Raw genomic sequence first — 57,671 nt, forward strand, 5'->3', positions numbered from 1 at the left:
TAAAATCTAAAATCTAAAATCTAAAATCTAAAATCTAAAATCTAAAATCTAAAATCTAAAATCTAAAATCTAAAATCGATTGACTGTTAGTAAATGCAACCAAACTTCCTGGTAATCAGTATTTGGGTGTACCGCCAACCTAGCAGCTTCAAAGCATATAGAATTCTTCAAAATCTACATAATTCTGTTTTCCCTTGGATGAAATACAGCTAGGGAAACTCTAGTGCATTGTGCCTATACGTAAAATATCACAATCAAATAAAAACTACTCAATATAATTAAGAGGAGTTATTCTGGGGGAAATTACCTCCACCCTTTCCGACTACCTGAAAGCAGACTACTTTTAGCAAAATAATGTCGCAAAAATTTGATAGTACCACCTATATTGATTTATTTAAATCTGCAATATAAATGTTGTAATATCTTCCCATCGGTAGAGGTCATAATTTTCATTATGGTCAATAGAGAAAAGGTAAATGTGGCTCAAAATAAATCAACAAAAATATTTTTAAAATGACGCCATCTCCAAATTAGGTGTTAAGATATAATCAAATAAGTCTGATGAGATTACTCCTGGGTGTATCTACTAATAATGCCCTTAATGGAGTCTCCAATATGAGTTCTACATTCGCTCAAGTTAACTCACAATCTGCTTTTGAAAAAGTGCCACTGCGCTCCTTAGTCTTCATTGACTCCGGCGTGGAAGATTACGAGTCACTTACAGCGGGAGTGCTGCCGGGACAGCAGGTAGTAATACTCGATCGCACCAAAAACGGCATCGAACAAATCACCTCCGAGATGGAAAAATATGCCTCTACTAACGGGGCGATAGACTCGGTTCACATTATTTCTCACGGCAGCTCTGGCAGCCTACAATTAGGCAATACCGCTCTGGGTTCAGATAACATAGAGCAATACAAAAGCCAGTTGGAAAAGTGGCAAACTTCACTAGCCCCACAAGCAGACATCATGCTGTACGGCTGCGATGTAGCCGCCGGTACAGGTGCTAATTTCGTAGATCGATTCAGTCAATTAACCGGAGCTGATGTTGCGGCATCTACCAACATAACCGGCAGCAACGGCGACTGGAATTTAGAATTTGCCTCTGGTCAAATTGAATCTCCCTTAGCCTTGCAGCCAGAGGCGATGGCAAGTTACCAAGGTGATTTAGCTACGATCGTAGTAGCCAACAATAGCGATAGCGGGCCCGGTTCATTAAGGGCTGCGATCGCCACCGCTGTTGCAGGGGATACAATTACCTTCGCTCCAGGTTTAGCCAGCCAAACCATTACCCTCACCAGCGGTCAACTCGATATTCCCGTTGGCAAAAACATCACGATTGACGGCGCTGCCGCACCCGGTTTAACTATCAGTGGTAACAACGCATCCCGCGCTTTCTTTGTCAACGCCAACGTTGCAACTGCTACTAATTTTGAGGTCAAAAACCTCATTATTACTAACGGCAAAACTACCGATCGAGGTGGCGCGATCGGCACAACCGACGAAGTAAACCTCACAGTAGAAAACGTTCAGTTCAACAACAACGTCGCCGATCAAGGCGGTGGCGCAATTTTCGGTAATTTCAACAATACCCTGACTGTTACCAACAGTAAATTCAACGGCAACGTGGCCACCGCAGCAAACGATGAGCGCGGTGCAGGTGCGATCGGCTTTTTGAGTTTCAAAACTTTTACAGTCACCAACAGCGACTTCACCAACAACAAAGGAATTAACGGCGGGGCAATTAACAGCCTTCAAGGTAAGCTGACAATTGACAACTCCCGATTCATCGGCAACGATACCACCGCAGCCGTTTACGCAACAGGCCAAGATAATCCGTTTTTAAGGGGTTTTGGCGGCGCAGTTTACACAGACAGAGCCAGCAATCCGAGCGAAGCTTCCGGCACAATTAAGATTACCAATAGCGTATTTCAAGACAATAAAGGTCGAGGTGAAGGAGGCGCAGCTTATCTGTTCACCGGCAGCCAAGACAACGTTATTTTGGAAAAGAGCACCTTCCAAAATAACGAAATTCTGGCGCTACCCGGTGGAAATCCTGGAAACGGTGGTGGGGTAACAATTTTGAGCGACAACACCAACCAGGGATTGACCATTACCAACACCACCTTTGCGGGCAACAAAGCCGGCAATCAAGGTGGTGGCCTGTGGACACGCAATGCCCCTGCTACGATTACTAACAGTACCTTTTCTGGCAACTCCACGGCGTTTGCTGCTGGTGATTTCAACAAACTCGGCGGTGCAATGACTCTTGGTGCACCCACAACCATTCTCAACACGACGATCGCCGATAATTCTGCCGGCTGGGTTGGTGGAGGTATCTTCGCCGATGCCAATAATGTCACCCTCAAAAACACGATTCTTTCCAACAATACAGCGGCTAACGGAGGAAACCCTTGGGGCATTCAGCAACACGCCACCGCCCAATATAGCGATCAAGGAGGGAATTTTCAGTGGCCGCTGATTGACACCGATACCAAGGTGACGACAAGTGTGACGATCGCAGACCCCTTACTTGGCCCTTTGCAAACCCTCAACGGCGCTTTAGTCAGGCCGCTGCTGATAGGAAGTCCGGCAATTGATAAAGGGATTGCCACCGACGCACCCACTACGGATCAGCGCGGCGTGACTCGCCCTCAAGATGGCGACAGCATTCCAGGTGCGATCGTGGACAGCGGCTCTTTTGAATTGGGAGGTAGTGTCGTCCCAGCGCCAACTCCCACACCCGCGCCGGCCCCAACTCCCACACCCGCGCCGGCCCCAACTCCCACACCCGCGCCGGCCCCAACTCCCACACCCGCGCCAGCGCCAACTCCCACACCCGCGCCAGCGCCAACTCCCACACCCGCGCCGGCCCCGACTGAGACTCCGACTCCAGCGCCAACTCCCACACCCGCGCCAGCGCCAACTCCCACACCCGCACCGGCGCCAACTCCCACGCCCGAACCGGTGCCAACTCCCACGCCCGAACCGGCGCCAACTCCCACGCCCGAACCGGCGCCAACTCCCACGCCCGAACCGGTGCCAACTCCCACGCCCGAACCGGTGCCAACACCAACTCCCGCACCGACTCCGCCGCCAACACCAACTCCCGCACCGACTCCAACTCCGGCCTCGGATGATTCCCTACTCGATAGCCTCAACGCCCCGCAACTAGATCCTGCCACCATCACCCCCAACCCCGTCCAACAAACTATTAACGGCGGCGAGGGTGCCGATTTCATCATGGGCGGTGTCATCAACGAGTCAATTAACGGACAAGCCACCAACGATACTCTCTACGGCATGGGCGGCAATGACAACATTGACGGCGGCGCAGATAACGACTTAATCTTCGGCAATCAAGGCAGCGATTTCATCTCTGGCGACGCTGGCAACGATACCATCTACGCTGGCAAAGATAATGACACTGTTGTTGGTGGTGAGGGCGACGACTTTTTGAGGGGAGATCTCGGCAATGATACAGTTGCCGGCGGCGGTGGCAACGACACGCTTTTTGGTGGCAAAGATGACGATATCTTACTCGGTGAAGATGGCGACGACTACATTTTAGGCAACTTAGGAAATGACACAATTAATGCTGGAAACGGCAACGATATTGCCTTTGGCAATGAAGGTGCAGACCTAATTTTTGGCTTATTGGGAAATGACACGCTTTACGGCGGCAAAGAAAACGACAGTCTCGATGGTGGTGAGGGCAACGACTTGCTGTTGGGCGGCAATGAAAACGATGTGCTGTTCGGCGACACCGATAACGATACGCTTTACGGCGGTAAGGGTAATGATATTCTCAGCGGCGGTGCTGGGGACGATTTCCTGTCCGGGGATGTTGGGGATGATACATTGACGGGAGGTTCGGGAAATGATGTGTTTTTCCTAAATCAAAGTTTGGGTAGCGACATTATTACCGATTTCCGCAAGGGAGAGGATTTAATTGGGTTGAATTCTGGTTTGAGTTTCAATCAACTCAGTATTACTTCCAGCAACAATCAAACTTTGATTACTGTGACGGACACCAATCAATTGTTGGCGAAGCTTAACAATATTACCCCCGGTATTCTCACTGCTAGCGATTTCACTCAGGTAACAATCTAACTGCCTGGGGTAGGGTGCGCTATAAGCAGCCAGCCCGCTTAGAAGTGGTGAAGAAAGCTCCCAAACTCCTAAAATTTGCTGGATGACGTTAGCGCAGCCCGCCCCTAGGGGGGCTACGCCAACAAATAGGAGCGATCTGATTCTTTTCAACTGCGATCGGTAATAAATCTTGTTTATTGCCGATCGCCCACACCTAGAATGAGGCACATCCGTCTATTGCAATCCTGAGCTGGCTAGCCATAAGTAGCGCCCGAATAAAGCCAGCTTTCTCAACACTAAATTTCAGATTTCTGGGAACTTTTTTCCATATAGTAAAAAAGTTAAATTAATCAAAACTTTAGGAAATTTTCCTGGTTTTATCTAATGTGAATGTATCAGGTACTAGCTAGAGCAATTCTCAGGACTTCCGAAGTCCAGAAAATATTTTCTGGATTTTACCTGACCAAGGCTCCACAATGGTTTGATGCACTACTTATCTGGCTAATGAGGTGCATGGCAAATCTACATATAGAGGTTCCCCGTGCCCGACTATTTACATTACATCCTCTGCTACATTTAATTGCCAAAAAAATCGCAATTTCCACCCAGCTTAAACTGATTATGAAGACAAGTCTCGGATTTCACTTAGGGATAAAATTAAAGTTTTTCCCTAAATTTTAATCTCCCCGATGGATAACCGAGGTTTTTATTCTACGTTCTGCCTTTTGTATCTCTAGCCTTCTGCTTTCAAGGTGAATCTACCAGCATATAGTAAACATTCTCATAGGGTATGCGAAATGAACTCAAGTTTTGCCAGTATTGATTCACAATCTGCGAGCCGCAATTCTCGTTCTAAATCTATTGTCTTCATTGATTCCGAGTTAGATGACTATCAAACTCTTACGGGTGGCCTGCTTCCCGGTGCAGAGATCATCATTTTAGATAAAAATGGTAACGGAGTCGAGCAAATTACTGCGAAACTGCAAACAATTTCTGCTGCGGGGGAAACTGTAGATCAAGTTCACGTTTTTTCTCACGGCAATTCTGGCAGCTTGCAGCTAGGTTCTACGACGTTGAATTTGGATAATTTATCGCAATATGAAAGCCAGTTGCAAGGGTGGCGAAATGCGTTGAGCGACAAAGCAGATATTGTCCTTTACGGTTGCGATGTTGCTGCGGGTTCGGGAAGCGATTTTGTCGATCGCCTGGGCGAGTTAACCGGGGCTGATATTGCGGCATCTAGCGATCGCACTGGTCTCGGAGGTAACTGGAATTTGGAGTTTGCCAAGGGTGATATTGAAGCACCGCTAGCCTTGACTCCAGAGGCAATGGCGAATTATCAAGGGACTTTAGCGACGATTACCGTTACTAACAATAATGATAGCGGGCCCGGTTCCTTGAGAGATGCGATCGCCTCCGCAGCAGCCGGCGATACCATTCAATTTGCCTCGACTCTTGCGGGCCAAACAATTACCCTCACGAATGGTCAACTTGTTATCAACAAAAACTTGACAATTGATGCAGTTGATGCAGCCAATTTAACCATCAGTGGCAATAATACTTCGCGGGTAATCCGCACAGAGAGTGCAACAAATGTTACTCTAAAAAACCTGATTATTGCCAACGGCAAAGTTTCTGGAACCGATCAGAATAATGAGGCAACTAGCGCCGGTGGTGGCATTCAAACAGGAGGTAGCAGCACTTTAACTTTAGAAAATAGCCAAGTCAATAATAATGTTGCTGGTTTTGGTGGCGGCATTTACACGGGTTTCCGCAGCACGACGACTGTAATTAACAGCAAGTTTAGTGGCAATGATGGTTCGCTAGCAGATAATACCGAACGTGGTGGCGGCGCGATCGCAACTAAAAGCGGCGGTGTTCTGACTATCAGAGATAGCGAATTTACCAACAACAAAGGCAGCTACGGCGGAGCTGTTAATAACCTGTTGGGTAGCATGACGATCGAAAACTCTAAATTCATCGGCAACCGCACAGAGAAAGGCGTTGGCGGGGCAGTTTACGTCGATGGCGCTAATGCTTCGGGGCCGAATGCAACCCCCGGCCCCGTTGCCGGAACTATTGCTATCCGCAACAGCGTTTTTGATGGCAATATCGGAGCGAGAGAAGGAGGAGCGGGATTTTTATTTGGCTATCTTCAAGATAAGATAGTTTTGGAAAATAGCACGTTTGTTAACAATAAAGCTGTTAAGGATCTAGCAGGAGTTGGAGGTTCCGGAGGCGCAATTCGTCACGGAAATGTGGATCTTACTGTAACAAACTCCACTTTCGCTAATAACCAAGCTGAAGATAATGGAGGCGGTTTGTGGGCAGGAGGGAATGGAAATATCAGCGTTGTCAACAGTACCTTTTCCGGCAACAGCGCTGCTAAGCAGGGCGGAGGAATGGTTGTCGCTAACAGAGATTCCTTTTCGACTAACATCGTTAATTCGACTTTTGCTAAGAATACCGCTGAATTTTCGGGAGGTATTGCTACTTTTAACGACCCTGTGAAATCGCCAATTACTGTCAAGAATTCGATTTTTGATAGGAATACGGCAAGTAACTCTTTTAAAACTAGGCAGCACACTGGACGGGAGCTAATCGATGGGGGAAACAATCTTCAATTTCCCGCTAAACTGACGGTTGGAGATCCTAATGATAGTAATGTTACGCCGAATGTGACGATCGCCGATCCCTTACTCGGCCCTTTGGAAAATATTAACGGCGCTTTCGTGCTGCCGCTGCTAACAGGAAGTCCGGCAATTGATACTGGTACTGGTGCGGGCGCGCCGGCGGCAGATCAGCGCGGTGTGAGTCGCCCTCAAGATGGTGATAATAACGGAAGTGCGATCGTTGATATTGGCGCTTACGAATTTAACCCTACAGTCACGCCCACCCCAACTCCCACACCGACTCCGACGCCGACTCCAACTCCCACTCCGACTCCCACACCCGAACCGACTCCGACTCCCACACCCGAACCAACTCCCACGCCCACACCCGAACCGACACCAACTCCCACGCCAACTCCGGCCGTAGATGATTGCCTACTCGATAGCCTCAACCCTCCGCAACTAGATCCGGCCACCATCACCCCCAACCCCGTCCAACAAACTATCAACGGCGGCGACACTACCGACTTCATCATGGGCGGTGTCATCAACGATTCAATTAACGGACTTACCGGCAACGATACTCTCTACGGCATGGGCGGCAATGACAACATTGACGGCGGCGCAGATAACGACTCAATATTCGGTAATGAAGGCAGCGATTTCATCTCTGGCGACGCTGGCAACGATACCATCTACGCTGGCAAGGATAATGACACTGTTGTCGGTGGTGAGGGCGACGACTTGTTGAGGGGAGATTTAGGAAATGATACAGTTGCCGGCGGCATTGGCAACGACAGCATTTTCGGCGGCAAAGATGACGATATCTTGCTGGGTGAAGATGGTGACGACTACATTTTAGGCAACTTAGGAAATGACACAATTAATGCCGGAAATGGCAACGATATTGCTTTTGGCAATGAAGGTGGAGACCTAATTTTTGGCGACATCGGTAACGATACCCTGTACGGCGGCAAAGAAAACGACAGTCTCGATGGCGGTGAGGGCAACGACTTGCTGTTGGGCGGCAATGAAAACGATGTGATCTGTGGTGACATCGGTAACGATACGCTTTACGGGGGCAAAGGTAATGATATTCTCAGTGGTGGCAGCGGTGCAGATTTCCTTTCCGGGGATGTTGGGGACGATACATTGACGGGAGGTTCGGGAAATGATGTGTTTTTCCTCAATCAAAGTTCGGGTAGCGACATCATTAATGATTTCCGCAGGGGAGAGGATTTAATTGGGTTGAATTCTGATTTGAGTTTTAATCAACTCAGTATTACTTCCAGCAACAATCAAACTTTGATTACGGTGACGGGAACCAATCAATTGTTGGCGAAGCTTAACAATATTACCCCCGGTATTCTCACTGCTAACGATTTCATTACTCTGTAATTATTATACTAAATCCGGTTTGTCTATACCCTCGATCATTCTGCGTATCCTTCGGCGGTTAAAACCGCTACTAAACAAACGAAGTCTGAGTCCGCAGAGTGAGATAAAAGGAGTATTTAATCCGGATTTAGTATTATAGCATCTTCCAATAAAAAGTAGCCAAGGATGATAAATATCCTCTAATATTCTGATGCTATAGCCACACATATTAATCTCTTTTTCCTAATAAAGCGGACTTGATATTATTCCGTTTTAATACGATCGCACAAATGTCTGTCCTCCTCCTTAACTTCCGCATTGGTTCGCAGATAATCCCCCACGCGATCGCACGCATAACCCAGTTCATCGAGTTTGAGAATACGCTCTATATCCCATAAAATCACCGTGCGATCGTCCCCGGCGGAGGCAATGAGTTTGCCATCGGGACTGAACGCCGCTCCCCAAACGTTCCCTTCATGTCCGGTTAGCGTCGTTATTTCTGTCCCGTCGGTTTTCCAAAGTTTGAGTGCGCCAGTTGAGCCTCCCCCCACCAGCATTTGACCGTTAGGACTGAAATCAACTGCCATCATGCCTCTAGTATTTCCCTGGAGGGTTTTGAGCAACGTGCCATTGATCGTCCACAGTTTAATCGTGTCATCCCTGCTGGCAGTTGCCAAAGTGCGACCGTCTGGACTGATGGCAACTTCCCAAACAGGGCTGCGATGACCCTTTAGGGTCTTGGAAAACCTACCGTCAAGACTCCACAACCGAGCAGTGCTGTCGCTACTAGCTGAAAGCAGCCTCTGTCCGTCAGGGGTAAAGTCCACATCGTAAACCCTGGCCCGATGCCCTGTGAAAGTTCGTAGGGGCGATGCCCCCGTGCCCGCCCTGCCGTCCTTGTTCCACAGTTTGACGGTTTTATCGTTGCTAGCAGAAGCCAGTAGCCGACCATCTGGACTTGGGGAGATATCCCAAACTCCAGCTTCATGACCTGTTATGGTTTTCAGTAGCGTCCCGTCGAACTGCCAGAATTTAATTGTTTTATCTTCACTAGCGGTAGCAAGGAAAGGTGCGATCGCAGGATTGGCAAAGCTAGCACCAGAGAGGAAAGCAACAGAGCGAACGGCAGCCTTATCTGTGGCAAAAGACTTCAGTAACGTGCCCTCTCGCGCCCAGAGCTTGAAACTGCCATCCGTACTGGCTGAAGCTAGCATCTGACCTTCGGGGGAGAAATCCACATCCCAAATCGTGCCGCCATGTCCATAAAGGACTTTCGAGAAGGGGTTTATCGGGTTCCACAGTCGGGCTGTATTGTCGTCGCTAGCAGAGACAACCATTTGACTGCTGGGAACAAATGTAACGCCTCTAATTCCCGATTGATGCCCTTTGAGGACTTTCAAAAGTGTCCCGTCCGGCTTCCAGAGGTTAATGGTTTGGTCGGCGCTGGCGGAAGCAATCACATCGCCTGCTGTGCTGACTGCGACTTCAAACACTTCCGAACTGTGACCGCTAAGAGTTCGTAGCAGGGTGCCGTCGGGTTGCCAGAGTTTGACAGTGTTGTCAGCGCTGGCAGAGATAATGGCGGGACGTTTTGCGCCGCTATTGTCTGCAAGCAAAGCGAACTCAACGTCCCAAACGGTTGCGCTGTGACCTTCTAGGGTTCTCACGAGTTCGCCATCTAGAGTCCAGACCTTGACCTTTTTATCTGTGCTGCTAGAGGCGAGCAGGTTTCCATCCGGGCTAAAGGCAACACCCCAAACGGCACCTTGATGTCCGCTCAGGGTTTTGAGCAGTTTGCCATCAACACTCCACAGGCGAATGGTGCTGTCTTCACTGGCGGAGGCGATGCGCTGACCGTCTGGACTCACGGCGATCGCCCAGATCGCAGCCTTGTGTCCCTGAAAGGTTTTGAGCAGTTTGCCTTCCCGACTCCACAGATAAATGTTGCCGTCCACGCTGGATGTTACCAGGCGCTGGCTGTCGGGAGTAAAACGAAGGGCGTAGACGCTGCTGATCGTGTGATCAAGAGTGTGCAGCAAGGTACCATCCCGTTGCCACACCTTGGCTGTTTGGTCGCCGCCTCCGGTGGCGATGAGTTGACCGTCTGGGCTGACATCAACTGCCAGAACCGGGCTGGAATGCCCCAAAAGACGATTGAATTCTGCCGTTCCATAGATGGCTTGTTGCAGCACTTGTTGAACTTGAGATGGCAACTGCGGGCTGGAATGCACGAGACTGTCGAGCCTGCGTCTGGCTTTGATGGCGCTCACGAGGGCATCTAATCGCTGTTGGGATGCGAATTGCCCAGCCGATGAGGAGGTGAGGGCTTGAACTTCGCTGATGCGGGCTTGCTGCTCGCTGGTGATGGCGTAATGATATTGCCAGAGGGCGAGAATGCCAAAGGCGATCGCAACTATTAGCGCTGCGCTGAGCGCCCCAAGAAATCTTCGCTGCCGCTTCGCTGTCTCTCGCTCTAAAACTAACCGCTTGCGTTCTTCTGTGAGTCTGGCTTCAACTTCTCTAAGCCTCGCTGCTTCCAGCGCTTGCTGCACTTCCAGCCTGTCTAATTCACTAGAAGCGGCTAAAAAGTGATAATCCAAATCGCTCAAACTTTTTCCCTGGGCCCAATAGGAAGCGTCTTTTAGCGATTGTCCGCGCAACAATCGCGATTCATCGGTTTGTTTAGAAGCGAGCCAAGCATTGAAAGCTTGGGAATAAGGACGCAGTTGCTCTAACTGTTTTTCTACCCATTGTATGTGAAAAACTGCTTGATAAATCGGGTTGCTTACCTGTAAAAAACCTTGTTGTTTTACGACCAAACCTGATAGTAGCAGTTCGATCTGCTCTCGACTATCATCCGCTTCAATTTTACCCCATTGTAAGAGGTTTTGATAGATGCCTAAGCTACGTGCAGTGAGTTGTTCGTTGCGAATAATGCGATCGCGAATAGTCTTTAAATGCTCCGGCTCATCTTGCGATTCCCATTTATTAATGATGTTTTCTCTCACCAATGATTCCACAAAAAATCCCTCGGTTCCCGGTGGTATCTTTAAATCCCCGCTGTGGGCTGACCCCGCCATTCTTACTACTAATTCACATATTTTTTGCGTTAAAAATGGCTGTCCTCCTGTCCAATATAAGATTTCTTTGAGAACTGCCTGCGGATTGGCTCTGACATTTTCTAACCCTTTCGCTAATGGTTGCGCTTCTTCTAAGCTAAATCCTGACAAATCGATCGCTTGTCCGATATTAAAAGGTGTCCGATTTTTATCGGCGATTAAATCGCTGGGTGTAGCTACTCCAAAAATCGCGAAGGTAATGCGGGTATATTCTGGATTGATAGCTCGTTGATTGTAGCAGAAACGAATCAAGGCGAAAAAATCATCGACGGTAAAATCTAAACTGAGAATACTATCAATTTCATCGACAAATATAAAAATTCGCTCCTCCGGAAATCGGGTCAATAAAATCTCTTCAATAAACTGACTCAATCTTTGGAGGAGAGAAACTTCTTCTTGTTCTTGCCACCAAGTTTTTAACTTGACTTTTCCTACAAGATGGAAACTGCGCCACAAATCCCCAACGATTCCTTTGTACCATTGTAAAGGAGTAATGTTTTCGCTGCCGATGCGGGTCATGTCGATCGTGCTGCATTTAAATCCTTCTGCTTGCAGTCGGTGCAGGGTGCGAACGAGAAGGGAAGATTTGCCCATTTGCCGCGAATTGAGAATGTAGCAAAACTCGCCTCGTTTTAAGGCTTGATAAAGTTCGATATCTGCTTGTCGTTCGACATAGGTAGGTGCATCAGTTGTGAGACTGCCACCAATTTGGTAAGAGTAATCTTTCATAATTGATAGTTAATTGTTTCGGATAATTTAGCGATCGCCCACTCGATCGCACAGATGCCTATCTTCCTCCTTCACTTCGACATTCGTTTGCAGATAATCCCACACCCAGTCGCATCCATACTGGAGAAAATCGAGCTGGAAAATTCGCTCTAAATTCCACACAATTGCTGTGGTATCCTGACTGGCTGAAGCGACTAACTTCCCATCAGGGCTAAAGCTGACTCCGAACACCCCATCGCTATGTCCTTTTAAGGTTTCAAGCTCTTGACCATCGTAGCTCCAAAGTTTAACTGTCCCGTCAAAACTTGCTGAGGCGAGAGTCTTGCCATCGGGGCTAAATGCGACTCCGAATACCCCATTTTTGTGTCCCTTTAAGGCTCTAATTTCTGTACCATCCAACCGCCAAAGTCTCACCATGCTATCCATACCTGCTGAAGCGAGAGTCTTGCCGTCAGGGCTAAATGCCACTCCCGCTACCTGACGGCGATGGCTTGTTAAAGTGTGTAGAAGCTTGTAGCTGGGCTTTCCAGAGGCGATCGCATTATCCCACTGCCAAAGTTTGACAGTGCCATCCACACTACCAGAGGCAATGAGCTTTCCATCGGGACTAAATGCCACTCCGTTAATGTGATCGCTATGTCCTTTGAGAGTTGCTAATTGGGTGCCGTCAATCCTCCAGACTTTGACCGTTTTGTCCTCACCCGCGGAGGCGAGTGACTGCCCATCGGGATGGAAATCAACCGCGAAAACTCTACCTTGATGTCCAGTAAAAGTCTTGATTAAGGTTCCATCTAGTCGCCACAATCGAACAGTGCTGTCATAACCACCTGTCGCAATCGTGTCTCCCTTTGGGCTGAAATCTACTCCGAAAACTTTATCAGCTTGTTTAGGGAAAGTGCGAATTAAGCTACCATCAAGCGGCCAAAGTTTAACGGTATTGTCACGACTGGCGGTGGCAATTGTCTTACCATCAGGACTAAATTTTATGGTGTAAATTGATGCTTGATGTCCGTTAAGAGTCTTCAGCAAACTATCATCAAGCTTCCAGAGTGCGATCGGGCCATCCCAACTGGATGAGGCAAAGATTTTCCCGTCAGGACTCCAAGCCAATCCAGAGACGACATCCTTCGCGACTAGCAGGGTTTTTACCAGAGTCCCGTCAAGCTGCCACAGTTTGACTGTTCTGTCTAGACTTGCCGAGGCAAGCAAACCACCTTGAGGGTTAAAAGCGATTTTGGTCACGGCATCGCTGTGTCCAGTTAGGGTTTTGACTAAAGTTCCGTCAAGCTTCCAAAGTTTGACTGTTTTATCCGCACTCGCCGAGGCAATGAGATATTCTGAAGGGCTGTTGGCGTAGCCTGCGGGCGCATAGGCAACATTCATAACTCTATCCGTATGTCCGGTGAGGGTTCTGATCAGTTTACCGTCTGCATTCCAGAGTTTGATGGTTTGATCTTTAGAAGCAGATGCAATAGTTTGACTGTCCGGGCTAAAGGCAACGCTGTTAACTTCATCTGTATGTCCGGTGAGAGTTCTCAGCAGTTTACCGTCTGTACTCCAGAGTTTAACTGTTTTATCTTTAGAAGCAGAAGCAATAGTTTGATTGTTAGGAGCGATCGCGACTTGTGAAATATTATCGGTATGTCCTTTTAAGGTCTGCCATAAGGTATAACTCGGCTTGACCTTGGTTGATTTTGTACTGTTTTTACGCCAAAGTTTGACTGTTTTATCCGCCGAACCCGAAGCAATTAAATTCCCTCTGGGGTTAAATACGACTCCCCAAACTGCATTGTTGTGCCCTTGAAGCATTCCTAGTCTTGTACCGTCTTTTTCCCAAAGATCGATCGTTTTGTCGGCAGAAGCTGAGGCGATGAGTTCCCCATCAGGACTGAATGTGACATCATTCACCACATTGTTATGCCCCGATAAATGATTATAGTCAACTGCTCCATAAACAGCTTGATGGAGAGCTTCTTTAACTGAGCGTTCGAGTTCTGGGTCTACACCACCTAACTTTTGCAGTTGTCGCTTTCCTCTGATTGCCTCTATGAATGCGTCTAGTTTTTGATTGGAGGCGAATAGTGCTTCGGAAGATTTGGCGATCGCTTTGATTTCGCTGACAGCAGTTTGCCGATACTGAAAATACACCGCTACCCCCAATGCACAGGCGATAATTAATGCTATTGTTACTACAAAAAGCAAAAATCTTTGCCGCTTAGAACTTTTTTTCTCTACAGCTAATCTTTTTTGTTCTTCCGTTAGTCTGGCTTCAATTTCTTTAGCCCGTTCTGCTTCCAATCCTACCTGCATTTCTCTGCGGTCTAATTCTTCAGAAGCGCCTAAAAACTGATAATCTAAGTCACTCAAACTTTTACCCTGGGCCCAAGCTTGAGCATTTTTCAATGCCTGTCCGCGCAACAGTCGGGATTGATCGGTCTGCTTGGAATTTATCCAAGCATCAAAGGCTTGAGAATATGGACGCAAGGAAGCGAGATTTTTTTCTACCCATTTTTTGTTAAATACTTCTTGATAAATCTGGTTTCTTACCTGTAAAAACCCCTGAGATTTTACTACCAAACCAGACAGCAATAGTTCTACCTGTTCTCGCGAGTCATCGGTGGGTACTTCCACTCCTTGTAAGATTTTTTGATAGATGCCTAGTAGTCTGCCAGCACGTTGCTCGTTTCTCAGGATGCGATCGCGGATCGTCTTTAAATGCTCTGGTTCGTCTTGAGATTCCCAATTCTGGATGATGTACGATCGCACGACAGATTCCACAAAAAATCCTTCCGTTCCCGGGGGAATTATCAGCACGTCACTGTGAGATTCTAGCGTTGCTCTTACTATCAATTTACACAGCTTTTGGCTCAGAAATGGTTGCCCAGAAGTCCAAGCTAATATTGCTTTCATAATTGCCTCGGCATTACTAACTACACTCTCTAACCCTTGAGTTAAAGGAGAGGCTTCTTCCAAGGAAAAACCGGGCAAATCTACTGCTTGTCCGATATTAAAAGGTGTCCGATTTTTATCGGAAATTAAATCACTGGGCGCAGCTACTCCGAAAATCGCGAAGGTAATCCGGTTATATTCTGGATTAATGGCTCGTTGATTGTAACAATAACGAATCAATGCGAAAAAGTCATCGACAGGAAAATCTAAACTTAAAATACTATCAATCTCATCGACAAATATAAAAATTCGCTCGTTCGGAAATCTCGCTAATAGTACCTCTTCAATAAATTGACTCAATCTTTGCAGGAGAGAAACTTCTTCTTGCTCTTGCCACCAGCTTTTTAAATTAACTTTTCCTACCAGATTGAAACTGCGCCACAAATCCCCAACAATTCCTTTATACCACTGTAAAGGAGTAATGTTTTCGCTACCGATACGGGTCATGTCGATCGTGCTGCATTGAAATCCTTCGGCTTGCAATCGATGGAAGGTGCGAACAAGAAGGGAAGATTTGCCCATTTGTCGCGAATTGAGAATGTAGCAAAACTCGCCTCGTTTTAAGGCTTGATAAAGTTCGATATCTGCGTGTCGTTGGACATAGGTAGGCGCATCAGTTGTGAGACTGCCACCAATGTGGTAAGAGTAATCTTTCATAATTGATAGTTAATTGTTTCGGATAATTTAGCGATCGCCCACGGCATCGCACAAATGTCTATCCTCCTCCTTTACGTCGGCATTTGTTCGCAAATAATCTCGCACGCGATCGCATCCAGAGGCTAGTACCCGATCTAACTCTACACTCTCCTCTAAATTCCAGAGAATTACTGTTTTATCCTCTGAAGCAGAAGCAAGAGTTTTGCCCTCAGAACTAAAAACTAAAGACCCCACCCGTGCGTTATGTCCAATTAAAGTGGTAATCTCATTGCCGTCACGTTGCCAAAGTTTAATCATACCGTCACTACCTCCTGTAGCGATCGTTTTATTGTCAGGACTAAAAGCCACACTCCAAATTCCAGAAATATGTCCCTTGAGAGTGTGTAGCAACTTACCATCACGACTCCAAAGTTTAGCCGTTTTGTCATCACTCGCCGAAACAATTACCTCGCCGTCCGGGCTGAAAGCTACACCAAAAACTAAACTACTGTGACCTTGAATGGTCTTAATTAACCTACCATCAAGCCGCCAAAGCTTAACTGTCTTATCTCCACTTGTTGAAGCAATAACCTTCCCATCAGGACTAAAAGCTACCCCCCAAACCCCAGCTTTATGTCCTCTGAGGGTAGTCAATTCGGTTCCGTCTAACTGCCAAAGTTTTACTGTTCTATCCCCACTGGAAGAAGCTATAATTTTGCCGTCAGGACTAAAAACAACTCTCCTCATATCAACTCCTCCTGGGAGAGTCTTTAATAAAGTGCCATCAGCACTCCAAAGTTTAACTGATTTGTCTGCACTAGCGACAGCAATAATTTTGCTATCGGGACTGATATCAACACCACTAAACGCAGAGTTGCGGCCCTCAAATCGCCTCAGTAAGTTACGGTTCCTGTGCCAAAGCAAAACCTCGTTTCCACTTGATGAAACAACTAATCTTTGATTTTTGCTTAAAGCTACTCCCCAAACGCCAGCAGTATGTCTCCGTAGAATTGTCAGCAAGGAATTACTGAATTTCCAGAGTTTAACAGTGCCATCAAAAGAAGTCGATGCAAGATATTCGCCATTGTGACTAAATGAAAGATCGCTAATTGCGCTGCCATGTGCTTTGATCGTGGTGAGTAAGGTGCCGTCAATGTTCCAGAGTTTGAGTATTTGGTTATCAGAACCAGAGGCGATGGTTTCTCCATCGGGGCTAAAAGCTAATGCCTGAACTCCTGCCTCATGGGCGGCAATTGTTCTTAACAAAGTGCCGTCACGGTGCCAGAGTTTAATAGTACCGTCTCCAGTGCCCGCAGCGATCGCCTTACCATCAGGACTAAAGATAATGGATAAAACAGGAGATTCATTTTGTGAAAGCGTTTTGAGCAAGGTGCCATCACGCCGCCAAATTTTCACAGTGCTATCTTCAGAAGCGGAGGCAATTAACTCTCCATCTGGGCTAAAAACTGCTTTCCTGACTACGCCAAGATGCCCTGTTAATGTCTTGAATAATGTGCCATTGCGCCGCCAGAGTTTCACCGTACTATCTTGGGAAGCTGAGACAATTAATTCTCCATCTTGGCTAAACTTGACGCTGTAAATTGGAGCTTTATGTCCTGTGAGAGTGTGTAAAGGTAGTGCTGCTTTATCTGTGCTACTGTTAAGCTGCCAGAGTTTAATTGTTAAGTCTCCACTCCCAGAAACGATAAGCTGACGATCGGGACTGATGGCAATTCCTAGAACGGGTGCTATATGTGCTTTGAAGGTGCGAATTAATCTGCCATCTTGATGCCAAATTTGCACCTCCCCGTCGCTTGTCCCCACAGCGATCATCTCCTCATCAGGACTAATGGCTAAGGCATTCATCCAACCACTATTGCCTGAAAAACGGTTATATTCAATTGCTCCATAAATTGCTCGACGTAGGGCAGATTCAACCATGCCATTTGTCTGGCGATCTGTGCCGTTTAATAGTTGTAGTTCTTTTCTGGCTTTGAGGGCTTCTATTAAGGCATCTAACCGCTTATCTAAGGCAAATAGGGCTTCGGAATACCGCGTTATGCTTTGAATTTTGCCAATTTTTTCGTTGCGTTGGCTTTGAGTGGCTTGATGATATTGTGAAAAGGCGATCGCTCCCAATCCTAAAGCTAAGATTAATGCCATACTGAGTGTTACTATAAAGTGTTTTTGTCGTTTGGCATTTTTTTTCTGCTCGAACAGTCGCGCTTCAACTTCTGTTAGTCGTGCTGCTTCTAGTGCTTGTTGCACTTCGATGCGGTCTAATTCTTCACTTTGGGATAAAAACTGATAATCTAGGTCACTTAAACTTTTTCCTCGCGCCCAATCTTGAGCGTCTTTCAATGCTTGTCCCCGCAATAGGCGCGATTTATCTTGTTGTTTTGTCGCCCACCACGCATCTAAGTTTTGCGAGTAAGGACGTAGTAATCCTAATTTTGTTTCGATCCATTCGCTGTCAAAAACTCTTTGATAAATTCGATTTTTTACTTTCAGGAAACCTTGTTGTTTTTCTACCAAGCCACTGAGTAGCAATTCTATTTGTTCTCGACTGTCATCGGTTGGCACTGGCACTCCTTGCCAAATTTTCTGGTAAATTCCCAGCCATCTACCCATGCGCTGCTCGTTTCGCAAGATGCGATCGCGGATTGTCTTTAAATGCTCTGGTTCGTCTTGCGATTCCCATTTATAGATGATGTTTTCTCTCACCACCGATTCCACAAAAAATTCCTCGGTTCCCGGTAGGATTTTTAAATGCCCGCTGTGGGATGCGCGCGCTATTCTTACCACTAATTCACATATTTTTTGAGTTAAAAATGGCTGCCCTTCCGTCCAAGCTAAGATTTCTTTGAGAACTGCTTGCGGATTGGCTATGACATTTTCTAACCCTTTCGCTAATGGTTGCGCTTCTTCTAAGCTAAATCCTGACAAATCGATCGCTTGTCCGATATTAAAAGGTGTCCGATTTTTATCAGCGATTAAATCGCTGGGTGTAGCTACTCCAAAAATCGCGAAGGTAATTCGGTTGTATTCGGGATTAATTGCTCGTTGGTTGTAACAATAACGAATCAAGGCAAAAAAGTCATCTACGGGAAAATCCAAGCTTAAAATACTATCAATTTCATCGACAAATATAAAAAGTCGCTCGTTCGGAAATCTCGCTAATAATACCTCTTCAATAAATTGACTCAATCTTTGCAGGAGAGAAACTTCTTCTTGTTCTTTCCACCATGTTTTTAAGTTAAGTTGCCCTAAAAGATGGAAACTGCGCCATAAATCCCCAACAATTCCTTTATACCATTGTAAGGGAGTGATATTTTCGCTACCGATGCGGGTCATGTCGATCGTGCTGCATAGAAATCCTTCAGCTTGCAATCGGTGCAGGGTGCGGACTAATAGAGAAGATTTACCCATCTGTCGCGAGTTGAGGACGTAACAAAAGTCGCCTGCTTTTAAGGCTTCGTAGAGTTCGGAATCTGCTTGTCGTTCAACATAGGTAGGCGCATCACTGGCGAGACTGCCACCAATTTGGTAAGAGTAATCTTTCATAATTGATAGTTAATTGTTTCGGATAATTTAGCGATCGCCCACTGCATCGCACAAATGTCTGTCCTCCTCCTTCACATCGGCATTCGTTCGCAAATAATCCCGCACCCAGTCGCAGCCAAACACCAGAGGGTCTGTATTGAGAATTCGCTTCACATTCCACAAAATCGCCGTTTCGTCATGGCTGGCGGAAACAAGGAAAGTGCCGTCGGGACTGAAGGAAACTCCTGTCACTATACCTGTATGCCCCGCGAGCGTCCTCAGCAAGATGCCCTCTTTGTTCCAGAGTTTCACAGTGTTATCCAGACTTGCCGTAGCGACGATCTCACCATCCGGGCTAAAGGAAACTCCCATCAGTGCCTGTGTGTGACCTTTAAGCGTTCGCAGGATCTGTAAAGAGTGAGGAACCGAAGAGTCAATAAGAGTCGATGAGATATCTAATTTCCAGAGTTTGGCGGTGCTATCCATACTGGCTGAGGCGAGCATCTTGCCATCGGGACTGAAACTGACTTTCTTAATCAAAGCTTGATGGGCATCAATCGCCTGCAACAAAGTGCCATCTAGTTTCCAGATCGCGATCGCGCCGCTGCTATTGACGGCGGCTAGAGCTTTTCCATCAGGGCTAAAGGCCACACTCCAGAAGGTGCTGCCATCTAGCTTCAGAGTTCGTAGGGGCAGTGCCCCCGTGCCTGCCCCGTCTGGCTGCCAGAGTTTCACCGTGCCGTCTGCACTTGCGGAGGCAAGAATTTTACCGTCAGGACTCCAAGTAATTCCGTAAACGATTCCGTTGTGTGCCTTGATTTCTCGCAGGAATCTGCCATCCTTATGCCAGAGTTTAACTGTTTTTTCGCCCCCCGCGGCAATAAGTTTACCGTCAGGACTGAATGCCAAATCCCAAAGCTCTCCTGTGCCCTCCTTGAGCGTTTTGTGCAACGTGCCATCGACGCACCAAAGTTTCACCGTGCCGTCTATACTTGCAGTGGCGACGATTTTACCGTCAGCAGCGAAAGCAGCAGCATAAAGAGCAGCGTCGTGACCTTGCAGGGGCAAGAAAAAAATGTTTTTCGGCTGCCAAAGTTTGACATCATTTCCTACACCCAGCGAAGCAATGAAAGTGCCGTCAGGACTGAAATTGATATCCCACACGGCACTGCTATGTCCTCTAAAAGTTCTCAGCTCTTTACCGTCTTTGCTCCAAAATTTAATGGTTCGATCATCGCTGCCTGTGGCGATAATCTCACCGTCAGGACTTAAATCTAGACTCTCAACGCCAGATGCGTGACCCTTAAGGGTTTGTAGGGGAGGCACTTGCGTTGGCGGGTTCCCCGACGTAAGCAACGTGCCTGGGTGTAACTCTTCGTCTAGGGGAGCATTGGAGCGCCAAAGTTTAACAGTTTTATCCATGCTCGCGGAGGCAAATATCTCGCTGTCAGGACTGAACTTGACATTCCAAATGGCAGCGCTATGCCCTTGAAACGCTCGCAGTAACTTTACGGAGACCCAGAATGGGCCGTTTTTTTTCCACAATCGGATCGTACCCTCCGTACTGCCGCTACCGAGCATTTCCCCGTTGGGGCTAAAGCTCAGGCTCCTCACCGCATCGGTACGATCGAGAATGGTTAATAAATTGCCGTTTTTGTCCCAGAGTTTAACGGTGTTATTCTCACCGGATGCGGCTAAAATCTCCCCATCTGGGCTGAAGGCTAGACCGTTAAACTCGGTGCTGTGTCCCTCAAGGGTGTGTAAGAGTTTGGGGTTCTGCCAAGACGTTCCCTTTTGCTGCCAAAGTTTAACTGTGCCATCTTCACTGGCGCAAGCGAGGAGTTTGCTATCGGGGCTAAAAGCCACCCTCCATACCACAGCGTTGTGGGGAAGAGTGGCAACAAGGGTGCCATCTCGCTGCCAGAGTTTGACCACTGTCTCTGTACTTGAGGAGGCAATGGTCTGAGCGTCGGGACTGATTGCTAATCTAAACAGTGTCGCCTGTTGTCCTGACAAGCGGTTGAACTCGGAAGCTCCATAAACTGCCTGCTCTAGTAATAATTGCACGCGATTTTCTAGTTCGGAATTTGTGCTGCCGAGTTGTTGCAGTTTGCGCTTGGCTTTGATGGCGGCAATGAGGCTGTCTAATTTTCGCTCTAAGGTAAAGAGGGCTTCGGATGAGGTGGCGATCGCTTCGATTTCGCTCAAGGTAGCATGGCGATATTGCCAAAAAGCTGCTGTTCCGAGAAACAGGGCGATGGCTAATGCGAAAGAGAGTGCAGCAATAAACCACTTTTGCCGTCTGGCATTTTTTTCGACTTCTTTTAACCTTTCTGCTTCTAAGGTTACTTGCATTTCTTGCTTGTCGAGTTCGGCGCTAGCTGCTAAAAACTGATAGTCTAAATCGCTCAAACTTTTTCCCTGCATCCAGATTTGAGCATCTTTTAAGGCTTGTCTCCTCAAAAGGCGCGAATCATCTGTTTGTTTGGCAGCGACCCAAGCATCGAAAGATTGGGAGTAAGGACGCAGTTGCCCTAATTGTTTCTCTACCCATTCTATATTAAATACTTCTTGATAAATTCTATTTTTTACCTGCAAATAGCCTGCATTCTTTACCACTAAACCCGATAGCAATAGTTCTATTTGTTCTCGGCTGTCATCGGTTGATACCCCCCCTAGCCCCCCCTTAGTAAGGGGGGGAGCCGAAGGCGGGGGGGTCAGAATTTGCTGGTAAATGCCGAGTAATCTTCCGGCGCGTTGTTCGTTTCTCAGGATGCGAGCGCCTATCATTTTTAAATGCTCCGGTTCGTCTTGCGATTCCCATTTATCGATGATTTGCGATCGTACTAAACTATCCACCCAAAATGCCTCGGCTCCAGGGGGAATATTTACTAATCCTCCCGCCGTTTCTAGGCTGGATCTATACGCCAAATAGCAAATTTTATGGGTGAGAAATGGCTGTCCTGAAGTCCAAGCTAATATTTGTTTGAGAACGGCATGAGGATTACTGACGGCACTCTCTAATCCCTTAACTAATAGTTGGGCTTCGTGCAGTTCAAAACCCTGCAAATCTATAGCACGACCGATATTAAAAGGAGTTCGCTTTTTGTCTGCAATTAAATCGCTTGGCGTGGCTACTCCAAAAATTGCAAAAGTAATGCGGTTATACTCTGGATTAATCGCTCGCTGATTGTAGCAAAACCGAATTAAGGCAAAAAAATCATCGACAGCGAAATCCAAACTGAGAATGCTATCGATTTCATCGATGAATATAAATATCCGCTCGTGAGGAAAATTGACCAGCACGATATCTTCAATAAAATGACTCAATGTTTGCGAAAATGAGACCTCTTCCTCGTCGCGCCACCAAGTTTTTAAATTAACTTTTCCTACCAGATTGAAACTGCGCCACAAATCCCCAACAATTCCTTTATACCACTGTAAGGGAGTGATATTTTCGCTACCGATGCGGGTCATGTCGATCGTGCTGCATTGAAATCCTTCGGCTTGCAGCCGGTGCAGGGTACGGACTAAGAGAGAAGATTTGCCCATTTGCCGGGAGTTAAGGACGTAACAAAATTCGCCAGCTTTTAAGGCTTCATACAGTTCGGAATCTGCTTGCCGCACTACGTATGTAGGCGCATCACTGGCGAGACTGCCACCAATTTGGTATGTTACCTGGGTCATGCGGTTTATGGGTGGGTTTAAAGCTGAGTATGTAGGGAATTTATTTAGAGGTAAGGATGTGGTGCTGGAGCTGTATTATAATATAATTTATGATAAATTATGCTAACTTCTGGTTAATTTATGCCTGTTTTTTAGTCCGCATAGGCGGACTTTGTTTGTATAGCAGCGATTTCTAAGCGCCAGAAAAAGTCGAGTTTTTAAGGCGGATATTGGATTACGCAAATAAACTCTAAAGCCAGCTCTAAATAAAGTTGTGCGAACTAAAATACAGGCGGTACAACTCGCAGCTTAGCGTACAGCGGTTGTTATCGATATGAATCAGCCCCATACTAAATAATTTAGAAGCCAATATCGGATCTAATTCCACTCCGTGTTCCGATTTTACCACTTGTTTAACTGCAACCGCAAGTTCGGGATACTCTTGGAATGTGGTCCAAAAACTCCGCAAGTAATCTTTATAAATTCCCGCTATTGTCGGAGCTTCTTGTAGTAGCTGATCTAGCCTTACACTGTTTTGACAGAGGTGGTAAAGAGCTAGCCGCACCAGATAAGGATGTCCCCCCACCATTGCCATCAGTCGATCGCCATTGGGGCCATCTGTCCAATCCAGTCCGTGACGCTGGGCTAAAGCAACTATCTGCTCTTCTGTAAAATAGGGCAATTGCAGCGGCAAACCGACATTAAAAGGCGATTCCGTGAGCTTTAAAGGAATATAAATTTCTGTGGAGTGAAGAACGATTAACCGCAGTTTTTCCAGGGTTTTAATCCGCTTTGCTTCTTCATGCCAGCTTCGCAGCAGTGGCAAAAATTCTCGGGCAATTTTGGGATACTCAAAAATTTTATTTACTTCATTTAAAGCTAACACAAGAGGCGTACTTATTTTTGCTAATACATATTGTTGCAAATAGATGGTGCAGCTTACTTTGCTACCCATGTCTTCATCCCAATAATCATCTAATAGAGGTGGTAATCCTAGGTGACGGCTGATATTGGCACAAAACCAGCGTAAAAATTTATCGATATTAGCTAAAACAGCTTCCTCGGCTTGCTGAAAATCTAAACTTACTGTTCGATAGTCAAGAGAACTTGCACGATCTAAAATCCTTAGCAGAAGGGAACTTTTTCCCATCTTCCTGGGAGCCTTAATCCGCAGCACACTTCCTGGTTTGGTAATCTCTCGATAGGCGAGTTCTTCAATTAGCGGGTGATGGATATAAAATGGCGAACCGAGGGGTACGGGAGATCCGGGAAATTCTAAAGGTGTTGCGAGGCATTGGCTGCGGGTGAATTCTTCAATTAATTCTCGTTCCTCTGTGGTCAGGGAACGTGATTCTACACAAGAGCGAAAATTTGATTTGCTAATAGATGTCTGCAAGATTTGAGAGAGAGATTGCCACAAGGACGAGGCGATGTTTCTCAGGTAATGCTCTCCGTAATGAGAGGCAGATGCGATACTTGTATAAGTCTTTCCTTCCCAAACTTGGCGGAGTATGATTTCTTGTATGGGATATAAATCTTTTTGTAATCGCACACGAGTTAGCTGTAGTACCTCATCTATCGTCATAACGAGCAATAACCATATAAGTGTATCGTTGATATTATCACTTATGATTGAGTGTAAAGCTCAGAGCGATCGCCGATTGGATTGCGACACGATACTGTCGCGACATTTTTCATGGGGTAATTGGTCAAATCGGTTAAATCTCCCCGAAGAGTATCACTGTCAATGATCAAGAATTCCCTCGCGGGGTGGGGGCGGGTGTATTTAAGCTGTCTGCACTTTTCAAAGGTACAAAAGTGAACCCACCTCTACAGGTTTTTGAGAATGGTTCTCTTCGTTAATTTAAATCCGTGACATCCGTTAAATCTGGTAATTACCCCGTTGCCTGACTGGTCACTCAGTGCTACAACCCAATTTTAATGGGCGCTGGCGCTCCTACTGGAAAGGAATCTGCGCTCAGTTTTTCTTGATCGTTGGCCAAAATGTCATGTCGGTGTCACAGTTGGTAGTGAAGGCAGAATTAAAAATGTGACAGTTGACTTTGCTAAAGCTGAGTCGATTGATGTTAATTTAATTAACAATAGTTTCAGATCGCTGCATTTACTCATCACAAGTGTGAAGGCCAAAAGCCTAATTCTTATTTGTGTGCCAGCATTTTTTTAAAATTTTCCTGTAATCACCTCTGAAAAATTTTAGCAAATAACCGAGTTAATTTGATGCAAATGGTTCATGAAATGTTTTCAAATTATTTTATTCCTCACGGTCATTGCTACTTGTGGAAGCCGGGATTAGTGGGGCTACACGTTTTGTCCGATGGTTTGATAGCCGTAGCTTATTTTTTGATACCGATTACGCTGATTTATATTGTTAAAAAGCGGCAAGACGTGCCTTTTGACTGGGTTTTCATGCTGTTTGGCTCTTTTATTATCTGCTGCGGAATTACCCATATTATGGAAATATGGACGCTGTGGCATCCTAATTATTGGTTCTCGGGTTTTCTTAAAGCGATTACGGCGTTGATTTCGCTATCTACAGCAGCAGTGCTGGTGGAACTAATCCCAAAAATCTTGGCTATTCCCAGTCCTGATCAATTGGCGGTGGCAAATGTAGCTTTACAAAATGAGATTGGCGATCGCAAACAAGCTCAAGAAGCACTCTCGGAATTAATGCTAGAATTGGAAAAACGGGTGATAGAGAGGACGATCGCTTTAGAATCCACTAATGAACTTTTGCTACAGGAAAATCGCGATCGCTCTTTGGCTGAAAATTCATTGCGGCACTCGGAAGCTAAACTGCGAGAACAAACTCAGCATTTAGAGAACGCTCTGCAACAACTTAAAGGCGCTCAAACTCAACTCGTGCAAACTGAAAAAATGTCGTCTTTGGGGCAAATGGTAGCTGGGGTTGCCCACGAGATCAATAACCCTGTTAACTTCATTTATGGCAATCTGATTCCTGCGGAGGAATACATTAAAGAGCTTGTAGAATTGATTAAGGCTTATCAAGTTTATTACCCCACTCCGGCGCCGGAAATTGCAGACAAGATTCACACTATCGAACTCGATTTTATTTTAAAAGACTTGCAAAAACTTTTTGGTTCGCTCAAAATTGGAGCAGAGCGAATTAGGGAAATTGTTAAATCTTTACGGACTTTCTCCCGGTTAGACGAAGCCGACATGAAAAAGGTAAATATCCATGAAGGTCTCGATAGCACTTTAATGATTTTGCAGCACCGCTTGAAAGAACAACCAAACCGTCCGCCTATTCAAGTGATTAAAGAGTATGGAGATTTGCCAGAATTGGAATGCTACGCTGGACAGCTTAACCAAGTATTTATGAATATTTGTTCTAATGCTATTGATGCTTTAGAACAGATTGTACAGCAGGGATATTCGACCAACGGCTATTGGGAAAATAATTTATTTGACTACTCACAAAACCCCTATTGCCCACTGCTAAAAATTCGCATCCGCACGCTTTTAGTTGATGGCAAGTGGGTGCAGATTCACATTGCTGATAATGGCACTGGCATAGATTATGATGCGATCGCTAAAATTTACGATCCATTTTATACAACGAAACCTATCGGTGCTGGTACCGGACTGGGTTTGGCGATTTCTTATCAGATTATTCAATCCCATGAAGGTTATTTGCGCTGCACATCCGAGGTTGGGAGAGGTACGGAGTTTATCATTGAAATTCCTTTGCGATCGCAATTTAGCGAGCGCCACCTAGTAGAAAAGCAAGCTGTTATGAACAAGCTGGGTTGAGGCGTTAATAAATAATGCTGAATCCAGCTAAATTTTTCGGTTTCTTTTATTTTTTGCCTAACTTAGGCATCATCAAATCCATATTATCTGCCAATAACAAGTATTATGTGGGAAGCACTCAAAAATATCTTTTCCCCTACTCAGTATATGCCTCACGGTCATTGCTATCTTTGGCAAACGCCTTTAGTGTGGCTGCACGTAACTGGGGACTTTTTAATCGCGATCGCCTACTATTCAATTCCGGCGATGCTAATTTATTTTATCTTCAAGCGGCGCGATGTTCCTTTTTTAGGAATATTTGCTTTATTTGGTGCATTTATTATTCTGTGCGGCACGGGTCACTTGCTAGACATTTGGACGTTGTGGCATTCCGCTTATTGGCTGTCGGGGATTGAAAAAGGAATTACTGCACTGGTTTCCTGCTACACCGCCGCCTCGATGGTAACACTATTGCCCCAGTTTTTGTCTTTAAAAACCCCCCAAGAATTAGAGGCCATAAATCGCAAGTTGCAGACTGAGATTGGGGTGCGTGAAGATGCTGAATTAGCGTTGCGCCACGCTTATGATGATTTAGAAATAAAAGTCCAAGAGCGCACCGTACAGTTAACAGAAATTAATGGTTATTTAGAAGCACAAATTAGAGAAAGAATAGCCGCTGAATCAGCTTTGCGCGAACGAGAAACTAGGTTAACAGAACAACAAAATGGTTTGCTAGAATTAGCGAAAAATTCTAGTATCTACGAAGGAAATATCGCCGAGGCGTTGAGAGAGATTACGCAAATGGCAACTCGTACCCTGAATGTTGATAGGGCAAGTATTTGGTTTTATCAGGAAGATAAATCCTCACTATGCTGTGCGGATCTTTACGAACTGAGGCCCAATCAACACAGCGCCGGCGCAGAACTAAAAGTTGCTGACTATCCTAGCTATTTCCAAGCTTTGAATACAGAACAGGCGATCGCAGCGGTTGATGCCAAAACAGATCCGCGCACCCGAGAATTTAGCGAATCTTATTTGACGCCTTTAAACATTTCGTCGATGCTAGATGTTCCTATTACCCATCAAGGACAAATTGCGGGTGTAATTTGTTTAGAACATCAGGGAACGACCAGGAATTGGACGCTCGACGAACAAAGCTTCGCTAGCTATGTGGCACAGATAGCAGCTTTAGCAATGGAAGCTCGCGATCGCAAGCAAGCTGAGTTAAACTTGCGTTCTGTCACCGAACGCTTGCAATATTTACTGGCGACTACTCCGGCGGTCATTTTTAGCTGCAAATTAGGGGGAAATTATGACGTAACATTTGTCAGCGATAATATTGTTTCAATGATTGGTTACGAAGCGCGAGAATTTCTTGATGGTTCCCTTGATTGGCATAGCCTGGTTCATCCCGACGATCGAGAGATTGTTGCTACTTCATTCGCTCAGATATTGGAAAAAGAATCGATTTCCTATGAATACCGCGAACGGCACAAAGACGGTAGTTATCGCTGGATATACGATGAGGTTAAGTTAGTCAAAGATGCTGCTGGTATACCTGTGGAGTGCGTTGGTTATGGAGTAGATGTTACTGCTCGTAAACAGGCGGAAATCGCCTTGCAGCAGCAAGTAAAAAGGGAGCGGCTCGTTAATTCCATTCAAGAGCGAATTCGTTCTTCTCTTAACCTAGAAGAAGTGCTGACAATGGCGGTGGAAGAAGTGCGCCAGTTTTTGTCAACAGACAGGACAGTTATTTACCGCTTTAATCCAGATTGGAGTGGATTTATAGCCGTCGAGTCGGTATCTGTCGGTACGATGCCAATTTTGGGAATTGATATTAATGACCCTTGTTTTCGAGAACACTACGTCTCTGTTTACGAGCAGGGACACCTGCGCGCGATCGACAATATTTATACAGCAGGTATTTCAGAGTGCCACGTTAATTTACTGAGCGAGTTGGAAATTAAAGCTAACCTAGTCGTTCCCCTTTTGCAAGGTGAAAAACTATGGGGGCTACTCATTGCTCATCACTGCCGCAGTCAAAGGCATTGGGACTCTTCTGAGATAGAATCTCTCAAGCAAATTTCCGTGCAGCTAGCAATTGCTATCCAGCAATGCACCCTTTTTGAACAAGCTCAAACAGAAATTGCCGATCGCAAATTAGCAGAAAAAGCATTACAAAAAGCTGTCGTAGCTGCTGATACAGCTAACCGCGCCAAGAGCGAATTCCTTTCTTCTATGAGCCATGAATTGCGGACTCCTCTGAATGCCATTCTCGGATTTAGTCAGGTGATGGTGCGCGATTCATCTCTCAACAATCAACACCAACAGCACCTAGAAATTATTAATCGCGCGGGTGAACACTTGCTTGCCCTGATTAATGACATTTTAGAAATGTCCAAAATTGAAGCTGGAAGAAGTCAGCTTAATGAAAGCAGTTTTAATTTAATGCGCTTGTTAAAAACCTTAGAAGAAATGTTTCGATTAAAAGCTAAATCTAAAAAATTGCAGCTAAATTTGGCAGTGGGTGACGGCGTACCACATTTTGTTACTGGAGATGAAGGTAAATTGCGGCAAATTTTGATTAATCTTGTAGGAAATGCGATCAAGTTTACAGAGATGGGTAGTGTTACTTTGCGAGTAAAAAATCAGGGACAAGAAAGTTTGAGAGCTAAAAATGCAGAGTTTGGGGACACACAAACAAAACTTGCCGGCGCGGGTTCTGAACATTCCACAAGCTTAGCGGTTGAAGCCACAGCTATACAAAAAAAACCCGGATGGTGCACTGGTTTTAATCAGTCCGAAAGCTTGGCGGACTTTGATTGTGTAGACGCGAATGAACCTCGCCCGGAATTCTTACGCCTTCAGTTTGAAATTGAAGATACTGGCCTTGGGATTGCCGCAGAAGAGATAAATAAGTTATTTGAACCCTTTGAGCAAACAAAAACAGGTCAAAAGTCTCAACAGGGGACTGGATTAGGTTTACCAATTAGCCGCAAATTTGTACAAATGATGGGAGGAGATATTACTGTCAGCAGTACACCTGAGTTGGGAAGTAAGTTTGCATTTGATATTAAAATTAACCTGGCTACTCCCAGCGAGATTAAAATCCTTAAACCGCAGAAAAAAGTAATTAGTTTAGCACCGAATCAACCAGAATACCGGATTTTGGTTGTTGACGATCGCGCCGATAACTGCCTAGTCATAGAGAGATTATTGTCACCCCTAGGCATCCTCGTGCGAGAAGCTAGAGATGGTCAAGAAGCTATTGCTGTATGGGAGGATTGGCAACCGCACCTGATCTGGATGGATATGCAGATGCCTGTCATGGATGGCTATGAAGCAACCAGAAAAATTAAAGCTCATCCGATCGGAAAACAAACTGTAATAGTTGCTCTTACTGCTAGCGCTTTTGAAGAGGAACGACAAACTATTTTAGGAGCAGGCTGCGATGATTTCATGCGTAAACCCTTCGAGGCAAAGATATTATTTGCGAAAATGGAAGAACTTTTAGGAGTACGTTACATTTACGAGGAATCTGTTGATGCACCACGAGAAAATGAAAGCGAAATTAGCGGAGGGAGTAGCAATCAATCTGTCGAGTCACAACTCTGCCAAATGCCTCTTGAGTGGGTAGAAAAGATATCTCATGCTGCTCATGAATGTTGCGACGATAAAATTGTCAAGTTGATTGAGGAAATGCCGAGTGAGTTTGCTTTAGCCGCAGAATATTTAACTACTTTGGTGCAGGATTTCCTATTTGACGATATTATAGATATAGCGCAGTCAGCAGTTGCGACGAGGTAAAAATACCAGTTTTCATCAACTAATCTAAACTTAGGAGAGTGTTTTATTTAAAAAACACCTAACATTAAGCCCCAATACCGTCTCCTTGCCATCTCTTTTTAGGAGATAAAATCTGAATTTCTACTGTTGCATTTTTTTTGAGGTAAACTTCGTAAGTGTTAATATCTTTTATCTTGACAAACTACCGTGAGCGATCGCATGGACAGCCATCAATATCCTACAATTCAAGCCAACATTTTAGTAGTTGATGATAAGCCAGATAATGTGCGGCTTTTATCTACAATCTTGACCGAACAAGGGTATCAGGTTCGTAAAGCGCTGAACGGGCAAAGGGCGATCGCTACAGTGCAAGAGTTTCCGCCGACCCTAATTTTGCTGGACGTGATGATGCCAGATATGAATGGATATGAGGTATGTGCAAAGTTGAAAGCTTCACCAAAAACCAGTTCCATTCCCGTGATTTTCTTAAGCGCCTTAGATGACGTTGTAGATAAGGTTAAAGCCTTTGATGTGGGAGCAGTTGACTATATTACTAAACCTTTTCATGGTAAAGAAGTATTGGCACGAGTGGCAAATCAGTTAACTATTCAAAGTCAACAACAGTTACTTCAACAGCAAACGAAGCAATTCCAAGAACTTGTCGAACGTTTGCAAAACGAAATTAAAGAGCGGCAGGGGGTGGAGCTAGCTTTACGGCTTGCTCAAACAAAGTCGGATCATTTATTGCTGAATATTTTACCAGCAGCGATTGTTGAAAATTTGAAAAAGGGCGAGGGTTCTCCTGCCCAGAGGTTTGATTCAGCAACAGTTCTTTTTGCCGATATTGTCGATTTTACGTCTATTGCTGCTAGAATGTTACCTCTAGAATTGGTAAAGGTACTAAACCAGATTTTTTCAAGGTTTGACCAACTAACTGAAAAACACGGTTTGGAAAAAATTAAAACAATTGGAGATGCTTATATGGTAGCGGGGGGGTTGCCTGTGCCGAGGGCAGATCATGTAGAAGCGATCGCGAATATGGCCTTGGATATGCAGGAAGCGATCGCTGATTTTCAAACTGACAGAGGCGAACCATTTCAAATTAGGATTGGCATTCATACAGGGCCCGTAGTTGCTGGCGTAATTGGCACTAAAAAATTTAGCTATGACTTGTGGGGAGATACTGTTAATGTTGCTTCTCGGATGGAATGTCAAGGCTTACCGGGATATATTCAAGTTACTACTGCTATTTACGAAGTGTTAAAAGATCGGTATTTATTTGAAGAAAGAGGTGCGATCGCGATTAAAGGAAAAGGAGAGATGATCGCCTATTGGCTAAAGGCTAAAAAAGATAATTCAGCGTTTGAAACCGATTATAGTCAAAGGAAGTCCTCTCCTAGCGAAGTAATAGAGTACCCAAATACCCCACTGCTTTAAGAAGTCGGGCATCTCACCTAAAAGCTACGGATGAAAGTTGAACTAATTATTAAAAAATGAAAATAATTTGCAACTGCAAATTAGTATGTTCCCGGACGATTTCAATGCGATCGATAAATTCTCGAAAGTAAAACCTGCGTTCTGATTCTGATAAATCGAGCCAAAATTGCGGCAGGGAAACTGTTTGGGCAATTTCTCGCAAATTTACGGGGGGTAGTTGCGCTAATTTGCTTTGCAGTTCGGCAATTTCGGTGCGGATTTTGTAGGCTCTAAACTCAGCCGTTTCGGTGTCTAATATGCCGCTGTCAATCAGGGCGGAAAGTTGCTGTATGATTTCTTGTTTCGATGCGATCGCCCTGACAATTCCTGCTTTAATTCCATTCATATTCGGCCTTTGCAACCCAGCAACAGCATCGGGTAAATCCCGACAAATACCGGCGATGGTTAATTGCAATACTTCATCGTAGGAAAGGCCGCTACATTTAGGCTGTTTTGGACAGCTAATCGGTCGCAAATAAAGGTATTCTTTTTTTTGGCGGTAGGAGGTGACTTTGGCAACTGTCATGGACGATTTGCATTCGGCACAAATTGCTAAACCTGCGAGGGAACGTGGGGCGCTAGCGCTGCGAGGAGAAAGGCAGCGGTTGCGACGCAGCAACCTGTCTATTTGGGCGGCTTCTTCTCTGGAAATAATCGGGACGTGGGTGTTAGAAATTACTTGGCTGTTTTGATATTCCAAATCGCCGCGGTAGGCGGGATTTGTCAGCCAGCGACGGCCGGTGCTTACAGAGATTTTTTTGTTGTATTTCTTGGCTAAATACCGCACGGAACCTCGCAAGGAACCGTAAATTAAAAAGTGTTCAAAAAAGTCTTTGACGGTGGGGGCGGTGGTTTTATCGATCGTATAACAATCTTTGCCGCGCCGGTAGCCGTAGGGAGCCTTACCCGGTGGAATCCGGGATTTGATGCGGTTGCGGGCGTGTCCTTTGCGAATACTCCGGCTGTGTTGGCTGCGCTGGATTTCTGCGAGGATTTGCAGCAAGTTTTGGCGGTTTCGCGGTTCTGTTTCTGCTTGTACGATGATTTCGACGCCGAGGTTTTCGAGTTGGGCGAGGTGCGAACACACTTGCTGTACGGTGTCGCCTAGTTCTTCAAACCGCTGAATTAATAAGTATTTGACTGGTTCTGTTTGGCAGTCTTTGAGGAGTTGTTGCAGTTGCTGCCGCCCTCCTAAGTCTTGATAGGTGCGATCGACTTCTTGACCCCAAATTTCCGGTGCGGGTGCTGCTTCCAGTAGCGGTTCGGTGTAAGAATAAGCGATGATTTTCATCTGTTACTCGCTGAGTTCGATGATGTTGCCGTCGGGATCTTGGGTAAATAATGCCGATCGACCTGACGCGCTCATTTGAAACGGGCAATTGTGAGCGATTAACTGCTGTTTGGCTGCCTCTAAGTTGGCCACAGAAAATGCTAGATGTCGGTTGCGTCCCCATTTGGCATGGTCTACGGCATCTGGGATAATTGTTGCACCTAAAATTAGGTGGAGCTGGAAGCCGCCGATTTGATACCAGATTCCGGGAAATTTTAAGTCGCGATCGATTTTTTGCAGTTTTAGTACGGTGCTGTAAAAGTGTTGGGATTTTTCCAGGTTGGAGATGAGGATGGCGCTGTGGAGGGATTGAGTAATTTGCATTGTTTCTTGGAATTTATTGTTTTATTTTAACCGCTGATGCAGGCAGATGAGCGCTGATGAACGCAGATTTTTTGATGTTGGTTGAGTTTTTGATATGATAACATTGTCCGTCGCTCTTAATATATCCATTATCAAGTCTTGTAACAAAAAACTGCCCCCTGGGAGTGTTTTTAACAATGGTTTCTCAAAAAAGTGCGATCGTCTCCAGATCGGGCAAATTTCGTCTCCGCAATGTCTTGGTAGTTCCCTTTGTTCTCCAAATTTTGGCGGCTGTTGGCTGCGTTGGCTATCTCTCTTACAGAAACGGAGAGCAGATAGTCAACGATATTGTTAGTCAGTTGCGGCAGGAAGTGAGTGCGAGAGTTTACGAACGTGTTCAAACCTATCTGGAAGCTCCGCCACTGGTGAATCAGATTAATCAGGATGCTGTACCTTTGGGGGTGTTGAACTTTGACGATTTGGAGCAAGCTCGACCATATTTTTGGAAACAAGTTCTGCAATTTAAGTCGATCGGTCACGCGGGAATTGCCAACGAAAAAGGTCAGTACCTGCGTGTGGGTTGGGTAAATCGGCTGGTTGGACTGGAACAACCTCAGCTTGCCCAGCAACTGATTCCGGGGGGTGGCGACTTGATCTATTACAACCTTGACGATAATGGAAACCCGACAACAATCGAAAAAAACACGCCCAATTATGACGTTCGCACGCGCCCTTTTTACAGAGTAGCTGTTGAGAAGAAACAGGCAGCTTGGAGTGAAGTTTATATTAATTTTGGCTACGGTACGCTGCAAATTAATGCGAGTCTACCCTATTATGATGCCGAAGGGAAACTAATTGGCGTGCTGACTTGCCAGATGGGACTAGATCAAATTCGCCACTTCCTGCAAACCTTAAGAGTGGGTAATTCCGGTCAAGTATTTATCATTGAACCCCAGGGTGAGTTAATAGCCACCTCGCTTAAAGAACAGCCTCTTTCGGTGGGAACAGGCAAAGATACAAAGCGGCTAAAAGCACAAGAAAGCAGCAACCCGCTGATGCGTCAAAGTGCGGTTTATCTCCTCGAACGCTTCAAGCATTTGGAAGACATCGATCAAACTGTTCAACTGGACTTTAAGCTGAACGGTGAGCGGCAATTTATCCAAGTTTCTCCGCTAACTGACAAGTACGGTCTCAATTGGCTGATTGTAGTAGTCGTTCCTGAAGCGGATTTTATGGCGCAAATTTATGCTAACACTCGCCAGACTATTTGGCTGTGTATTGTGGCTCTCATTGTCTCTGTTGGAGTGGGCATTTTCACCGCTAGCTGGATTACTCGCCCCCTAAGCCAAATTGCTCAAGCTTCAGAATATCTAGCAGGTGGTGCTCTTAACCAAAATGTTGCTTCCAGTCGGATTTGGGAAATTGAAACCTTAACAAATTCCTTTAACAGCATGGCGAGACAACAGCAAGAATCCTTTGAAACTCTAGAAGATAAAGTCAAAGAACGTACCTCTGAACTCGCCACAGCCACGAAACAAATTGCCGCTCTCAACCAGCGCCTGAAAGCGGAAAACCTCCGCATGAGCTCTGAACTCGATATGCTCAAACAAATGCAGCAGTTGATTCTGCCAAAACCTGCTGAACTCGCAGCCATTCAAGATTTAGATATTGCCGGATTTATGGAGCCAGCCTCGGAATTAGGTGGTGATTACTACGACGTACTTTGTACTAACGGGGTTGTCACGATTTGCATTGGTGATGTCACCGGACACGGATTAGAAAGCGGCATTTTGATGGTGATGACTCAAGCTGCTGTCCGCACTCTTCAGGAAATGCAAGAATCCAACCCGGTGCGTTTTTTAGATACCCTCAACCGCACTATTTATAAAAATGTCCAGCGCATGAACTCCGACAAAAATATGACACTAGCTTTGCTAAACTATGCGGATCGCACAATTAGTATCAGCGGTCAACATGAGGAAACTATTGTGGTCAGGAAAGGTGGTAAAATCCAGCGGATAGACACCATGAATTTAGGATTTCCGCTCGCCTTAGATGAGGATATTTCCGATTGGATTAGCCATGTTTTAGTAGACTTAGAGCCGGGGGACGGGGTGGTGCTTTACACTGACGGCATTCCCGAAGCTAGAAATATGCACAAAAAATTCTATGGTATTGAAAGACTCTGTGAAGTTGTTTCTCAAAACTGGCACTTGAGCGCCGAACAAATCAAGGAAGCCACCATCGCTGATTTGCGAAAATTTATTGGAAAACAAAAGGTTTTTGATGACATTACTTTGCTAGTATTGAAGCAACAGGGAAATATTGTGCATAATTTATGATTGACTGTCGTCAACCCGGTTTCTACCAGGGGTATTGGATTTAGTGGTCAAGTATCGACGCAGAAACAAGATTTAGAGTTCCGCGCCTGTAAGTTATAATAATTTACAGCTAGGAAGTCAAACAACTTTGCGCTTCCAGATTCGGAAGTATAAATTATGAAACCACAAATAAATTTAGCACCATCTAAATCTCCAGAAGAACTCCATAAACAGCTACAGGAGTTGAGCGAAAAACTTGAGGAAGTAGAGGATGAAAAAAACAGCTATGAAACTTTAGTAGAAATTATCACGGAACACTCCACGGATCTGGAAAACCAGATCCATCATAAAAACCGAGAGATGCAGACTTACATCGAGCAGGTAAAAAAGGTTATAGATGCAGCTATTGCTGTAAAAAACAATAGCTTTCAACCCCAGATATTGTCAGATGTGGCAGCGCGCAGTGATGCACTGGGAGAACTGGCACAGGTATTTTCCCATATGGTGCAAACGGTGAAAGCGCGGGAACAAGAATTAGAGAAACTTTTGCAGGCTTACGGACGTTTCGTTCCCGATGAATTTCTCCAATTTCTCGGCAAGCAAAGCATGGTTGATTTCCAGCTTGGAGATCACGTGAGCAAAGAGATGGCAATTATGTTTTCCGATATGCGTTCGTTCACCACGATGGCGGAGCAAATGACTCCTCAAGAAAACTTTGATTTCATCAATAACTATTTACAGCAAATTAGTCCCGAAATTCGTAAGCATAACGGTTTTATTGTCAAGTATATTGGAGATGGAGTTATGGCAGTTTTTCCTGATGGCGTGGATGATGCTATTCAGGCAGGAATTGTGAAATTGGAGCAGTTGCATAAATACAATCAAAGCCGTAAAATAAATGGGGATATACCGCTGAAGATTGGCATTGGTATCCATGTGGGTGATACGATGGTTGGGATTATTGGTGACGCCAATCGGATGCAAGCAGATGCGATCTCAGATCATGTCAATCTCACCGCTCGTCTGGAAGGTTTGACTAAGTATTATGGCGTATCTTTATTAATTTCTGGAGATGTGGTACAACGTTTGAGTCAACGCGAAAAGTATCATATCCGTTTTTTGGATCGGGCTATTGTCAAAGGTAGACAAGAAGCCATTTCAGTTTGTGAGGTGTTAGATGTTGAAGTAGAACCAGTGCGATCGCTCAAAATTCAAACTTTGCCTATATTTGAGGAGGGACTCCAAGAATATTGTCAGGGAAATTTTGCTAAGGCCATAGTTTGTTTTGAACAGATAGTGGCGCTAAATCCAGATGACAAGCCCAGTCAACTTTACCTAAAACGCCTCCAATCGCTGTTAGAAAAGAGTCTTCCTGCTAACTGGAATGGCGTGTGGAAATTTACCCAGAAGTGACATTGATACATCAATTGGAGGCAGAAAAATCATGACATCTGGAAGCTTAAAAACAATGACACAAATCTTTGGAGAATTCATTGAAGAATTTCCTCCTGAACACGACTCCCTAGAACTTACATTTACCCCCAGTTCTCGCCCCATCAAACAGCGCTGGCGCAATAACAGGCTTTCAGCTCATTTTGTAGCCGATTATTTGTCTAGCTTTCTACCGGTGGATGAGGAGGATGCTAGCAGCGAGAAACGGATAAAAGAAAGCAAGGGAGCTGTGAGCTATGTGGCAAACGAACTGTTAGAAAATGCGATAAAATTTAATAACGATGATACCAATTACAAGGTAAGATTTGGTATACATTTTATTGGTGAAACAGAGGTGACGGCGATAATTTTTGCCAGTAATAGTGTCAAGCCAGAAAGGGCAAATAAATTGAAGGAGTTTATTGAAGAAATTCTGGCTTCCGATCCCAATGAACTTTATTTGCAGCAGCTTGAAAAGAATGCGGAATCGGAAAGTGACACATCGGGATTGGGATTGCTGACGATGATTAATGACTATTCAGCTAAGATAGGTTGGAAATTCGAGCGCAGACCAGATAGTGATACCATCATTGTTACGACTGTGGTTCAAATTAGGGTCTAGTTGCTAGCATTTCAATATTTACTCTCTTGTGCGATCGCACTATTTTAGTCAGGAAACAAAATTACAATGGGCATTCAAGAAATTCAAGGTGAAGATTACAGCATTCAGTACGATCCAGAATCAGTCACAGTCACTTTCCAAGGCGAACTGAGCCTGAGCGGCCCAGCAGAGTATGCGCCAATAGTCGAATTGTTAGATGAGGTTGCCAATCCCCAACCGCCTACTATTACCTTGAACCTAAAAAATTTGGAATTTGTTAACAGTTCTGGTATCAGTATGCTGTCTAAGTTTGTCATTGCCGTTCGGAAAAAGAAAACGATTCAACTTTTGGTATTGGGTTCAAATGATGTTCCCTGGCAACAGAAATCTCTCAGAAATTTAGAAAAGCTGTTGCCAACTTTGAAGCTCGAATTAGCGTAGGATATGTGTAAATTTTAACTACAGTTAATACAGGCGTCCCGCCTGTTCCACACACAGTTAACATAGGCGTGACGCCCGTGCCACACCGAGTTAAAATAGATAAATTTGGATGATCAGTAAATTGCTTAAGTTTGCTGGATCGGCAGTTCAATGATAAACTCGGTTCCCTTGCAGGGTTCAGACTCGCACCGAAGCGATCCTCGGTGATTTTCTACTAAGATTTTGTAGACAATAGACAATCCTAAACCAGTACCTTTACCGATTTCCTTGGTGGTGAAAAACTGCTCGAACATTCGTTCTTTTATCTCTGCTGTCATTCCAGTTCCCGTGTCTGCAATCCGCACTCTCACGCGATCGGACCCAGCTAATTCTGTGGTGATCAAAATTTTTAGCGCAGCATAGGGCTGATTTTGTGATATCTCGTCCAAAGCATCGATCGCGTTGGTAATTAGATTCATAAATACTTGATTTAGCTGTCCTGAATAACACTCTACAGGAGGCAATTTTCCATAATTTTTAACTACTTGAATGTCGCGACGGTCTATTTGAGAATTGAGACGGTTTCGCAAAATTAACACGGTGCTGTCAATGCTGTCGTGCAAATCGCACATGGTCATGTTACTGTTATCGGTTCGCGAAAAGTTGCCCATAGATTTGACAATTTCGCGAATGCGATTGGAACCCATTTGCATGGAAGAGATAACTTTAGGCAAGTCTTCAACTAGAAAATCAAGATCTATCTCTTCGATTTTAGCTGTGATTTCGGGACAGGGATTGGAATAGCATTCTTGATAGAGACACAGCAGATGCAACAAATCTTGAGTATAAATTGCGGCATGGCTCAAGTTGCCGTAAATAAAACTAACTGGGTTATTAATTTCGTGGACGATACTAGCCATTAGCGCCCCCAGCGAAGACATTTTTTCGCTGTGGAGGAGTTGAGCTTGAGTTTGTTTTAGTTCGCAAAGTGCGCGATCGAGCTGGGCGGCTTGGGCTTCCGCTTTCGAGGTAGCAGCACAACTTTCTTGATAAAGTTCAACCTGTTTAAGGTCGATTTCAAATTGTTCGATTTCGCTTTCTTGCTGGTATTGACTCACCACGGCATCGAAAGCTTCTAGCAAGTCGCCGCCCGCTGCTTCGACAATGTAGAGCAGGTGGGGGTTTTCCAGCATGAGTTCGGCATCAGGAACTTGCACCAGTGCTTTTATTCGATCGATATATGCGCGCACTTGTCTGTCTAAATACAGTGGCGGCTCAAAATACATTGCCTTGAGGGCGGGTGAAGGGGGACTCACTAAGTTGACGCTGCTGCCAAGATTAATTAAGTCGCGGTGCGATTTTTCCATAAGCTCGATCGCCTCTAACAAATCCCGGCGCAGTTTTGCTCTTTCTACCCCATTCTGAGAGCAAACTAACCTCATGCAAAAAAAAGCCGTTCGTTGGGAAAGCATTCGCTGGCGGCCGCTGATGTTAATTACCGCAGCACTAATTTTTCTGGCAGTCGTAATTTCTTCCAGATTAAAGTAGTTGCTCAGTGCTGCCATTGGTAATACCCCCGACTCTACTAAATGTCTGTAGCTCCTGCTGACACAAGATTTAAGAGCCATAAAAAAAATTGTACAAGACACTAATCAATATATTCTGTATTTCCTAATAAAGTAGTATACTAAAACACAATTATTTTCAGTTGGTGGCTTATCACAATTTTTATGATTCGGCTTATTGCACAGTTTTTCTTAACTATTCAAAAACTCACAAGTCAACTTCGCCATAATTTGAGCTTGAGTTTGCGGCAACCCGTGAGCAGCATTGGGAATAATTACTAACTCTGCCCCCGCTATCTCGTTAGCGTAGGTTTCACAGTGCCATAGAGGAATTGTTTCGTCGCTATCTGCTGCGATAACTAAGGTAGGAATTTGCAATTTGTGAATTTCTTTTTCTACTGTATCAACTGCGTCTTCCGGTCGCATCCGACTCATTAAAAATGACCTTGCTACTGGTTGAGACATTAACTCCCTGCGCCACCCGGAAATTTGCTGTAATTTCTCACTTTTTCCAGCTAAACTAGCAAAAGGTTTTGCCAACTGCAAAGCCCAATCAACGGCTGGGGTTTCCCACAACAGCGGCCGCAAAGCATCATATTGACCGCAAAAACTATCGTCCCGAATTCCCGCTGGGGCTGCTAATACTAAACTGCTGACAGAATTAGGATATTTTAGGGAATATGCAGATGCTACCCAACCGCCAAAAGAATGTCCGATGATGCAGCAGGGTTCGATATTTAGTTGTTCTACAACTTGCCGCACAAAAGCAACTTCTACAGCTACGTCGTAGCGGATTTCTGGTTTGCTGGATTCTCCAAAACCCAACATATCTAAACTGATGCACCGAAACTGAGATTGCAATAACTCAATTAACGGCAGCCAGCAAGTCTTTTCTCCTAAGAAACCGTGCAGCATCAATAAGGGTCTGCCGCACCCGATGTCGAGGTAGGCGGCTGTTTGGGTGGTGCTATTGACAAATGTAGTTAATGTGTGCGTTTGTCCTCGAAGTGCTTGAGACTCCATGGGTGATCGACTCCTAATAGGTAAGATACATTTGTAAAGGATTGTAACAAAAAAGCAGTTCAAACGTTAAACTTCATTACGGAGTACACAGTTAGAAATAGACCATGATATTGTCTATGATTATTAGAAAACACTACAAACCCAAAGCAGGAGAACACTTTGAACTCTACTTTAAAACAGTACCCGGCTTGCTCTCTTCGCGAAGATGTCAGTGAGTACGTAGCACACCTACAGCTTCACATGACGTTACAAGCTCGCAACTTGCTCCCTACCATTACCACCGCTAAGGATAGTCGCGAACAACTGTTGCAGCAGACTCAGGCTCATTTTGAGAAACGTGTTTCTCGACAAGCTATTTAAACAAATTTAACGATCGCCCGCGGTCGATCGAACTTTCCCATATTTCAGCATCCCAGAAACCCGGTAGCCTCAACAATACCGGGTTTCTTTTCGGCTAATTATGCAGGGGCCCGGTTTTGGGTAATATGCGTTCGGTGTGTTTTAAATTTAATGTCTATGCGAATTCCGATTATTGCATTTTTGACTTTGGCGGCGCTGGCTGGTGGCGAATTGGCAGCGCAGGCGATTGATCCGAGTGCCGCACCGACTGAGGCGGAGTTTAGAGGGGGAACCGCAGAGGCGCAGAGGGCGCAGAGGGAGGAGGATGAGGTCATTGGTGACAACTTAACGTCAAACCGACCATCTATGTTGTTTGTAGCGAAGTCTCGATCCCCCCTAGCCCTTAATAAGGGGGGGACAAGAAATATGCTCAAAGTCCCCCTTCTTAAGGGGGATTTAGGGGGATCTAGACTAGATGACAAGCGACATTTGTTATCGCTTCCAGTCTTAAATAGTCACCAATCGGATGAGGTGAATCCAACTGTGCAGGATTTGCCGGCATCCGATGAGCTCGCAGCTTCTCCAGAAGTACGCGCGGCGCAGCTCTCCCCTAGGGAATCGCCCTCATATCGTGTCCGGTTGCATAATAATAAAATTGAGTCAACAGTTAACACTCAACCATTGAGTTTTTCCACCCCAAGTCCACAGTCAACAGTCACCAGTCAACAGTCAACAATCATTCCGGTGCAACCGGGAGTGATATCACTCAAGTCCAGCCATCATAAAGATTTTACATCTCTGTTAAAAACTCCGGCGACGATCGCGGCCAACGCCGAAATCCCCGAAGCAGTAAACAGCAACGCCCGACAGCTAGGCGGTACTCTACAAATCAGTCAAGCGGCCAATGCTGAAGGCGTTTATGTTGCAGAGGTAAAAATTCGCTTTGTCAATTCCCGAGGCGAAGCTGTTGATAAAAAAGGGAATCCAATTGAGGGCAGAATTTCGGAAGATTTTATCCGAGGTGAGCTCAAACTCAAGGCGGGGGATAACTACAGCCGGGAAGTTGTACGATCGGATTTGCAGCAGTTGCAGCAATTGGGATTGTTTGACAAAGTGACGGTTTCGATCGAAGAAGTTGGCACGGATGTTAATGTAATCTACAACGTTCAAGAGCGATCGGCTCGCTCTTTTAGCGTGAGTGCCAGTCTGAGTGATGATGTTGGCGTTGCGGTTCCTCTTTCCTATACCGATCGAACTTTCGGTACAACCCCGCAGCGGCTGGCGGTGGATCTTCAGCCCAGCCTCCGAGGTATCCAGTACGATGTCCAGTTTGTCAGCCCTTACGTTGCCGCCGAAGACCGTTTGGGATACAGTGTGAGAGCTTTTGGCGATCGCAGAATATCGGAAATTTTCAACAAAGATATTGATTTGCCCAACGGGAACCGAGTTCGGGAAATTCGGGTGGGGGGAAATCTCAGGTTTACCAGACCTTTGGGCGATTGGCAATCGACTTTGGGGCTGAATTATACAAACATCAGTACGCGCGATCGCAACTTAAATATCGCCCGCCGCGACGAACTCGGCAATCCTCTCACATTCAGTGGCAGCGGCGTTGACGAGTTATACACTGTTTCTTTCGGTGCGATGCTCGATCGGCGAGACAATCCCTTCAACCCCACCAGTGGCTCAATTCTCAGCCTCAGCACCGAGCAGTCGATACCTCTGGGGCGAGGTAACATTGTGAGTAATCGGCTGTTGGCAAATTATATACAGTATGTACCAGTAACTTTGCTCGGCATCAGCGAGTCCGAAGCCTTGCCTGAAATGCTGGCTTTTAACTTGCAAGCGGGGACGGTAATCGGGGATTTGCCACCAACGGAAGCTTTTCGCCTCGGCGGCCGCAATTCCGTGCGGGGTTACGACGGCGGGGATATTGGCAGCGGCCGGAGTTATTTTTTGGCTTCGGGTGAATATCGGTTTCCTGTTGGTCAAGATGTTGGCGGCGTGATATTTGTTGATTTTGCGTCGGATTTGGGAACGGGAGATAGTGTACTCGGAAAACCGGCTGTAGTTAGGGACAAACCGGGGACTGGGGTGGGTGTTGGGGTGGGTGTGAGGGTGCGATCGTCCTTTGGATTAATTCGCTTAGATATGGCTGTTAGCGACTCCGGCGACCTCAAATTTATACTCGGTACAAAGCAACGGTTTTAACAATAGTGCAACAGATCATATCAATTCCGGTTGCACTCCTTCGGAATTGTTGACTGTTGACTGTTGACTGTTGACTGTTGACGGGCGGGTCGAAAAACTGAAGGGTTGAGAGTTAACTGTTGACTCGATTTTATTATTCCGATGCAACGGGAAACGATATCAGTTAACCCACAGTGTGAAACAGATTTTGGGCGACTCAATTGCCGCCAAAGCCGTTGGCCGGACATGATCAAACCTATCGGCCTCGGCTGGCGGGGTGTCGGTGATTTCTGCTAAGGATAGGGTAAATTGTCGATCGAATAATTGAGTTTGATTTCTTTCCTCAGCCCAACCGCCAAAGTTTGTAGTAGTAATCGAAATTGAGTGAAATACAGCACCTTGGTAAGGACACAACAATGTTGTATCCCTACTGTGTTGTAGGCAATTGACAATTGCTATACTGATTTATGCTCGTAAATGCTTAACGCTTTGGTTTCTTCACATCAACAGTTTTCGGCTTAGCCGCCGGAGTGCGGGGATAAAACTTAAACTTATTGAGCGCAGCACTTGCCGATTTAGCCACACCGCTATCTATATCTCGCAAAGCTTTTTGTAGCAGCGGAATCACTTTTTCAGACTTAATCATTGCTAGTGCTTCCACAGCAGCTTCGCGCACCTCCGGGTGAATATCTTGAGCTAATTTTCCCAAGGTTTCTATTGCTCGCTGACCTTCCGATCTCAGAGCATTAGCAGCAGCCATTTTACCTAAAGCCGACGCTGCAAACTTGCGGGTTTCTTTGTCCTCACTTTGAACACATCCCATCAACTGCGGTAGGGAATAGATTGGTGCTTGTCTGGGAATTGGAAGCTGTTGTTCGACTTCTGGTTGATGTAAATCAATTGGTTGGGGTTCCGAAAGATCTGTGTAATTTAACTCTTCTTCAACTTCTGTTTGATTTAACTCACTTGACAGTTCCTGCCAAACTTCTTCTTGCGATAAACCTTCGGAAAATTCTGTTGAATTTAACTGACTGAACTGCTGCTCCGGGACTTCTTGTTGTACATTACTCTCGTACCGCTCTTGCAAAGACCTGATAGTAGCTTGCATCTGAGCTTCGTGCTCTCTCAACTGCTCGTGAGCCGCTTGCAACTGACTCTCGTATTGCTCTTGCAAAGCCTCCATATTTAACTGCAGCTCAACCTCGCGGTTCTCATATTCCTCGGCAGTTTGCCTCAAGCGAATTTCGTGTTCATTTTGCAAGTTTTGCAAATGTTGCTCCATCTGAGCTTGATAATTTATATGCAATTCGTCAGCAACTCTAAGTAAATGATGTTCGTGTTCTGCTTGCAAAGATTGGATATTTTGCTGCATCCTAGCATTGTTAGCGGCTTCTAATTCCTCGCTGATTTGTCGCCGCAGCTCATGCTCGTCTATGCTGGCAAATGGTTGGGGCTGACTGTCGCGTTCTGCCAAAACTTGTTGGATCTGACTGTCACGTTCTGCCTGAACTTGTTGGAGCTGATTTTCATATTGAGCTGCAACTTGTTGGAGCTGGTTTTCGTATTGGGTAGTAACTTGTCTGAGTAAATTTTCGTGCTCGATAGTAGCTTTTCTAAGCTGATTTTCCCGTTCTCCTTGCTGAGATTCGACAGCTTGTTGCACCCGAGACATCTGAGCTAATTCTATTTCCTCACTAATTCTGCGAGTTTGCTGCAAGTATTCTTGCTTTTGCTTCTTTAAGCGCTTTTCCACTAACCAGTAAGCAACTGCTACCCCTGCCAAAAAACCTACGATCGCTCCTATGATACCCACAACTGAGATCCTCCCGACAAAATAGTGATACTGGACTTTTTACATTTAACCATACAGCCTCCTGTAACCGCCCAGTAGCAACAGCCAGGCTGTCACTGCGAGCCAGTGAACCGCCACCGCAGGCCAGATAGAACCGCTTTGCAGGTATGCGAGGGAGCACGCAACTCCCAAAATTGCCGCCAGTAGCAAAAATACTGGATTCATAAAGGTCGATCGACCAACCGGGTAAAAAGTTAGCGCGTTCAGCGGGTGGTAAACTACAAAAACCGCCAAACTCGCGCATCCCCAAAACCACAGCATTAAGCCAGAAGCCTTCTCGAACGGGTGTGGCAGCATTAACACGCGGAAATATACTTCCTCGGTGATGCCAGGACTTAATAAACAGCCAACAAGCACTCCTACAATTGTAGGCCTGGAGGTTTGCAAATCAACTTTCAAAAATCCCGACCAAAAACCGATAGGAAGCGCGATCAAAGTGTAAATCAGCGTGAGCATAGCTGCAACCAGCCAATCAGTGAAATCGGGAATAGTTGAAAAAGCTAGGGTGACGCGGCGTACCAGCAATCCCAGCAGCGCCATCGCACTAAAATTTAACATAATCAAACTGATCCTTAAAATTTTCAAACAGATGTTAGCAGTAATTCGCGCCGTTTATTATGCAAAACCAATCATTGCCGCCCGTCAGAGCCCGCGTTTTTGTTTCGGGATTAGTTCAAGGAGTAGGATTCCGATATTCAACGAGGAATCAAGCAAAGTATTTCGGCCTCAGCGGCTGGGTAAGAAATCTCCCCGACGGCCGCGTCGAGGCTGTCTTTGAAGGACCCAAAAAAGCTGTGGAAGGAATGATTAGTTGGTGCCGCCGCGGCCCCACCGGTGCTACGGTTAGTGAGTTGGTTTTGGAATACGAAGACCCGGAGGGCGATTCCCTTCAAGATAGCTCCGCCGCGCGTACTTTTGAGATCCGGCGATAAAACAATAAAGGGAATAATCTGCGGTTGAAACCGCTACTGTAGAAACGAGGTCTGCCTAACCTACGGCAGACTTCGCTCACGCTGACTAAAGAATGAATCGGATAAAAAGCACGAATTTGGTATTGCCACCTTATCAATGATGAGCAAGTTGACTTAAATTAGCAAACAACTGAGTAACTTTGGTCAAATCTTTATCTCCCGGCGCTATTTCTACGCCACTCGAAAGGTCAACACCGCTGAAGTTATTGCCGATCGCGCTATCAATTGCATTTAAAATATTATCGGGTGTTAAACCGCCCGCCAGCAGCCAAGGACACTGCGGTCTAAACTCTGATAACATCATCCAGTCGATCGTTTTACCAGTACCGCCCAATTGCCCTGGATGGTAAGCATCCAGCAGTAAAGTATCGACACGAACAGCATAAACAGCAGCGGTGGCTAAAGTTTCAGGAGTCTTAACTCTCAGGGCTTTGATAATTTCAATTCCCGGCAAAAACTCCCGCAGTCGATCGCAATATTCCGGTGTTTCATCTCCATGCAACTGCACTCCGCTTAAATTTGACTCTGCCGCTACTTGACAGATATTTTCTATTGTGGTGTTGGCAAAAACGCCGATGCGATCGACATTTTCCGGCAACTGCTCGACAATCAGGCGAATTGTTTCTGGGCTGACATAGCGGGGGGAAGCCGGCACGCAGATAAACCCTAAAGCCTGGGCTCCCAAGCGGGCGATCGCAATTCCTTGGTCTAATTTAGTGATTCCGCAAATTTTAACCCGCAATCCGACTCCTCCCTTCCGAATTTGTATCAAAATATCAACGAATTGTTAACTATTAAAACAAATCTTAGTTTAATGCAAACCGCTTTTTATAATTTTGGAAATCAATTTATCTGTGAAATCAGGAGATAAGAACATGATCACCTCATCTTTGCTGTTAGCCGTACAATCTACCGCTCCCTCAACACCAGAGTGGTCGCCACTGGTAGGACTGACAATGATTTTATGCAATTTGCTGGCGATCACGATCGGCTACTACGGCATCTCCAAGCAAAACCGAGGCAAGGGCCCAGCTTTACCCGTTGCACTCCCTGGCATGTTCAAAGGCTTCGGCGTACCAGAACTGCTGGCAACAGCCAGCTTCGGTCACTTGCTCGGAGCCGGAGTAATCTTGGGCTTGGGTAACGCCGGAGTTCTGTAAAAATCAGGGGAAAGGCAAAGGCAAGGGGTAGAAAAGATATAATAGAAACTCTTTCTTGCTCTCCTTTCCCAGGAAACTTCATGCAGACAGGTTGGCGAATCGGCTCTTTATTTGGCATCCCCCTAGTTATAGATTATTCGTGGTTTATAATTTTAGCCTTAGCAACCCGCGAATACGCCAGCAGTTACCGCCTGTGGGGGCCTGCGCTCTCCTGGAGTGCGGGGTTAGCAATAGCTCTGCTACTGTTTGCTTCGGTGCTATTGCACGAGCTCGGACACAGCTTGGCGGCGATATCGCAAGGAATTAAAGTTAATTCTATTACCTTATTCTTATTTGGCGGAGTAGCTTCGATCGACTCGGAATCAAAAACTCCCGGTCAAGCTTTTCAAGTAGCTATTGCCGGCCCTCTCGTCAGCTTTGCGCTGTTTTTAATCCTCGGTTTGGGTTCTCAAGTTCTTCCCCCGAAAAGTTTGCTAGCAATTGTCACCGAAAGGGTAGCACTAATCAATCTCGTTTTGGGATTATTTAACTTAATTCCCGGTCTACCTTTGGATGGAGGACAAGTTTTAAAAGCAGCAATTTGGAAAATCACTGGCTCTCGATTTGCCGGCGTTCGCTGGGCGGCAAAAACCGGACAAGTTTTAGGTTGGCTGGCTGTTGCTTTGGGTCTGAGTTTATGCTTTTTAGCGCGCGAGTACGGCGGCTTGTGGATTGCGCTGATCGGCTGGTTTGGCATTCGCAATGCCAGTGCTTATAGCCAAGTTACTTCGCTGCAAGAAGCCCTACTCAAAATTAAAGCCAGCGATGCGATGAGCCGCGAGTTTCGAGTTGTAGATGCAGATTTGACTCTGCGAGAATTTGCCGATCGCTATTTGTTAGAAGTCAATCCGTTTCCATTTTACATTGCTGCGACCAACGGCCGGGATTTGGGGTTAGTGTCGATCGACGATATCCGTTTCACAGAACGCAGTCAATGGCAAGTTCAGACTTTGCACAACATTTTGAAACCCCTGGGAAAAACCCCCACAGTCTCCGAAAAAGCATCCATCGCCGAAGTAATTAACAGCATGGAAGCCCGTCAACTCCCCCGAATCATCGTCCTCTCGCCGATTGGTTCAGTAGCGGGGACGATCGATCGGGGTGACGTGGTTAAAGTTTTGGCAAAATACCTCAAACCCCAGATTTCAATGGCCGACATCAAGCGCAGCAAAGAAGAAAACAGCTATCCGCAGGGATTGCAGTTAAGTGCGATCGCCAAAACTGCACAAGAAAACTAAAAATTGGGTATCGGTAAGGGGCATCAGCGATCAGTTAAGATGTAGCATACTTTGTGACTCAGGGTTGAAACACTAAATTTTATGCCCCAATTCTTTAAGAGAATTTATCATAAATTTGCGGAGGGACTTGGGAAAAATTTAACTCATTTATTCCCCAACGCTGGCTTGCAACCTGTTGCTATTATCTGGATTGTCGTGACCGGAACTCTATTGGGAGTGAGGCATTTAGGCGGGTTGCAGCCACTAGAATTAAATGCTTATGACCTCATGGTGCAGTTGCGCCCCGATCGGGGCCCTGACCCCAGGTTGCTGATAGTTGAAATCACCGATCGGGACATTAGTGCTTTAAACAGATGGCCAATTTCCGATCGCGTTTTAGCAAAAGCGATCGCCGAAATAGCGCGTTTGGAACCCAGAGCTATTGGTCTCGATATAATTCGTGATATTCCCTACGAACCGGGGAGTGCAGAATTAGCAACTCAACTGAAAAACCCCAAAGTATTTCCCATTACCTTCATCGGCTCCTTAAAGTACGATCGAGTCCAGCCACCTCCCAACATACCCGACCAGCGGGTAGGATTTAACGATTTGTATCTCGATCCAGATGGTATAGTGCGTCGTAATGTGATGTCTATTGGTGATGGTAAAAACACGTTTTATTCATTTCCCTCCAGGCTAGCTTTTGCATATTTTGATAGCAAAAAAATAGAATCTAAAGCCACAGAAGACAATGAATTTATAGTAGATAAAACAGTATTTTATAAGTTACGATCGAACTCAGGAGGTTATCAGAATATTCCTGCCCAAGGCTATCAAATATTGCTCAATTACCGCTCTCCTAAAAAGATAGCAGAAACCGTGACCATAACTCAAGTTTTGGAGGGCAAAGTTGACCCCAAATTGGTAAAAGGTAAAATAGTCTTAATCGGGGTGACAGCCCCAACTGTAAAAGATATTTTTTCTACCCCTTACAGCGCTACTAAAAACGGTAATATCCCGACGCCTGGGGTATTAATTCACGCAACGGCTACCAGCCAAATTCTCAGTGCAGTTTTAGACGGCCAAGGGCTATTTTGGTATTGGGATGAATGGCAAGAAATCCTCTGGATTGTGGTTTGGAGTGCAGTGGGTGGCTGTTTAGCTTGGCGGCTAGAAAAAGCGCTGAATTTGATCGCGATCGCGATCGTAGCTTGCGGCTCATTATTCGGATTCACCTTTTTCCTCTTCCTACAACAGGGGTGGATACCTCTAATTGCTCCAGCCCTTGCCCTTTTAATCACCGCAGGAGTCGCAGTTACCTATAAATACGAGCAGTCGAGACAACAGCAAGGGATTGTGATGAAATTATTAGGACAACAAACTTCACCCGCGATCGCAAATGCCTTGTGGAAAGAGCGCGTCCATCTGCTCGAATCAGGGTTATTGCCAGGTCAAAAAGTTACTGCTACGATCGTCCTCACCGACGTGCAGGGTTTTAGTACAATCTCCGAAAAACTCGCGCCAGAAGTAGTAATGAGTTGGTTAAATGAGTATTTATCAGCAATGGCCCAAGAAGTCCAAGCACATCAAGGGGTAATTAATAAATTTACCGGAGATGGAATGCTGGCAGTATTTGGCGTACCCATTCCCCGCACCACTGCAGAAGAAATTGCAGAAGATGCTCGCCTTGCCGTATCTTCCACTTTAGCTATAAGTTCGCGCTTGCCAGAAATGAATCAAAATTGGCTTGATCGCGGTTTACCGACTGTAAAAATGCGAGTAGGCATCTTTACTGGGCCTGTGATGGTGGGTAGTCTGGGAGGTACAACCCGTTTAGAATATGGAGTGATCGGCGACAGCGTAAATATTGCCTCTCGCCTGGAAAGCTGCGAAAAGGATCGGCAAGAGGACACTTGCCGGATATTGATTGCAGAAGAAACCTTTCTGTATTTGGCGGACAAATTTGAGGTAGAATCTTGGGGACCTTTACCGTTAAGAGGCAGGGAACAAAAAGTTAATGTCTACCGGATTTTGGGAAGGAAAAAGAAATAAAAAGAGAGAATATCTCCCTACAAATTCATGGAGTTAATATGAAAACAATTACTAAGTTTATCATCAATCTGATATCAGTTGGCTCAATAGTATTGATAGCCACACTTAACATTTCTCAATTGGCAGTTGTGGGACAGCCCCAAATAAACACACCTGACCGCCCACCCAACCCTATACCGGGAGGGCCGCGCTTCATTCCGCCTACTGAAGATATAGATAATTGGCCCCCCACTCAACCGAGACGGCCTGTGCGCGGTGGCTGCGCGAGCATTAGTCAGCTAGGTCTCACAGCCTTAGTGCCTAAAAATAAGATCGGACGGACGGTTTCCGACTATCCAACATTCTTTTTCTACTTGCCTAAAACAGAGGCGGAATCAGCAGAATTTATCCTACAAGATCAAAACGGCAAGGAGATTTATAAACAGGATCTCACAATTAGCAATTTATCAGGGGTGATCGGCGTTAGTATCTCCGCTAACAAAAATGTGCCGCCCTTGGAATTAGGTAAAAGTTACCGTTGGAATTTTACAGTGATTTGCGATTCTCAAGACAGATCGAGCGATCAGATCGAAAGCGGTAGTGTACGGCGAGTTGAACTCAGTGCAGATATCCGCAGTCAATTAGAGAAGGCCGATGCGCGCCAGAAAACGGTTATTTATGCTGAAAATGGGATTTGGCAAGATGCCCTCAGCACCCTAGCTGCGGCTCGCCAAGCCAATCCTAACGATGCAGAATTAGCTGCTGATTGGGAAAGCTTGCTAGAGTCAGTGAAATTGGGCAAAATTGCCAAAGAGCCGATCGTTGAAATTGAGCAGCAGCCATAGATGAGTTTTCCGATTTTAGATTGGCGATTTTAGCGAGATACCCGACTTCTTCAAGAAGTTAGGTATCTAGTATCTAATATATTTTCCTTCTTCCTTCTTTTTTCAACATCTGCTATATCCTGCCATTCCTGATCCGAAAGCGGCTGCACTTTCAAATCAATCTCCAAACAGCGACAAGCCGTCGCACTCAAAACATCAATTACAGTGGCAATCAAATTATCCCCTCCTTCAGATAGAGGTAATTGCACAGGAATTAATTCCTCTTCAAACACTTGAGAAAACAAACAAACATCCGGCTGCAAACGCATCGAACCGTGCTGCAAAATAGCATCACCCCGTCGCAATTGCGCGCTACCAATTAACTTGCAGCCATCAGCGGTAACTAAATCCGCACCCGTCGCAGTACCAAAACAATTCGGATTGTGAATATAACCCCTTCCCGCTTCCCCGTATTGCAAATCCAAACCCATCGCCCTCCAACCCTCAATCAAAAACTCGCAAATAGTCTGATAAGCTTTCATACGGCTGCTTCCAAATCCCGACGCCACAACTGCATAAGTTAAATCCCCTTGATGCAACACTGCGCGCCCGCCGCTGGGCCTCCTCACCAACTCCACAGGCATTTTCTCCCAAGACAACTGCTGCCAAAACTCCGGCCATCGGCGCTGGTGGTAGCCCAAGGAAATCGCCGCCGGTTGCCAGGTGTAAAATCGCAGAGTTGGCGGATGTTTGCCCGCTAGATGCTGTTCCAGTAGCCATTGGTCGATCGCCATCTGCACGCTACCAGACGCCGACAACAGTGGAATTAAACGCCATACAGAATTAGCCATCCGTCCCCAGTCCTGAGTTTGCACTCAATAATTCACAGAATGTTTTAAAATTAGTAACAGTTTTTTGGGCCTGTCTTCTAAGTTGGTGCAAGTTTCACGCCCGCCGGTGCTTTAGAAATAAATAGAAAAAATAATCGCAGAACCATGAGCAACAGTGTAATTGTCATTAACGACGAAAAATTTGAAACAGAAGTCCTGAAAGCAGAGCAACCAGTGCTTGCCTATTTTTGGGCTAGTTGGTGCGGGCCTTGCAAACTGATCGCGCCTTCGGTAGACTGGGTGGCGGCCAACTACAGCGATCGGCTGAAAGTGGTTAAAATGGAAATTGACCCCAATCCTAATACTGTCAAGCAGTATAAAGTAGAAGGAGTTCCAGCTCTCAGGCTGTTTAAAAATGCCGAAGTAGTGCTGTCTCACGAGGGAGCTATTACTAAACAAACTTTGGTCGGTTTGCTCGACGCTCACTTATAAAGTTTGGAAATGATTCGGGAGTTTCCAACTCCCAACTTACAACTATATAAATCGCAAATATTTTTTTAACATCTCTCTTTTCTCCTCGATATTCCTCTCTGACTCTGCGCCCTCTGCGCTCTCTGCGGTTAATAAAAAAAATCACAAACTCAATAAAAATGCCATATAAAAAATAATTGATATCAAATAAAAATATTCCTTAAAATTCCCCAAAACTATAGAAAATATGCAATTTGCTAAACGTTTAGAACCACTGCAATTTAATGTATTTGCCGATATGGATCGGGCAAAAGCTCAAGCTAGAGCAGCGGGGCAAAATGTGATTGACTTGTCTCTGGGTTCTTCGGATTTGCCGGCGGCTGCTCATATTACAGATGCGATCGCCCATTCTCTGTCAGACACCAGCACCCACGGCTATTTGCTATTTAACGGCACAAGAGATTTTCGGGAAGCAGTAGCTATTTGGTACGAGCAAAAATTTGGAATTGTAGTCAATCCAGAAACAGAAGTGCTGCCGTTAATTGGTTCCCAAGAAGGCACGGCCCATTTGCCTTTAGCTGTACTCAACCCTGGAGATTTTGCTTTGTTGCTCGATCCGGGCTATCCTTCCCACGCGGGCGGTGTGCATTTGGCTGGCGGTCAAATTTATCCGATGCCGATATTAGCAGAAAATGCGTTTTTGCCGATATTTGAAGATATTCCGACAGCAGTGCTGGCTGAGTCGAAGATGATGGTTTTGAGCTATCCTCACAATCCTACAACTGCGATCGCCCCGGTTGCTTTTTTTGAGAAAGCTGTGGCTTTTTGTCGAGAACATCGGCTGGTTTTAGTGCACGATTTCCCTTATGTGGATTTGGTGTTTGACGATCGCAATTCTGCAATTGAGGCGACTGGTAACGAGGAAGAATATCGAAAATTGATGGCCCCGTCAATATTTCAGGCGGATCGAGATAAGAGTGTGGCGATCGAGTTTTTTACACTATCCAAATCCTACAGTATGGGAGGTTTTCGAGTCGGATATGCGATCGGCAATTCCGAACTAATTGCAGCGCTGCGACAGGTAAAAGCCGCAGTGGACTTCAACCAATACCGAGGGATTTTGAATGGAGCGATATCCGCATTAACAGGCCCTCAAGATACCGTCAGAACCAGCGTAGAAACCTTCAGAAAACGGCGGGATGCCTTTGTAAACGCGCTACAGGGCATCGGCTGGCAAGTACCCGTACCCCCTGCCACCATGTACGTCTGGGCGAAACTGCCGGAACCTTGGGCCAATGATTCCGTGAAATTTTGCACTCAGCTAGTACAGAGTACAGGAGTCGCAGCTTCCCCCGGTGCCGGTTTCGGGCAATCAGGAGAAGGCTACGTGCGATTTGCCTTAGTCGAGTCGCCAGCAATCTTGGAAACAGCAGTTAGAAAAATTGCTGAGTTTCTAAATTGAGCGACGTAATCTGTCCCAACTTAACCCGAAACACCCTCGTGATATCGTTTCCGGTTGCATCGGAATAATAAAATCGAGTCAACAGTTAACACTCAACCATTCAGTTTTTCGACCCGCCCGTCAACAGTCAACAGTCAACAGTCAACAATAATTCCGGTGCAACCGGAATTGATATGAGACTTAAGCCCACCAGACTTGAGCTTTGAGGCCGGGGTCAAAACCCCTGCCGGACTGGGGTTTTGACGTTTTTGGACACAGGAAGAAGGGCACGGCGTCTAAGTGCTTACCCGCAGATCAAGATGGATGCAATTGCTAAAATAGTGTGATTTATACCTAAAGGAATAGATATTTGCACGCAGTATCTGTCACAATCTTTTTTAAGAAATGTTAACGTGAGACATCTTGGGAATTACCAGTTCCGCTCACCCACTCTAAAAATCCTTGCAGTGAATTCTGTCGGAGTAGCGATTGTTCCGTAGCGGCGAGCGCACACCCGAAAAAGACCACACTGCCCAAAATTGCAATCAGCGGCAAAGGCTTGCCCAGCCCAAAGTCCCGCTGAAGGCGAGCTAACGGTCTGCTCTCGCGCCTGAGCATCTTTCCCACCGTCAGTTGTTTGAGACTAAAAGGATCGCGCACAAAATGACCGCTCCAGCTAATTACCATATGAGAATGACAGTGGGGACAAGTGAATAGTCCACTGACCATCCCGACTGGGCCTACGACGCTAGAACGGTTGCAGATCGGGCAAGTGACAGAATGAGTGTTATAGGTAGGAGCGTTCATAACTGTTTTTCTTGAGTAAAAAAAACTAACAAGTAATTGGGAGCCTGTGTTAACGCCAAAGGTATAGACCTTGAGAGGCACTTTTCCTTAATTCCTAGTTTACCGCTCCGATCGGGTCGATCGGAGCTCACTGCTTGGGAAAACCTTCAACTTGCCAATCCCGCAACGAGTGCAAGTCTGGAGCACAGGTGAGATTATATTGCAAAGGAGTTACGGTTATTCTGTTGTCGCGAATAGCTTGTACGTCTGTAGGAATATCATGCGGCACCGCCGAATCGGCGATTTCTTCTACATCTTCTAACAATTCCCCAGCTAGCCAATAATAAGTTTTGCCGCGCGGATCGGTGCGCTTTTGAAATATGTCGAAATAGCGGCGAATGCCTTGACGGGCGATCGCAACTCCGGTAATTTCTGCTTGTGTGACTGCTGGTATGTTGACATTCAACAGCATCGGTTTCGCCATTGGCTGTTTTTCCAACTGTGCCAGCAAGCTGACAGCGAAATCCACCGCCGGCCCAAATTCCTGCGAAGTAAAGCTGGCGAGGCTGAAAGCAATGCTGGGAATCCCTTCCATAATTCCTTCCATTGCGGCCGAAACCGTACCCGAACAGATGATATCCGTGCCTAAATTGGGCCCGTGGTTGATACCGGAAAGAACAAAATCCGGCGGTTTGTCAAGTAAAGCCCACAAAGCAAGTTTCACGCAGTCGGCGGGAGTACCCGAACAGGCCCAAGCTTGAACTGCGGGATCAAAAATAGATTCGACAATTTCGGCGCGGATGGGTTGGTGCAGAGTAAGGCCGTGGCCGGTAGCGGAGCGCTCTCTGTCGGGACAAACTACACTCACATCGTGGCCAGCGGCGGCGAGAGCGTTGGCGAGGCTGCGGATGCCTTGTGCAAAGATGCCGTCGTCGTTGCTAATTAAAAGTTTCATTGAAATTTTTATAGGCCTTATAGCAATCTTAAACTAAATTCAACTAGGGCGATCGCTCTAACATCCAATTACCTATTACAAATTATCCGTAACTGCCGAAAATCTAAAATCTAAAATCTAAAATCTACAAGCTGTCGAGCCAAAATTGCGCTAAACTCAACTTGGCCCAAAACTGCCATCAATCTAAAATCTAAAATCTAAAATCTACAAGCTGTCGAGCCAAAATTGCGCTAAACTCAACTTGGCCCAAAACTGCCATCAATCTAAAATCTAAAATCTAAAATCTAAAATCAAAATGACTGTCCAGCTAAGCGACATTGAAACTCAACTAGAAACCCTCGGTCAAGAGTCCAAAAGTGCGATCGCCACTGCCAATACCCTCGAACAACTCGAACAGTTGCGCGTCGGCTACCTCGGCAAAAAAGGCCAACTCTCTCAAATTTTAGGCATGATGGGCAAACTGTCGCCAGACCAACGGCCCAAAGTAGGTGCGATCGCCAATACAGTCAAAGAAGCCCTGCAAGCCGATTTAGAAGACAAGCGCGCCGCCCTCCAAACCGCCCAAATCCAAGCCAAATTAGCCTCAGAAACCCTCGATGTCACCATGCCGGGGATTTTTCGCCCCCAAGGCCGCGTTCACCCCTTAAACGCCGTCATAGACCGCGCTCTCGATATCTTTGTCGGCCTTGGATACACCGTCGCCAACGGCCCGGAAATGGAAACAGATTATTACAACTTCGAGGCGCTGAACACACCGCCAGACCACCCGGCGCGGGATATGCAAGATACATTTTACCTACCAGGCGGCAACTTGCTGCGGACTCAGACATCATCGGTGCAAATTCGCTACATGGAACAGCACAAACCGCCGATTCGGATTGTCTCTCCTGGCCGCGTTTACCGCCGCGATACTGTTGATGCTACTCACGCAGCAGTCTTCCACCAAATTGAACTTTTAGCCATTGGTGAAGGTCTCACATTTACTGACTTGAAAGGCACAATTAAAGAGTTTTTGCGGCAAATGTTCGGGCAAGATTTGCCGATTCGTTTCCGCACGAGTTACTTTCCGTTTACCGAACCTTCTGCCGAAGTGGATTTGCAGTGGAACGGCAAATGGCTAGAAGTTTTGGGCTGCGGAACCGTCGATCCTAACGTTCTTAAAGGAGTCGGTTTAGACCCAGAAAAATATACTGGGTTTGCTGCAGGTTTTGGGGTCGAGCGGTTCGCAATGGTACTTTATGAAATCGACGACATTCGCCGGGTTTATGCTAGCGACTTGCGTTTTTTGCGACAATTTTAAACAAGGGCTTGGGGTCGCTTACACGAGCCATCTAGAGGTCTTGGTCAATGTACATCAATCTTTCAGTTTCAAGTAAGTAAGTACAAATAAACATCACTTGGGGAGAGGGCGGGTTCTGCAACGATGACTCGCCCTTACTGTAGATAAGCCCTAAAGCCGCCCTTACAAGCCCCTGCAAGATATTATTGTTTTTTTGCGCTTACCTACTTAATTAATTTATTGTCTAGTTGCTAAAAACACCCTTGATGCTGTCAACAGCGCTCTCGACAGCATTCTTGGTATTATCTACTGCTTTCTGAGTCCGAGCTGAATCTTCCGATGCTCTTTTCTCAATTGTGGCCGCATCTTTCTTAGCTTTGCGCTCTACTACACTACCATCCTCCGATGATCGATCGACTTTAGCAGCATTTGTCTTGGCAGTTTCCTTAACTTTATCTTCTGTATCTCGGATGAAGTTCTTGGCTCGTCCAGCATCTTTGCTGGCTTTTTCTTGAACCGCATCGCCCGCATCTGCT

At 45.7% G+C, this 57,671-nt stretch carries 36 protein-coding genes (1 of these 36 running past the window's edge); 19 read left to right on the plus strand and 17 right to left on the minus strand.

From position 1 onward, the window contains the following. Positions 1–615 precede the first annotated feature (615 nt). Together QT979_RS13740 and QT979_RS13745 are read left to right on the plus strand one after the other, a co-directional pair. Positions 616–4,113 carry a DUF4347 domain-containing protein gene (locus QT979_RS13740; protein ID WP_333310567.1) on the plus strand — a complete coding sequence of 1,166 codons (3,498 nt, stop codon included), beginning with the start codon at positions 616–618 and terminating at the stop codon, positions 4,111–4,113. A 776-nt stretch (positions 4,114–4,889) separates the two neighbouring features. Next, a complete protein-coding gene (locus QT979_RS13745) occupies positions 4,890–8,102 on the plus strand; it encodes a DUF4347 domain-containing protein (RefSeq protein ID WP_333310569.1) in 3,213 nt (1,070 codons plus the stop codon). A gap of 242 nt (positions 8,103–8,344) precedes the next feature. Here QT979_RS13745 and QT979_RS13750 read toward each other — a convergent pair whose 3' ends face one another. From QT979_RS13750 to QT979_RS13770, 5 genes are all read right to left on the minus strand, one after another. Then, positions 8,345–11,929: an AAA-like domain-containing protein gene (locus QT979_RS13750; RefSeq protein WP_333310571.1), complete on the minus strand. Its 3,585-nt coding sequence runs from the start codon at positions 11,927–11,929 to the stop codon at positions 8,345–8,347. A gap of 27 nt (positions 11,930–11,956) precedes the next feature. Further along, on the minus strand, positions 11,957–15,535 hold the full coding sequence (locus QT979_RS13755) for a WD40 domain-containing protein (RefSeq protein ID WP_333310573.1): 3,579 nt from the start codon (positions 15,533–15,535) through the stop codon (positions 11,957–11,959). Positions 15,536–15,562: 27 nt separating this feature from the next. Further along, positions 15,563–19,078 carry a WD40 domain-containing protein gene (locus QT979_RS13760; protein WP_333310575.1) on the minus strand — a complete coding sequence of 1,172 codons (3,516 nt, stop codon included), beginning with the start codon at positions 19,076–19,078 and terminating at the stop codon, positions 15,563–15,565. Between the two features lie 27 nt (positions 19,079–19,105). After that, positions 19,106–22,744, minus strand: a complete 3,639-nt coding sequence (locus QT979_RS13765) for a WD40 domain-containing protein (RefSeq protein WP_333310576.1) — start codon at positions 22,742–22,744, stop codon at positions 19,106–19,108. A gap of 241 nt (positions 22,745–22,985) precedes the next feature. Further along, entirely contained in the window at positions 22,986–24,275 is a 1,290-nt protein-coding gene (locus tag QT979_RS13770) for an AAA-like domain-containing protein (protein WP_333310578.1), read from the minus strand. Between the two features lie 686 nt (positions 24,276–24,961). On the opposite strand from QT979_RS13770, the gene QT979_RS13775 reads away from it, so the two are divergent. From QT979_RS13775 to QT979_RS13785, 3 genes are all read left to right on the plus strand, one after another. After that, positions 24,962–26,515: an ATP-binding protein gene (locus QT979_RS13775; RefSeq protein WP_333310580.1), complete on the plus strand. Its 1,554-nt coding sequence runs from the start codon at positions 24,962–24,964 to the stop codon at positions 26,513–26,515. Between the two features lie 105 nt (positions 26,516–26,620). Then, a complete protein-coding gene (locus QT979_RS13780) occupies positions 26,621–30,301 on the plus strand; it encodes a GAF domain-containing protein (RefSeq protein ID WP_333310582.1) in 3,681 nt (1,226 codons plus the stop codon). A gap of 198 nt (positions 30,302–30,499) precedes the next feature. Next, entirely contained in the window at positions 30,500–31,717 is a 1,218-nt protein-coding gene (locus QT979_RS13785) for an adenylate/guanylate cyclase domain-containing protein (protein ID WP_333215654.1), read from the plus strand. Positions 31,718–31,766: 49 nt separating this feature from the next. On the opposite strand, the gene QT979_RS13790 is transcribed toward QT979_RS13785, so the two are convergent. Both QT979_RS13790 and QT979_RS13795 read right to left on the minus strand, forming a co-directional pair. Then, entirely contained in the window at positions 31,767–33,047 is a 1,281-nt protein-coding gene (locus tag QT979_RS13790) for a recombinase family protein (protein WP_333310584.1), read from the minus strand. Positions 33,048–33,050: 3 nt separating this feature from the next. After that, a complete protein-coding gene (locus QT979_RS13795) occupies positions 33,051–33,410 on the minus strand; it encodes a VOC family protein (RefSeq protein ID WP_333215649.1) in 360 nt (119 codons plus the stop codon). 176 nt (positions 33,411–33,586) lie between these two features. Here QT979_RS13795 and QT979_RS13800 point away from each other — a divergent pair, with 176 nt between their 5' ends. The 4 genes from QT979_RS13800 to QT979_RS13815 all read left to right on the plus strand — a co-directional run bounded on the left by QT979_RS13800 (position 33,587) and on the right by QT979_RS13815 (position 38,183). Beyond that, positions 33,587–35,731, plus strand: a complete 2,145-nt coding sequence (locus tag QT979_RS13800) for a SpoIIE family protein phosphatase (RefSeq protein WP_333310586.1) — start codon at positions 33,587–33,589, stop codon at positions 35,729–35,731. A 156-nt stretch (positions 35,732–35,887) separates the two neighbouring features. Next, positions 35,888–37,123 carry an adenylate/guanylate cyclase domain-containing protein gene (locus QT979_RS13805; protein WP_333215645.1) on the plus strand — a complete coding sequence of 412 codons (1,236 nt, stop codon included), beginning with the start codon at positions 35,888–35,890 and terminating at the stop codon, positions 37,121–37,123. Positions 37,124–37,154: 31 nt separating this feature from the next. Further along, positions 37,155–37,763, plus strand: coding sequence for a DUF6272 family protein (locus tag QT979_RS13810; RefSeq protein ID WP_333215643.1), 609 nt, complete (start codon positions 37,155–37,157; stop codon positions 37,761–37,763). A gap of 66 nt (positions 37,764–37,829) precedes the next feature. Continuing rightward, positions 37,830–38,183, plus strand: coding sequence for a slr1659 superfamily regulator (locus QT979_RS13815; protein WP_333215641.1), 354 nt, complete (start codon positions 37,830–37,832; stop codon positions 38,181–38,183). Positions 38,184–38,308: 125 nt separating this feature from the next. Here QT979_RS13815 and QT979_RS13820 read toward each other — a convergent pair whose 3' ends face one another. Together QT979_RS13820 and QT979_RS13825 are read right to left on the minus strand one after the other, a co-directional pair. Further along, positions 38,309–39,790: an ATP-binding protein gene (locus tag QT979_RS13820; RefSeq protein ID WP_333310589.1), complete on the minus strand. Its 1,482-nt coding sequence runs from the start codon at positions 39,788–39,790 to the stop codon at positions 38,309–38,311. Between the two features lie 129 nt (positions 39,791–39,919). Continuing rightward, positions 39,920–40,750: an alpha/beta hydrolase gene (locus QT979_RS13825; protein WP_333310591.1), complete on the minus strand. Its 831-nt coding sequence runs from the start codon at positions 40,748–40,750 to the stop codon at positions 39,920–39,922. Between the two features lie 159 nt (positions 40,751–40,909). Here QT979_RS13825 and QT979_RS13830 point away from each other — a divergent pair, with 159 nt between their 5' ends. After that, positions 40,910–41,110: a hypothetical protein gene (locus QT979_RS13830; protein ID WP_006634481.1), complete on the plus strand. Its 201-nt coding sequence runs from the start codon at positions 40,910–40,912 to the stop codon at positions 41,108–41,110. Between the two features lie 150 nt (positions 41,111–41,260). Then, positions 41,261–43,300 carry a BamA/TamA family outer membrane protein gene (locus tag QT979_RS13835; protein ID WP_333215890.1) on the plus strand — a complete coding sequence of 680 codons (2,040 nt, stop codon included), beginning with the start codon at positions 41,261–41,263 and terminating at the stop codon, positions 43,298–43,300. A gap of 159 nt (positions 43,301–43,459) precedes the next feature. Here the strand turns inward: QT979_RS13835 and QT979_RS13840 are convergent, their stop codons facing one another. From QT979_RS13840 to QT979_RS13850, 3 genes are all read right to left on the minus strand, one after another. Then, positions 43,460–43,696, minus strand: coding sequence for a hypothetical protein (locus QT979_RS13840; protein ID WP_333310593.1), 237 nt, complete (start codon positions 43,694–43,696; stop codon positions 43,460–43,462). Positions 43,697–43,760: 64 nt separating this feature from the next. Beyond that, positions 43,761–45,092, minus strand: a complete 1,332-nt coding sequence (locus QT979_RS13845; RefSeq protein ID WP_333310595.1) for a HEAT repeat domain-containing protein — start codon at positions 45,090–45,092, stop codon at positions 43,761–43,763. 45 nt (positions 45,093–45,137) lie between these two features. Next, a complete protein-coding gene (locus QT979_RS13850; RefSeq protein ID WP_333215884.1) occupies positions 45,138–45,689 on the minus strand; it encodes a CPBP family glutamic-type intramembrane protease in 552 nt (183 codons plus the stop codon). Positions 45,690–45,748: 59 nt separating this feature from the next. Between QT979_RS13850 and QT979_RS13855 the strand changes: the two genes are divergently transcribed. After that, entirely contained in the window at positions 45,749–46,063 is a 315-nt protein-coding gene (locus QT979_RS13855; protein WP_333215882.1) for an acylphosphatase, read from the plus strand. 133 nt (positions 46,064–46,196) lie between these two features. Here the strand turns inward: QT979_RS13855 and QT979_RS13860 are convergent, their stop codons facing one another. Further along, the gene (locus tag QT979_RS13860; protein WP_333215880.1) at positions 46,197–46,844 is read right to left on the minus strand and encodes a phosphoribosylanthranilate isomerase; all 648 of its coding nucleotides are present in this window, start codon (positions 46,842–46,844) and stop codon (positions 46,197–46,199) included. A gap of 133 nt (positions 46,845–46,977) precedes the next feature. Between QT979_RS13860 and psaK the strand changes: the two genes are divergently transcribed. The 4 genes from psaK (at position 46,978) to QT979_RS13880 (ending at position 51,394) form a co-directional block, all read left to right on the plus strand. Then, positions 46,978–47,262 carry a photosystem I reaction center subunit PsaK gene (psaK, locus tag QT979_RS13865; RefSeq protein WP_333040629.1) on the plus strand — a complete coding sequence of 95 codons (285 nt, stop codon included), beginning with the start codon at positions 46,978–46,980 and terminating at the stop codon, positions 47,260–47,262. An 80-nt stretch (positions 47,263–47,342) separates the two neighbouring features. Next, entirely contained in the window at positions 47,343–48,539 is a 1,197-nt protein-coding gene (locus QT979_RS13870) for a site-2 protease family protein (RefSeq protein WP_333215878.1), read from the plus strand. Positions 48,540–48,620: 81 nt separating this feature from the next. After that, a complete protein-coding gene (locus tag QT979_RS13875; RefSeq protein WP_333310598.1) occupies positions 48,621–50,570 on the plus strand; it encodes an adenylate/guanylate cyclase domain-containing protein in 1,950 nt (649 codons plus the stop codon). A 38-nt stretch (positions 50,571–50,608) separates the two neighbouring features. Then, positions 50,609–51,394, plus strand: coding sequence for a DUF928 domain-containing protein (locus QT979_RS13880; RefSeq protein ID WP_333310600.1), 786 nt, complete (start codon positions 50,609–50,611; stop codon positions 51,392–51,394). A 50-nt stretch (positions 51,395–51,444) separates the two neighbouring features. On the opposite strand, the gene QT979_RS13885 is transcribed toward QT979_RS13880, so the two are convergent. Continuing rightward, on the minus strand, positions 51,445–52,224 hold the full coding sequence (locus QT979_RS13885; protein WP_333215873.1) for a biotin/lipoate A/B protein ligase family protein: 780 nt from the start codon (positions 52,222–52,224) through the stop codon (positions 51,445–51,447). A gap of 144 nt (positions 52,225–52,368) precedes the next feature. Here QT979_RS13885 and QT979_RS13890 point away from each other — a divergent pair, with 144 nt between their 5' ends. Together QT979_RS13890 and QT979_RS13895 are read left to right on the plus strand one after the other, a co-directional pair. Then, positions 52,369–52,695 carry a thioredoxin family protein gene (locus QT979_RS13890; RefSeq protein ID WP_015177073.1) on the plus strand — a complete coding sequence of 109 codons (327 nt, stop codon included), beginning with the start codon at positions 52,369–52,371 and terminating at the stop codon, positions 52,693–52,695. 226 nt (positions 52,696–52,921) lie between these two features. Further along, positions 52,922–54,136, plus strand: a complete 1,215-nt coding sequence (locus QT979_RS13895; RefSeq protein WP_333310602.1) for an LL-diaminopimelate aminotransferase — start codon at positions 52,922–52,924, stop codon at positions 54,134–54,136. 387 nt (positions 54,137–54,523) lie between these two features. Here the strand turns inward: QT979_RS13895 and QT979_RS13900 are convergent, their stop codons facing one another. Continuing rightward, the gene (locus QT979_RS13900) at positions 54,524–54,922 is read right to left on the minus strand and encodes a hypothetical protein (protein WP_333215869.1); all 399 of its coding nucleotides are present in this window, start codon (positions 54,920–54,922) and stop codon (positions 54,524–54,526) included. Between the two features lie 127 nt (positions 54,923–55,049). Beyond that, on the minus strand, positions 55,050–55,856 hold the full coding sequence (surE, locus tag QT979_RS13905) for a 5'/3'-nucleotidase SurE (RefSeq protein WP_333215867.1): 807 nt from the start codon (positions 55,854–55,856) through the stop codon (positions 55,050–55,052). 295 nt (positions 55,857–56,151) lie between these two features. Between surE and pheS the strand changes: the two genes are divergently transcribed. Continuing rightward, on the plus strand, positions 56,152–57,156 hold the full coding sequence (gene pheS, locus QT979_RS13910; RefSeq protein ID WP_333215865.1) for a phenylalanine--tRNA ligase subunit alpha: 1,005 nt from the start codon (positions 56,152–56,154) through the stop codon (positions 57,154–57,156). A 223-nt stretch (positions 57,157–57,379) separates the two neighbouring features. On the opposite strand, the gene QT979_RS13915 is transcribed toward pheS, so the two are convergent. Then, positions 57,380–57,671 carry the 3' portion of a hypothetical protein gene (locus QT979_RS13915; protein WP_333215863.1) on the minus strand. Its footprint extends 155 nt past the window's final position, so 292 of the gene's 447 nt are visible here — the last part of the coding sequence; its start codon lies off the right edge, out of view — the gene reads right to left on this strand; the stop codon is at positions 57,380–57,382.

It is taken from the genome of Microcoleus sp. w2-18bC1, from assembly GCF_036700365.1.
GTDB lineage: Bacteria > Cyanobacteriota > Cyanobacteriia > Cyanobacteriales > Microcoleaceae > Microcoleus.

Excerpts from the sequence above, each read along its gene's own strand:
- QT979_RS13890 (WP_015177073.1), top strand. The coding sequence starts at position 52,369 with ATGAGCAACAGTGTAATTGTCATTAACGACGAAAAATTTGAAACAGAA.
- QT979_RS13810 (WP_333215643.1), top strand. The coding sequence starts at position 37,155 with ATGACATCTGGAAGCTTAAAAACAATGACACAAATCTTTGGAGAATTC.
- QT979_RS13875 (WP_333310598.1), top strand. The coding sequence starts at position 48,621 with ATGCCCCAATTCTTTAAGAGAATTTATCATAAATTTGCGGAGGGACTT.
- QT979_RS13885 (WP_333215873.1), bottom strand. The coding sequence starts at position 52,224 with ATGGCTAATTCTGTATGGCGTTTAATTCCACTGTTGTCGGCGTCTGGT.
- QT979_RS13795 (WP_333215649.1), bottom strand. The coding sequence starts at position 33,410 with ATGCAAATTACTCAATCCCTCCACAGCGCCATCCTCATCTCCAACCTG.
- QT979_RS13745 (WP_333310569.1), top strand. The coding sequence starts at position 4,890 with ATGAACTCAAGTTTTGCCAGTATTGATTCACAATCTGCGAGCCGCAAT.
- QT979_RS13835 (WP_333215890.1), top strand. The coding sequence starts at position 41,261 with ATGTCTATGCGAATTCCGATTATTGCATTTTTGACTTTGGCGGCGCTG.
- QT979_RS13855 (WP_333215882.1), top strand. The coding sequence starts at position 45,749 with ATGCAAAACCAATCATTGCCGCCCGTCAGAGCCCGCGTTTTTGTTTCG.
- QT979_RS13805 (WP_333215645.1), top strand. The coding sequence starts at position 35,888 with ATGAAACCACAAATAAATTTAGCACCATCTAAATCTCCAGAAGAACTC.
- QT979_RS13895 (WP_333310602.1), top strand. The coding sequence starts at position 52,922 with ATGCAATTTGCTAAACGTTTAGAACCACTGCAATTTAATGTATTTGCC.
- QT979_RS13790 (WP_333310584.1), bottom strand. The coding sequence starts at position 33,047 with ATGAAAATCATCGCTTATTCTTACACCGAACCGCTACTGGAAGCAGCA.
- QT979_RS13870 (WP_333215878.1), top strand. The coding sequence starts at position 47,343 with ATGCAGACAGGTTGGCGAATCGGCTCTTTATTTGGCATCCCCCTAGTT.
- QT979_RS13850 (WP_333215884.1), bottom strand. The coding sequence starts at position 45,689 with ATGTTAAATTTTAGTGCGATGGCGCTGCTGGGATTGCTGGTACGCCGC.
- QT979_RS13785 (WP_333215654.1), top strand. The coding sequence starts at position 30,500 with ATGGACAGCCATCAATATCCTACAATTCAAGCCAACATTTTAGTAGTT.
- QT979_RS13755 (WP_333310573.1), bottom strand. The coding sequence starts at position 15,535 with ATGAAAGATTACTCTTACCACATTGGTGGCAGTCTCACAACTGATGCG.
- surE (WP_333215867.1), bottom strand. The coding sequence starts at position 55,856 with ATGAAACTTTTAATTAGCAACGACGACGGCATCTTTGCACAAGGCATC.
- QT979_RS13880 (WP_333310600.1), top strand. The coding sequence starts at position 50,609 with ATGAAAACAATTACTAAGTTTATCATCAATCTGATATCAGTTGGCTCA.
- QT979_RS13775 (WP_333310580.1), top strand. The coding sequence starts at position 24,962 with ATGCAAATGGTTCATGAAATGTTTTCAAATTATTTTATTCCTCACGGT.
- QT979_RS13900 (WP_333215869.1), bottom strand. The coding sequence starts at position 54,922 with ATGAACGCTCCTACCTATAACACTCATTCTGTCACTTGCCCGATCTGC.
- pheS (WP_333215865.1), top strand. The coding sequence starts at position 56,152 with ATGACTGTCCAGCTAAGCGACATTGAAACTCAACTAGAAACCCTCGGT.
- QT979_RS13760 (WP_333310575.1), bottom strand. The coding sequence starts at position 19,078 with ATGAAAGATTACTCTTACCAAATTGGTGGCAGTCTCGCCAGTGATGCG.
- QT979_RS13800 (WP_333310586.1), top strand. The coding sequence starts at position 33,587 with ATGGTTTCTCAAAAAAGTGCGATCGTCTCCAGATCGGGCAAATTTCGT.
- QT979_RS13750 (WP_333310571.1), bottom strand. The coding sequence starts at position 11,929 with ATGAAAGATTACTCTTACCAAATTGGTGGCAGTCTCACAACTGATGCA.
- psaK (WP_333040629.1), top strand. The coding sequence starts at position 46,978 with ATGATCACCTCATCTTTGCTGTTAGCCGTACAATCTACCGCTCCCTCA.
- QT979_RS13825 (WP_333310591.1), bottom strand. The coding sequence starts at position 40,750 with ATGGAGTCTCAAGCACTTCGAGGACAAACGCACACATTAACTACATTT.
- QT979_RS13765 (WP_333310576.1), bottom strand. The coding sequence starts at position 22,744 with ATGACCCAGGTAACATACCAAATTGGTGGCAGTCTCGCCAGTGATGCG.
- QT979_RS13820 (WP_333310589.1), bottom strand. The coding sequence starts at position 39,790 with ATGGCTCTTAAATCTTGTGTCAGCAGGAGCTACAGACATTTAGTAGAG.
- QT979_RS13815 (WP_333215641.1), top strand. The coding sequence starts at position 37,830 with ATGGGCATTCAAGAAATTCAAGGTGAAGATTACAGCATTCAGTACGAT.
- QT979_RS13740 (WP_333310567.1), top strand. The coding sequence starts at position 616 with ATGAGTTCTACATTCGCTCAAGTTAACTCACAATCTGCTTTTGAAAAA.
- QT979_RS13780 (WP_333310582.1), top strand. The coding sequence starts at position 26,621 with ATGTGGGAAGCACTCAAAAATATCTTTTCCCCTACTCAGTATATGCCT.